48 protein-coding genes (2 of these 48 running past the window's edge) are annotated in these 57,671 nt (G+C 58.7%); 17 read left to right on the top strand and 31 right to left on the bottom strand.

What is annotated here, in order from left to right; all coding sequences use genetic code 11:
- A protein-coding gene (locus ACFOZ5_RS01575; RefSeq protein WP_379884963.1) for an aspartate aminotransferase family protein crosses the window boundary here: on the top strand, positions 1 to 208 show its 3' end. The gene continues 1,049 nt to the left of window position 1, outside the view; the window shows 208 of its 1,257 coding nt (coding positions 1,050–1,257); the start codon falls outside the window, past its left edge; its stop codon occupies positions 206 to 208.
- Between the two features lie 355 nt (positions 209 to 563).
- Here the strand turns inward: ACFOZ5_RS01575 and ACFOZ5_RS01570 are convergent, their stop codons facing one another.
- Positions 564 to 1,631, bottom strand: a complete 1,068-nt coding sequence (locus ACFOZ5_RS01570) for a SphA family protein (protein WP_379884962.1) — start codon at positions 1,629 to 1,631, stop codon at positions 564 to 566.
- A gap of 555 nt (positions 1,632 to 2,186) precedes the next feature.
- Here ACFOZ5_RS01570 and ACFOZ5_RS01565 point away from each other — a divergent pair.
- Entirely contained in the window at positions 2,187 to 3,491 is a 1,305-nt protein-coding gene (locus ACFOZ5_RS01565) for an AraC family transcriptional regulator (protein WP_379884960.1), read from the top strand.
- 163 nt (positions 3,492 to 3,654) lie between these two features.
- On the opposite strand, the gene ACFOZ5_RS01560 is transcribed toward ACFOZ5_RS01565, so the two are convergent.
- The 19 genes from ACFOZ5_RS01560 to ACFOZ5_RS01470 all read right to left on the bottom strand — a co-directional run bounded on the left by ACFOZ5_RS01560 (position 3,655) and on the right by ACFOZ5_RS01470 (position 26,019).
- Positions 3,655 to 4,881 carry a serine hydrolase domain-containing protein gene (locus ACFOZ5_RS01560; RefSeq protein WP_379884959.1) on the bottom strand — a complete coding sequence of 409 codons (1,227 nt, stop codon included), beginning with the start codon at positions 4,879 to 4,881 and terminating at the stop codon, positions 3,655 to 3,657.
- Positions 4,882 to 5,716: 835 nt separating this feature from the next.
- Positions 5,717 to 7,549, bottom strand: coding sequence for a glutamine--fructose-6-phosphate transaminase (isomerizing) (gene glmS, locus ACFOZ5_RS01555; RefSeq protein ID WP_379884958.1), 1,833 nt, complete (start codon positions 7,547 to 7,549; stop codon positions 5,717 to 5,719).
- A gap of 28 nt (positions 7,550 to 7,577) precedes the next feature.
- Positions 7,578 to 8,948 carry a bifunctional UDP-N-acetylglucosamine diphosphorylase/glucosamine-1-phosphate N-acetyltransferase GlmU gene (gene glmU, locus ACFOZ5_RS01550; RefSeq protein WP_379884957.1) on the bottom strand — a complete coding sequence of 457 codons (1,371 nt, stop codon included), beginning with the start codon at positions 8,946 to 8,948 and terminating at the stop codon, positions 7,578 to 7,580.
- A gap of 209 nt (positions 8,949 to 9,157) precedes the next feature.
- Positions 9,158 to 9,580, bottom strand: coding sequence for a F0F1 ATP synthase subunit epsilon (locus ACFOZ5_RS01545; protein ID WP_379884955.1), 423 nt, complete (start codon positions 9,578 to 9,580; stop codon positions 9,158 to 9,160).
- Positions 9,581 to 9,620: 40 nt separating this feature from the next.
- The gene (gene atpD, locus ACFOZ5_RS01540; RefSeq protein WP_379884954.1) at positions 9,621 to 11,015 is read right to left on the bottom strand and encodes a F0F1 ATP synthase subunit beta; all 1,395 of its coding nucleotides are present in this window, start codon (positions 11,013 to 11,015) and stop codon (positions 9,621 to 9,623) included.
- A gap of 55 nt (positions 11,016 to 11,070) precedes the next feature.
- Positions 11,071 to 11,931: a F0F1 ATP synthase subunit gamma gene (gene atpG, locus ACFOZ5_RS01535; protein ID WP_379884953.1), complete on the bottom strand. Its 861-nt coding sequence runs from the start codon at positions 11,929 to 11,931 to the stop codon at positions 11,071 to 11,073.
- A gap of 69 nt (positions 11,932 to 12,000) precedes the next feature.
- Positions 12,001 to 13,545, bottom strand: coding sequence for a F0F1 ATP synthase subunit alpha (gene atpA / locus ACFOZ5_RS01530; RefSeq protein WP_379884952.1), 1,545 nt, complete (start codon positions 13,543 to 13,545; stop codon positions 12,001 to 12,003).
- 28 nt (positions 13,546 to 13,573) lie between these two features.
- Entirely contained in the window at positions 13,574 to 14,110 is a 537-nt protein-coding gene (locus ACFOZ5_RS01525; protein WP_379884951.1) for a F0F1 ATP synthase subunit delta, read from the bottom strand.
- A gap of 12 nt (positions 14,111 to 14,122) precedes the next feature.
- Positions 14,123 to 14,593: a F0F1 ATP synthase subunit B gene (locus tag ACFOZ5_RS01520; RefSeq protein ID WP_379884950.1), complete on the bottom strand. Its 471-nt coding sequence runs from the start codon at positions 14,591 to 14,593 to the stop codon at positions 14,123 to 14,125.
- An 85-nt stretch (positions 14,594 to 14,678) separates the two neighbouring features.
- Complete coding sequence (gene atpE, locus ACFOZ5_RS01515) at positions 14,679 to 14,906, bottom strand: F0F1 ATP synthase subunit C (protein ID WP_091850834.1); 228 nt, start codon at positions 14,904 to 14,906, stop codon at positions 14,679 to 14,681.
- 50 nt (positions 14,907 to 14,956) lie between these two features.
- The gene (atpB, locus tag ACFOZ5_RS01510) at positions 14,957 to 15,811 is read right to left on the bottom strand and encodes a F0F1 ATP synthase subunit A (RefSeq protein ID WP_379884949.1); all 855 of its coding nucleotides are present in this window, start codon (positions 15,809 to 15,811) and stop codon (positions 14,957 to 14,959) included.
- A gap of 16 nt (positions 15,812 to 15,827) precedes the next feature.
- Complete coding sequence (locus ACFOZ5_RS01505; protein ID WP_379884948.1) at positions 15,828 to 16,190, bottom strand: ATP synthase subunit I; 363 nt, start codon at positions 16,188 to 16,190, stop codon at positions 15,828 to 15,830.
- Positions 16,191 to 16,445: 255 nt separating this feature from the next.
- Positions 16,446 to 17,318, bottom strand: a complete 873-nt coding sequence (locus tag ACFOZ5_RS01500) for a ParB/RepB/Spo0J family partition protein (protein WP_379884947.1) — start codon at positions 17,316 to 17,318, stop codon at positions 16,446 to 16,448.
- A gap of 104 nt (positions 17,319 to 17,422) precedes the next feature.
- Positions 17,423 to 18,217: a ParA family protein gene (locus ACFOZ5_RS01495; protein WP_379884946.1), complete on the bottom strand. Its 795-nt coding sequence runs from the start codon at positions 18,215 to 18,217 to the stop codon at positions 17,423 to 17,425.
- A 2-nt stretch (positions 18,218 to 18,219) separates the two neighbouring features.
- Positions 18,220 to 18,882 (bottom strand): 16S rRNA (guanine(527)-N(7))-methyltransferase RsmG, encoded by a 663-nt coding sequence (rsmG, locus tag ACFOZ5_RS01490; RefSeq protein ID WP_379884945.1) that lies wholly within the window; start codon positions 18,880 to 18,882, stop codon positions 18,220 to 18,222.
- Between the two features lie 11 nt (positions 18,883 to 18,893).
- Complete coding sequence (gene mnmG, locus ACFOZ5_RS01485; protein ID WP_379884944.1) at positions 18,894 to 20,780, bottom strand: tRNA uridine-5-carboxymethylaminomethyl(34) synthesis enzyme MnmG; 1,887 nt, start codon at positions 20,778 to 20,780, stop codon at positions 18,894 to 18,896.
- A gap of 397 nt (positions 20,781 to 21,177) precedes the next feature.
- A complete protein-coding gene (locus tag ACFOZ5_RS01480; RefSeq protein WP_379884943.1) occupies positions 21,178 to 24,318 on the bottom strand; it encodes an efflux RND transporter permease subunit in 3,141 nt (1,046 codons plus the stop codon).
- Between the two features lie 2 nt (positions 24,319 to 24,320).
- The gene (locus ACFOZ5_RS01475; RefSeq protein ID WP_379884942.1) at positions 24,321 to 25,412 is read right to left on the bottom strand and encodes an efflux RND transporter periplasmic adaptor subunit; all 1,092 of its coding nucleotides are present in this window, start codon (positions 25,410 to 25,412) and stop codon (positions 24,321 to 24,323) included.
- Positions 25,413 to 25,446: 34 nt separating this feature from the next.
- A complete protein-coding gene (locus ACFOZ5_RS01470) occupies positions 25,447 to 26,019 on the bottom strand; it encodes a DUF3833 domain-containing protein (protein ID WP_379884940.1) in 573 nt (190 codons plus the stop codon).
- A gap of 210 nt (positions 26,020 to 26,229) precedes the next feature.
- Here ACFOZ5_RS01470 and thpD point away from each other — a divergent pair, with 210 nt between their 5' ends.
- Positions 26,230 to 27,165 (top strand): ectoine hydroxylase, encoded by a 936-nt coding sequence (gene thpD, locus ACFOZ5_RS01465; RefSeq protein WP_379884939.1) that lies wholly within the window; start codon positions 26,230 to 26,232, stop codon positions 27,163 to 27,165.
- A 43-nt stretch (positions 27,166 to 27,208) separates the two neighbouring features.
- Here the strand turns inward: thpD and ACFOZ5_RS01460 are convergent, their stop codons facing one another.
- The 7 genes from ACFOZ5_RS01460 to rpmH all read right to left on the bottom strand — a co-directional run bounded on the left by ACFOZ5_RS01460 (position 27,209) and on the right by rpmH (position 32,374).
- A complete protein-coding gene (locus ACFOZ5_RS01460) occupies positions 27,209 to 27,601 on the bottom strand; it encodes a DNA repair ATPase (RefSeq protein WP_379884938.1) in 393 nt (130 codons plus the stop codon).
- Positions 27,602 to 27,605: 4 nt separating this feature from the next.
- Positions 27,606 to 28,277: a DUF2959 domain-containing protein gene (locus tag ACFOZ5_RS01455; RefSeq protein ID WP_379884937.1), complete on the bottom strand. Its 672-nt coding sequence runs from the start codon at positions 28,275 to 28,277 to the stop codon at positions 27,606 to 27,608.
- Positions 28,278 to 28,374: 97 nt separating this feature from the next.
- Positions 28,375 to 29,745 carry a tRNA uridine-5-carboxymethylaminomethyl(34) synthesis GTPase MnmE gene (gene mnmE, locus ACFOZ5_RS01450; RefSeq protein WP_379884936.1) on the bottom strand — a complete coding sequence of 457 codons (1,371 nt, stop codon included), beginning with the start codon at positions 29,743 to 29,745 and terminating at the stop codon, positions 28,375 to 28,377.
- A gap of 129 nt (positions 29,746 to 29,874) precedes the next feature.
- Positions 29,875 to 31,575, bottom strand: coding sequence for a membrane protein insertase YidC (gene yidC / locus ACFOZ5_RS01445; RefSeq protein ID WP_379884935.1), 1,701 nt, complete (start codon positions 31,573 to 31,575; stop codon positions 29,875 to 29,877).
- A 4-nt stretch (positions 31,576 to 31,579) separates the two neighbouring features.
- A complete protein-coding gene (gene yidD / locus ACFOZ5_RS01440; protein ID WP_189572434.1) occupies positions 31,580 to 31,837 on the bottom strand; it encodes a membrane protein insertion efficiency factor YidD in 258 nt (85 codons plus the stop codon).
- A 5-nt stretch (positions 31,838 to 31,842) separates the two neighbouring features.
- On the bottom strand, positions 31,843 to 32,226 hold the full coding sequence (rnpA, locus tag ACFOZ5_RS01435; RefSeq protein WP_379884934.1) for a ribonuclease P protein component: 384 nt from the start codon (positions 32,224 to 32,226) through the stop codon (positions 31,843 to 31,845).
- A gap of 13 nt (positions 32,227 to 32,239) precedes the next feature.
- On the bottom strand, positions 32,240 to 32,374 hold the full coding sequence (rpmH, locus tag ACFOZ5_RS01430) for a 50S ribosomal protein L34 (protein WP_008172542.1): 135 nt from the start codon (positions 32,372 to 32,374) through the stop codon (positions 32,240 to 32,242).
- 661 nt (positions 32,375 to 33,035) lie between these two features.
- On the opposite strand from rpmH, the gene dnaA reads away from it, so the two are divergent.
- From dnaA to gyrB, 5 genes are all read left to right on the top strand, one after another.
- Positions 33,036 to 34,529 (top strand): chromosomal replication initiator protein DnaA, encoded by a 1,494-nt coding sequence (gene dnaA, locus ACFOZ5_RS01425; RefSeq protein ID WP_379884932.1) that lies wholly within the window; start codon positions 33,036 to 33,038, stop codon positions 34,527 to 34,529.
- A 45-nt stretch (positions 34,530 to 34,574) separates the two neighbouring features.
- Positions 34,575 to 35,678: a DNA polymerase III subunit beta gene (gene dnaN, locus ACFOZ5_RS01420; protein ID WP_379884931.1), complete on the top strand. Its 1,104-nt coding sequence runs from the start codon at positions 34,575 to 34,577 to the stop codon at positions 35,676 to 35,678.
- Positions 35,679 to 35,742: 64 nt separating this feature from the next.
- Complete coding sequence (locus tag ACFOZ5_RS01415) at positions 35,743 to 37,026, top strand: ABC1 kinase family protein (RefSeq protein ID WP_379884930.1); 1,284 nt, start codon at positions 35,743 to 35,745, stop codon at positions 37,024 to 37,026.
- Positions 37,026 to 38,168, top strand: a complete 1,143-nt coding sequence (gene recF, locus ACFOZ5_RS01410) for a DNA replication/repair protein RecF (RefSeq protein WP_379884928.1) — start codon at positions 37,026 to 37,028, stop codon at positions 38,166 to 38,168. Before ACFOZ5_RS01415 ends, recF begins: the two co-directional genes overlap by 1 nt.
- Complete coding sequence (gene gyrB, locus ACFOZ5_RS01405) at positions 38,165 to 40,579, top strand: DNA topoisomerase (ATP-hydrolyzing) subunit B (RefSeq protein WP_379884926.1); 2,415 nt, start codon at positions 38,165 to 38,167, stop codon at positions 40,577 to 40,579. Before recF ends, gyrB begins: the two co-directional genes overlap by 4 nt.
- Before the next feature lie 132 nt (positions 40,580 to 40,711).
- Here the strand turns inward: gyrB and ACFOZ5_RS01400 are convergent, their stop codons facing one another.
- Complete coding sequence (locus ACFOZ5_RS01400; protein WP_379884924.1) at positions 40,712 to 41,455, bottom strand: TetR/AcrR family transcriptional regulator; 744 nt, start codon at positions 41,453 to 41,455, stop codon at positions 40,712 to 40,714.
- Positions 41,456 to 41,994: 539 nt separating this feature from the next.
- Here ACFOZ5_RS01400 and ACFOZ5_RS01395 point away from each other — a divergent pair.
- Positions 41,995 to 44,199 carry a pectate lyase family protein gene (locus tag ACFOZ5_RS01395; protein ID WP_379884922.1) on the top strand — a complete coding sequence of 735 codons (2,205 nt, stop codon included), beginning with the start codon at positions 41,995 to 41,997 and terminating at the stop codon, positions 44,197 to 44,199.
- Between the two features lie 37 nt (positions 44,200 to 44,236).
- Here the strand turns inward: ACFOZ5_RS01395 and ACFOZ5_RS01390 are convergent, their stop codons facing one another.
- Together ACFOZ5_RS01390 and ACFOZ5_RS01385 are read right to left on the bottom strand one after the other, a co-directional pair.
- Positions 44,237 to 44,971 (bottom strand): VC0807 family protein, encoded by a 735-nt coding sequence (locus tag ACFOZ5_RS01390; RefSeq protein WP_379884921.1) that lies wholly within the window; start codon positions 44,969 to 44,971, stop codon positions 44,237 to 44,239.
- A 132-nt stretch (positions 44,972 to 45,103) separates the two neighbouring features.
- A complete protein-coding gene (locus ACFOZ5_RS01385; RefSeq protein WP_379884920.1) occupies positions 45,104 to 45,505 on the bottom strand; it encodes a nuclear transport factor 2 family protein in 402 nt (133 codons plus the stop codon).
- A gap of 180 nt (positions 45,506 to 45,685) precedes the next feature.
- On the opposite strand from ACFOZ5_RS01385, the gene ACFOZ5_RS01380 reads away from it, so the two are divergent.
- Genes ACFOZ5_RS01380 through ACFOZ5_RS01365 form a run of 4 tightly spaced genes read left to right on the top strand, consistent with a single transcriptional unit; the run spans position 45,686 to position 51,511 of the window.
- Positions 45,686 to 46,864, top strand: coding sequence for an ABC transporter substrate-binding protein (locus tag ACFOZ5_RS01380; protein WP_379884918.1), 1,179 nt, complete (start codon positions 45,686 to 45,688; stop codon positions 46,862 to 46,864).
- 56 nt (positions 46,865 to 46,920) lie between these two features.
- Positions 46,921 to 47,790 (top strand): branched-chain amino acid ABC transporter permease, encoded by an 870-nt coding sequence (locus ACFOZ5_RS01375; protein ID WP_379884917.1) that lies wholly within the window; start codon positions 46,921 to 46,923, stop codon positions 47,788 to 47,790.
- Positions 47,787 to 50,291, top strand: coding sequence for a branched-chain amino acid ABC transporter ATP-binding protein/permease (locus ACFOZ5_RS01370; protein ID WP_379884915.1), 2,505 nt, complete (start codon positions 47,787 to 47,789; stop codon positions 50,289 to 50,291). Before ACFOZ5_RS01375 ends, ACFOZ5_RS01370 begins: the two co-directional genes overlap by 4 nt.
- Positions 50,288 to 51,511: an amidohydrolase family protein gene (locus tag ACFOZ5_RS01365; RefSeq protein ID WP_379884914.1), complete on the top strand. Its 1,224-nt coding sequence runs from the start codon at positions 50,288 to 50,290 to the stop codon at positions 51,509 to 51,511. Before ACFOZ5_RS01370 ends, ACFOZ5_RS01365 begins: the two co-directional genes overlap by 4 nt.
- A gap of 23 nt (positions 51,512 to 51,534) precedes the next feature.
- On the opposite strand, the gene ACFOZ5_RS01360 is transcribed toward ACFOZ5_RS01365, so the two are convergent.
- A complete protein-coding gene (locus ACFOZ5_RS01360) occupies positions 51,535 to 52,230 on the bottom strand; it encodes a GntR family transcriptional regulator (RefSeq protein WP_379884913.1) in 696 nt (231 codons plus the stop codon).
- A 350-nt stretch (positions 52,231 to 52,580) separates the two neighbouring features.
- Here ACFOZ5_RS01360 and ACFOZ5_RS01355 point away from each other — a divergent pair, with 350 nt between their 5' ends.
- The 4 genes in view from ACFOZ5_RS01355 to ACFOZ5_RS01340 are tightly spaced (at most 21 nt apart) and all read left to right on the top strand, a layout consistent with a single transcriptional unit that may run on beyond the window.
- Positions 52,581 to 54,194, top strand: coding sequence for an ABC transporter substrate-binding protein (locus ACFOZ5_RS01355; protein WP_379884912.1), 1,614 nt, complete (start codon positions 52,581 to 52,583; stop codon positions 54,192 to 54,194).
- 21 nt (positions 54,195 to 54,215) lie between these two features.
- On the top strand, positions 54,216 to 55,238 hold the full coding sequence (locus ACFOZ5_RS01350; RefSeq protein WP_379885417.1) for an ABC transporter permease: 1,023 nt from the start codon (positions 54,216 to 54,218) through the stop codon (positions 55,236 to 55,238).
- A gap of 2 nt (positions 55,239 to 55,240) precedes the next feature.
- On the top strand, positions 55,241 to 56,134 hold the full coding sequence (locus ACFOZ5_RS01345) for an ABC transporter permease (protein ID WP_379884910.1): 894 nt from the start codon (positions 55,241 to 55,243) through the stop codon (positions 56,132 to 56,134).
- Positions 56,135 to 56,144: 10 nt separating this feature from the next.
- Positions 56,145 to 57,671 carry the 5' portion of a dipeptide ABC transporter ATP-binding protein gene (locus ACFOZ5_RS01340; protein WP_379884909.1) on the top strand. Its footprint extends 162 nt past the window's final position, so 1,527 of the gene's 1,689 nt are visible here — the first part of the coding sequence; its start codon is at positions 56,145 to 56,147; its stop codon lies off the right edge, out of view.

The following is a 57,671-nucleotide window of genomic DNA, read 5'->3' as shown; positions in this document are numbered from 1 at the left end:
GCAGGCGGTCAACATTGTTGATCACGATGGCCAGCCCAGCCCCTCGCGTGCCGAAGCACTTATAAAGGCCTGCGAAGAGGGCGGCCTGCTGCTACTGCGCTGCGGCGTGCACGGCAACATCGTTCGATGGCTTCCCCCGCTCATCGTTAACCAGCAGCAGCTCCATGAAGCGATTGAGATATTTCAAGGTGCCTGCAACCGGATTTAGGATCTGGCTCGGAGCATCTTGCACGGTAGTGTGAGATTAGAAAATAGTTGGTAACTCAATCACGACGTTTAGAGTAACTGGCCGGAGAGGCGGCCAGGAGATAGCTGATGAGTGCCAAGGGGACCAAGCGGGTTCAATGTCATGGTTACTTCCTGCTGGTAGTCAATCCTCATTCAAACTAATCGGCGCTGAAAAAGGGTTGGCCCCCAAGGAAAATGGGGCCAACCAAACATGGCGTTTATTAGCTTGAGCCTGAGGCTCAGAGAATGACAGCTTATCTTGTATACCCCGCATTTTAATTCGACCTATTAAGCGGGGGCGATACATACCAATAACTGTTCTAATTCACAAAGACCTATAAAGGGAATGCAACACTGAACAACAACGCGTTACTATCAAGATTATTACGCGACTTAAAGTAACGAAGGTACTTCGCCTTCAGATAAAGATCGGACCCTGATGGCCTATAGGTGACCACCGGCCCAAGCGCCCACTGGCTCGTCTTTTTGCCGTCAACGACTGGGACACCTGATTCGCCCGGATCGTCGTCCTCAACCTGAACAGTGCGATTTCCAGCGAGGCCAACACTAAATTCGCCGAAATGTTGCGCAACCGCGAAATCGACGCTAAGCGTATCACCACTCTTATAATCGGTATCATCATTACGAAACGGGATACCATAGAATGCCCTTGCACTGATTTCAGTTGAGTCCCCAAAAGACAGGTTAGGGCCAGTCATGTACGTGAAAGCCGCATTTGGTGAGAGGAGATAGTAATTTACGCCAGGATTAAGCAGATTATCCGTGTCATAACGGCCCCATGGGAGGCGAGCGCCTGTGCCAAAGGCCAAGGTAAGACCGTAAGGTAGCATCTTGGAGCCAGGTTCCGCGCCTGCCAAACCAACATGCTTACTGTAGTAGAATAGATCTAAGTAAGGATCAACGAAGCCTGTTATCGACTCGCTTCTCCCAAATAACGTGGTGTCGGCGTACTGATAGAAAGCCGAAAAGCTGGAAGACAGTGTTCCCCCAAGTGGCTTATAGTCGTAAACATAAAGAAGGCTAAGTCCCCCGAGCGCACTATAGATCTTGTTCGGTCCCTCGACTTTATTACCATCGCTGTCACGATATCCCGATGAATAGAGCATTGGAATGGTTGTAATTGCGCCATAGGCCCCAGACTTCGGTGGAACTATAGCTGCGCTTACATCAGTTCCCCCTGTTGGGTTCGCTGAAACTACACTCTCCGCAGCATATGATGTATGCGTAAAGCACAACATAGCCAGTCCGGTAATGGCCCAAAAGGTTCTTCTCAACATTATTTTTATTCTAAAGTAGCTCTTGTCTGTGGGCATACTGTTCGTATCTGAAAATTCAGATGAGGAACTAGGGGATTGTAATGGGAAATTAGTATTATTGTTCATTTACTACTCTCAGCTTAGTTTATTGTTGTGGATTTTGTTTGCAGTACTGGAACTAAACTCACTGTATCGAACGTCTCGACAACTGGTTCTGACCAGGGTGAAGCACATTCGTTGGCGCTTCTATGGCATTATCACTACATGGGAGGTCCTATTCGAGGACAGCTTTTATCGTTGAGAGGACAGTTCTTCACTGAGTGCTTGCTCAATCTCTATGCGTCTAGTTCGGTCAACGCAGATTTCGGGCTCAAGTCGTCAGATCTTTGACAAAGTTTGCTGCTTTTTCCAAACCAGAACCATAAAATCGTGCAAGCTGGAGTTTCCGCTACCGTCGGATCAGTGGTCGGGATGTTTAGCCTTCGGAACCTCAATTACGTGTTTCCGCCGGGCCAGTTCTTATCTTTCCCGCCATCGTGGCCTTGCTAAAGTTTCAGCTAATTCAGGGCACTCTGTTGGCGCCCCTCCACTAACGCCCCCCTCAGTTTCGTCACACCTGATTGGTTAAAGCTGTTGACTGGAAACCCGCGTCGACCTTTAATGTTTTCACCGTGTTTCCACATGGAAATGGTTGTTGCCTCCATGAGAGGTCTTCTTTTGGAGAGTCATGTTCTTACGCTCCGGAACGTAATGGAGCATGGTGGAAAGCGTCAGGTGACAACGCCGTTGATACATCGGGGATTGAAAAATACGTTGAAATCGTTGTCTTCTCTATGCTTTGGTGTAGACAATTGTGGGAAGGCGTCCCTGGCACCGGTACTGCCGCTAGAACAGCCTTCTCTATTATGGCATGGAGTCACAGCGTTGAAATTGGGTTGGATAGCACAAACAGCAATAATCGCTTCACAGCGTGGCGTAGATCCCTCATACCTTTTGAGCGATATTTTCACCAAACAGCTTAAAGGGCAACCCGACTATAATCAGGCTCTTGATCCCTGGGAATGTACCCTGTTCTGTTCCCGCCTAATAGGCACCGTGGAAGATGAGCTACACGGGGTTGCAAACTCTCCCATGAAGATAGGCACTGCTGCGACTGGTCTTCGGGTCATGGTTTCCGCCAAAAGCCTTGGTGCGGCAATCGATGCATTGATCCGTTACTACTCACTGGTTAACAGTTCCTGCTCGATCCAACGCGTCAGTACGGGGTCATGTACCCGCATAGAAATTAAGATTGATGGCGAGCCGTCATCTGTAACCTCAGCAGTGGAGGAGCTGATGCTTCAGTTTCTGCATGCAGAGCTTTCCTATCTGTTGAATTTCTTTCTGCCTATTACGTCCGTGGCTACTACAGCTGATTTTCATCCCGAGATGCGCAGGCGGCATTCCTATCTGAACGCAATGGTGTATGCAGGTCCCAGAACTTCACTCGCCTTCCCATCTAAATACAATAATTTCCCTATCCGCCACACGCTAACGGATACCCCGGTGTCTGATGCAACGCTTTTCTGGCTAGAACACCATCCGACAAGGCCAGGCTCGCAACGCTGGCGCGCTGATGTGGCGCCCGTCAGCGCAGCGGTATTTGAACATCTGATGCTGGAGAACTTGCCCTTCAACGCATGCTCAGCTCGACTGGGCATGACCGAGAGTCAAATGCGGAAAGCGTTAGACTATGAAGGCTCAACTTTTCTCGAAATTCGCCGTGAAGCTTTGTTAGAGAAGGCCATGCCGTTGTTTGAAGCAGGCAGGAACGTGGATGACATTGCGACAGAACTAGACTATTCAGACTCTCGCAGTCTACGCCGTGCGTTACGCTTGGCAGCTGGTGTCTCCATTTCAGACTTACGCAGTAAGCGAATTACGCGCCCTGGTAGCAATTCGATGGTAATGGACAAACTCCGAGAGCAGCTATGCTCATTCGACTAGGACCTATCGGGTCCGCGAAGTCCTCACGTACTACCGAGTATCTGCACGCTTCCCAACTACGGCTTGAGGGTTCCTTAATGGACATGATGGATGACCACCATGCCCAAAGGTGCATTGAATTCGAAAGCTATAACCTGGTGGAGGTCGGGACCGGCCTCGTTGATTAGATCCGTTTGGCCCACGCGCCCGTGGCGGCCTCAGAGTAACCGAGAGAGCGATAAGCCGCATCCACCAAGTTTTGTCCACGGTTATTCAATCCCACACCGCTTCCATGCCGATTCATCACATAGGCAAAGGACATACGATCCTGTGGATCAGCAAATCCCATACTTCCGCCCATTCCAGCATGGCCAAAAGCGTGTTCACCTATGATTACGTGCTCTCCTTCGCCAAGTCCACGATGACCCATCTGCTTCGAATACCCTAACGTAAATGCGGTCGGTACACGTAGTACCAAATCCACATCAGAAGCTGACCGAACAGTTGCCATTGGGGCAATTGATGTAGGCTTCAACAATCGGATATCATCGACAGAGCCATCTCTGGCCAGCACTGAATAAATTCGAGCGAGTCCCCGCGCGGTCGCAATTGCACCCGCCGCCGGAATCTCCACTGCATGACGGGCGCGAGAATTGATCATCGCCGGATCAATATCACCGCCTGTATTATTGATCAGCTTACAACCAAACCAGTCAGGCTCATTCATTATCTTTTGGAACATAGGCGAAGTCGGACTGGGTTCATCGAAGTAAGCTGTAGCTACATTGCCTTCTTCCTCTTCAGGCAAACCTATCCAAGCATTCGCCTTCAACGGCCCCGCAATTTCTTCGGCCAGAAACCTACCAATCGTTCGGCCATCGATTCGTCGCAGGATTTCACCCACCAAATAGCCATGCGATAGAGCATGGTATCCGTGCGTAGTACCCGGCTCCCACATGGGGGTCTGCTCGGCCAAACGTTGCGTTACCAGATCCCATTCCAGCATGGCGCCATCTGGCAAAGGCTCATCCCATACCGGAAGGCCCGCCTGGTGTGCCATTACCATTGCCACCGTGACTTTTTCCTTACCGTTGGCAGCAAACTCCGGCCAGTATTTTGCCACCGGCGCTTCAAAATCGAGCTGTCCTCGATCGGCCAACATATGCAAGCAAAGCGAGGAAATCCCTTTGCCACAGGAGAATATTACCGCGCTGGTATCTACTTGCCAGAGCCGCCCACTGTTTTGATCGGCTGTTCCGGCCCAGAGGTCAACCACTGTTTCTCCGTCGATCTGAATGGCCACCGATGCGCCTATTTCGCCATGCTCTTCAAAGTTTCGCTGGAATTCTTCCCTCACTTGATCGAAGTCCGCATGGCAATAACCTTTTATGTCGCTGCTTTTTATTGTCATAACTCCTGCCGTTACCGAAATTGTTGTCATTGGCTCTAGCTGGTGATGTACCTTGCCCAAGCACGCTGGCCCCACTAGCACCAAGCAAACCCGTGGCCTACGGCGTGACGGCAGCCAATTTAGCCGCTATTAATGTGGCGCACTTAGCTTTGCTCGGGTGCCACGGGGTAACCTGGACAAACCACTTGGTGGGTGTACTTGAGTATCATCACTATTACGCATGCGTTCGAGGACAGTTTCTTAAATCATATAGGACAATTCTTTTAAGATTTTTAACGGAATGCTTTCCAAATGCTCTTAATAATTTATTTTCGACAGATTAATTAACATTCTATGGGTTACTAAGAGGCTTCATAGAGGTATTACATGGATAAGTGATCGCATCAAGGAACTTAAAATTCGCAAGACGGCCTCTATCTATAAGTCCGTCGGCGCGCCGGCTTAACGGCATTTTAATTACTGGGGCAAGGCATCTTAGTTGGACAAAGGACATCAAATCGTTCGCCGGTGGCCAGCCATTACCGAAAATTCCGAACGATTGATGGGGAGAGCAGCACTTTGCGCTTCTTGCAATACCGTGGGCTAGTCGACCTGCTCATTCGCGAACCGACTCTGACTCAGCAGCGGTTTAATCGTAAGGCGAGCACCCTGACTGGCCGTGCCCTGTCTGGAGCTTCAGGTGGAAGTCGAACCCAGACCTACTGATTACGAATCAGTAGCTCTACCGCCTGAGCTACTGCAACCTCAGGACAGGTTATATAGGCCGGGAAGCGGGATTCAAGGTGTGGGGGCCTGTCTGTCGCAGATCCTGAATCCGCGGCAGACAGGCTTCAGATCACTCCACCGTCACACTCTTCGCCAGATTCCGCGGCTGATCCACATCCGTGCCCTTCAGCACCGCCACATGGTAAGCCAGCAACTGCAGTGGCACAGTGAACACGATAGGCGCGGTGATGGGGTGGACTGACGGGATCTGCATGACGTGAATGCCGTCCTCGGCGGTGACGCCAGCGTCGCGATCAGCGAAGACGAACAACTCACCGCCCCGGGCGCGGACTTCTTCCAGGTTGGACTTGAGCTTTTCCACCAGGTCATTGTTGGGGGCCACGGTGACCACCGGCATTTCGCTGTCCACCAGGGCCAGCGGTCCGTGCTTGAGCTCGCCGGCCGGGTAGGCTTCGGCGTGGATGTAGGAGATTTCCTTGAGCTTGAGGGCGCCTTCCAGGGCGACCGGGAACTGTGAGCCGCGGCCCAGGAACAGGCTGTGGTGCTTGTCTACAAAGGCTTCGCTGAGTTCCGCGATGTCACCGTCGAGAGCCAGCACGTCCGCCACCTGCCCCGGTACCAGTTTCAGGGCCTGAACGATCTCGGTTTCCTTCTCTTCTGAGAGACCGTTGTGGCGGGCCAGGGCCAGGGTGAACAACAGCAGGGCGGTCAGCTGGGTGGTGAAGGCCTTGGTGGAGGCCACACCGATTTCCGGGCCAGCCTGCGTCATCACCACCAGGTCCGACTCCCGCACCAGTGAGCTGCCCGGTACGTTACAGATGGCCAGGGCGGCGCGGAAGCCGGCCTTTTTGGCCTGGCGCAGGGCCGCCAGAGTATCGGCGGTCTCGCCGGACTGGGAGATGCACAGGAACAGCGTATCCGGCTGGATTACATGCTTGCGGTAACGGAACTCGGAGGCCACTTCCACGGAACAGGGCACACCGGCCAGTTCCTCGATCCAGTAACGGGCGACCATGCCAGCGTGGTAGCTGGTACCGCAGGCGATGATCTGCACGTGGCGCACGTTCTCCAGCAGCTTGCCGGCTTCGGTGCCCAGGGCCTGCTCCAGTACATGGCTGTCGGTGAGGCGGCCTTCCATGGTGGCCTTGATAACCGCCGGCTGCTCGTAGATTTCCTTGAGCATGTAATGACGGTATTCGCCCTTGTCGGCGGCGTCGTGGCCGTGTTCAAAACGGGTAATCTCCCGCTCGACGGGCGCTCCCTCACGGTCGAAGATGGCTACACGATCCAGGTGGATATCCGCCAGATCACCCTCTTCCAGGAACATGAAGCGGTCGGTTACCGGCAACAGCGCCAGCTGGTCGGAGGCAATAAAGTTCTCCCCGATACCCACACCGATAACCAGTGGGCTGCCCTCGCGGCAGACCACCAGATGGTCCGGCTCGTCCGCGTGTACCACTGCCAGGGCAAAGGCGCCCCGTAGCTGGCCAATCGCGGCCTTCACCGCCCGGAACAGATTACGGTCTTCCTGATAGTGCTTTTCGATCAGGTGAGCGATCACTTCGGTATCGGTCTGGGAGGTAAAGCTGTAGCCCTCTTCCCGGAGCTGGTCCCGCAGGGCCTGGTAATTCTCGATAATGCCGTTGTGGACAATGGCAAGTCGTTCGCCGGACATATGCGGATGGGCGTTGATGCGGGAGGGCTCGCCATGGGTGGCCCAGCGGGTGTGGGCAATGCCCACGTGACCCGGCGCCGGGTGGGCGGCGACTGCATCCGCCAGGGCCGCAACCTTGCCGAGCTCACGGGCGCGATTTACCTGACCGCTGCTGTCCAGGGTAGCCAGGCCAGCGGAGTCGTAGCCCCGGTACTCCAGTCGCCTCAGGCCTTCCAGCAGGATGCCTTCCACGTCCCTCTGGGAAACTGCTCCAACAATGCCACACATAGTGATTCCGTCCTGTTATTAACGGGGGTCAGTCTTTCTTTTCCGGCCGTTTCCAGCCCTTGATATTACGCTGGCGGCTACGGGCGACAGCCAGATCCTTCTCGTCGACATGGGCGGTAATGGTCGAACCCGCGCCGATCACGGCGTCATTGTCCACGGTCACCGGTGCCACCAGGGCGGTGTTGGAGCCGACGAATACATTGTCACCCAACACCGTCTGGAACTTGTTTACGCCATCATAGTTACAGGTGATGGTACCTGCACCTACATTCACATTACGACCCAGTATGGCGTCGCCCACGTAACTCAGGTGGTTGATCTTGCTGCCTTCGCCCACCTCGGCCTTCTTGGTTTCCACGAAGTTGCCGACCTTGGCGGCGCGGGCCAGGCGGGTGCCCGGGCGCAACCTGGCAAACGGGCCGACCTGGCAGTGCTCGGCCACCACAGCCCCCTCAATGATCGAGTTGGCGTGCACGGTGACATTGTCTGCCAGTTCGGCATCGCGAATCACGCAGTTGGGGCCGATGGATACATTATTGCCAAGGGTCACGTCCCCTTCGAACACCACGTTCACGTCGATCAGCACATCCTGCCCGATGGTCAGGCTGCCCCGTACATCCACTCGGGCCGGATCAGCCAGCGTGGCCCCTTCGGTCATCAGCCGGCGGGCTTCGCAACGCTGATACCAGCGCTCGAGTTCAGCCAGCTGCAGGCGGTTGTTCACGCCCTGCACTTCCTCTTCGTGGCCTGGCTGGGCGACTTCTATGGTCAGCCCCTCGCCTGCCGCCATGGCGATAATATCGGTCAGGTAGTATTCGCCCTGGGCATTGCTGTTGGACAGCTCCGGCAACCAGCGCTTGAGGTGGTCGGAAGAGACCGCAAGGATACCGGTGTTTACTTCCCGGATCGCTTTCTGGGAATCCGAAGCGTCTTTCTGCTCGACAATGGCGGTCACCTGACCACGCTCATTGCGGAGGATCCGGCCATAGCCATCCGGGTTGCCCAGGTCCACCGTCAGCAGACCCAGGCTCTGTTCGTTAACCCGTGACACGAGGGCCACAAGGGTTTCCGGGTTGATCAGGGGGACATCACCGTAAAGTACCAGTACCACCGCGCCGTCCGGAACGGCAGGTAACGCCTGGGCCACCGCATGTCCGGTACCCAGTTGCTGCTCCTGCAGGGCCCAGGTGACATCGCCCGCCGGGGTAACCGACCGCACCTGGTCCGCACCATGGCCGATAACGCCATGAATCCCCTCTGCGCCGAGGGTGCGGGCAGTGTCCATAACATGATGCAGCATTGGTTTGCCGGCCACCTGGTGTAATACCTTGGGCAGGCTGGATTTCATGCGGGAGCCCTGGCCAGCAGCCAGGATGATGACATGGAGGGGGGCAGTCATGGCCGGTTCCTGATTCCTCTGATTGATACCAAGTTCCCTTTGGAAGCGTCTTCAATAAAAAAGCCGCAACCTTCGGGGTAACGTTTGCCAGACATAACGCCTGCTAACGCCACCACTTCGGATGCGGCTTCGGTGAGCACGTTCCCTGGGAACGACCCGGGAGTCTTCGCGGAGGAAAGTCGCACCGCTGCGATTTCATCCGCAGACTCCTAGCGTACCTTGTTGCGCAGTTTCTGCAGGGTACGGAGCTGCGCCATGGCTTCTGCCAGCTCGGCAGCAGCCCTGGAGTACTCAAACTCACCAGTCTTGTTTACCAGTGCCTTCTCGGCCTCCCGCTGGGCTTCCAGCGCTGCGGCTTCGTCCACGTCCTTGGCCCGGACGGCGGTATCGGCCAGCAGGGTGACGATGGAGGGCTGAACCTCCAGGTAGCCACCAGAGACATAGAGGATCTCCTCATCGCCGCCCTGCTTGATGATCCGCACAGGACCAGGCTTCAGGGCAGTCAGCAGCGGGGCGTGGCCGGGCTGAATGCCCAGCTCGCCCTCGGATCCGGTGGCAATCAGCATTTCCACCAGACCGGAGTAGATTTTTTCCTCGGCACTTACGACGTCACAATGTACGGTCATAGCCATCTCAGTTGCCTCTCAGGTCGGTCAGCGAAGGTTAGGTGACTTACTTGTCACCCTTGGATTTCAGTTCCTTCGCTTTTTCGACCGCTTCTTCAATGGTACCGCACATATAGAAGGCCTGCTCCGGCAGGTCATCATAGTCGCCATTGAGAATGCCCTTGAAGCTGCTAATGGTTTCCTTCAGGGAGACGTACTTACCGGGGGAGCCGGTAAACACCTCAGCAACGTGGAACGGCTGGGACAGGAAACGCTCAATCTTACGGGCGCGGGCAACGGTCAGCTTGTCATCTTCTGACAGTTCATCCATACCCAGGATGGCGATAATGTCCTTCAGTTCCTTGTAGCGCTGCAGGTTGGTCTGTACGCCACGGGCCACTTCGTAATGCTCTTCACCAATCACCAGCGGATCCAGCTGACGGGAGGTGGAGTCCAGCGGGTCAATCGCCGGGTAGATACCCTTTGAAGCGATGTCACGGCTCAGTACCACAGTCGCGTCCAGGTGAGAGAACGTGGTCGCGGGGGACGGGTCAGTTAGGTCATCCGCCGGTACGTATACCGCCTGGATGGAGGTGATGGAACCGTCTTTGGTGGATGTGATCCGCTCCTGCAGCTCACCCATCTCCTGGGCCAGGGTCGGCTGGTAACCTACCGCGGAAGGCATCCGGCCCAGCAGTGCTGATACCTCGGTGCCCGCCAGGGTGTAACGGTAGATATTGTCGACGAACAAGAGTACGTCACGACCTTCGTCCCGGAACTTCTCGGCCATGGTCAGACCGGTCAGTGCCACACGCAGGCGGTTGCCGGGAGGCTCGTTCATCTGGCCGTAGACCATCGCTACCTTATCAAGGACGTTGGAGTCCTTCATTTCGTAGTAGAAGTCGTTACCTTCCCGGGTACGCTCACCAACACCGGCGAATACGGAGAGACCGGAGTGCTCTTTCGCGATGTTGTTGATCAGTTCCATCATGTTAACGGTCTTGCCCACGCCGGCGCCGCCGAACAGGCCAACCTTACCACCCTTGGCGAACGGGCAGATCAGGTCGATCACCTTGATGCCGGTTTCCAGCAGGTCCGCAGACGCCGACTGGTCGGCGTACCCCGGTGCCTTGCGATGGATACCCCAGCGCTCTTCCTCGCCGATCTCGCCCTGTTCGTCGATAGGACGACCCAGGACATCCATGATACGGCCCAGTGTGGCGGTACCAACCGGCACGGAAATCGCCTTGCCGGTGTTTTCTGCTTTCAGGCCCCGCTTGAGGCCTTCGGTGCTGCCCATGGCGATGGTACGAACAATGCCGTCACCCAGCTGCTGCTGGACTTCCAGAGTTGTTTCGCCACCTTCAAGCAGCAGTGCGTCATAAACGTTGGGTACGGATTCACGCGGAAATTCCACGTCGATAACCGCGCCAATGATCTGAACGATGTGTCCGCTACTCATGCTCGGTTCCTCGTTATCTCAATAGTCTTCAAAACCAGTTGGATCATGATCCGCATCAGACCGAAGCCGCGCCGCTCACAATCTCCGAAATTTCCTGGGTGATGGCTGCCTGACGGGCCTTGTTGTAGGCCAGCTGAAGCTCATCGATAATGCCGCCGGCATTATCGGTTGCGCTCTTCATGGCAATCATCCGGGCTGCCTGCTCACAGGCCAGGTTTTCCACCACACCCTGGTACACCTGGGATTCAATGTAGCGTGGCAGGAGACCATCCAGGATGGTGGCCGCAGCCGGCTCGTAGAGATAATCCCACTGATTTCTGATCTCTTCGTCTTCGCTCGGCGGCAGGGGCAGTAACTGCTCCACCTTCGGCTGCTGGGTCATGGTGTTCACAAACTCGTTGTGGACCACATACAGCCGGTCAATGCGACCTTCCTCAAACGCGTCCAGCATTACCTTGACGTTGCCGATGAGCTGTTCAGCGCTGGGGTTGTCACCCAGGTGGGTCAGTGCCGCGACAACATTGCCGCCATAGTTGCGGAAAAACGAGGCGCCTTTGGAACCGATTGCGCAGATGTCGGTTTCAACACCCTTGTTTTTCCAGTCAAGCATGTCACGGACGAGCTTGCGGAACAGGTTACTGTTCAACCCGCCGCACAGTCCCCGGTCAGAGGAAATCACGATATAGCCAACCCGGTTGACCTCACGCTCCATCATGAAGCTGTGACGGTAATCCTGGTTGGCCAGCGCGATATGCCCAATGACCTGACGCATCTTTTCCGCATACGGGCGGGTCGCCTGCATACGTTCCTGAGCCTTACGCATCTTGCTCGCCGCCACCATTTCCATGGCGGAAGTGATCTTCTGCGTGCTCTTGATGCTTCCGATCTGGTTACGTATTTCTTTTCCGACGGCCATAAGTCACTGCCTTTTCAAGTTAGACACTCATGTGAACCAGCTGGCCCGCAACGAGGCGGGCCAGAGGAATTACCAGCTTTGAGTGGTCTTGAATTTCTCCAGAGCAGCCTTCAGGCCGGCGATGATATCGTCGTTGTATTTCCCTTCAGCACCGATCTTGTCCAGAAGTTCCTTCTGCTCGGAACGCATCCAGTCCAGGAGCTGCGCTTCGAACTTCACAACCTTCTCGACATCGACGTCGTCCAGGAAGCCTTCGTTAGCTGCGAACAGTACGGTGCCCATTTCGGCAACGGTCATGGGGCTGTACTGGTTCTGCTTCATCAGCTCGGTCACGCGCTGACCGTGCTCCAGCTGCTTACGGGTTGCTTCGTCAAGATCGGAAGCGAACTGGGCGAATGCCGCCAGTTCCCGGTACTGGGCCAGGGCCAGGCGGATGTTACCGCCAAGCTTCTTCATGATCTTGGTCTGGGCGGAACCACCTACCCGGGATACCGAGACACCGGCGTTCATTGCCGGACGGATGCCGGAGTTGAACAGGTTGGTTTCCAGGAAGATCTGACCGTCGGTAATGGAGATTACGTTGGTCGGTACGAAGGCGGACACGTCACCGGCCTGGGTCTCGATGATCGGCAAAGCGGTCAGTGAACCGGTCTTGCCTTTCACTTCGCCGTTAGTCAGCTTCTCGACCTCGTCGGCGTTGATCCGGGACGCACGCTCCAGCAGACGGGAGTGCAGATAGAATACGTCACCCGGGAAGGCTTCACGGCCCGGCGGACGACGCAGCAGCAGGGAGATCTGGCGGTAGGCGACAGCCTGCTTGGACAGGTCATCGTAGATGATCAGGGCGTCTTCGCCACGATCCCGGAAGTACTCGCCCATGGAGGTGCCGGCGTAAGGCGCCAGGAACTGCATGGAAGCGGGGTCAGCGGCACCGGCTGCAACCACGATGGTGTGGTCCATGGCACCGTGCTCTTCCAGCTTGCGTACCACAGCAGCAATGGAAGACTGCTTCTGGCCTACGGCCACGTAGATACACTTGATGCCGGTGTTCTTCTGGTTGATGATCGCATCGATGGCGACAGCGGTCTTACCGATCTGACGGTCACCGATGATCAGCTCACGCTGACCACGACCGATCGGCACCATGGTGTCGATGGCCTTGAGACCGGTCTGCACCGGCTCATCAACGGACTGACGGGCAATAACGCCCGGTGCGACCTTCTCGACCGGAGAGGTGAGGGAAGTACCCAGGTCACCCTTGCCGTCGATGGGGTTGCCCAGACCGTCAACCACACGACCCATCAATTCCGGACCAACCGGCACTTCCAGGATGCGACCAGTACAACGAACCTTCTGGCCTTCCGCCAGGTCTTCGTAATCGCCCAGTACAACCGCACCAACGGAATCACGCTCCAGGTTCAGAGCCATCCCGAAGGTGCCGTTGGCGAATTCGATCATCTCACCGTACATGACGTCGGCAAGACCGTGGATCAGCACGATACCGTCGGAAACCGACAGGATCGTACCTTCGTTTTTTGCTTCGGAAGAGATATCGAGCTTTTCGATCCTCTTCTTGATGATGTCACTGATCTCGGATGGATTCAGTTGCTGCATGCCTTTGTCCTCAAACCTTTTGCTGAAATCAGGCGCCCAGTGTGTCGGCGAGTTTATTCAGCTTTCCGCGTACAGAGGCGTCGATCACCATATCGCCGGTGCGTACAACCACACCGCCAATCAGGGCCTGATCCGCCTGGGTGGAAAGCGTTACCTGCCGTTCCAGTTTCTTCGACAGGGCCTCGGCCAGCTTCTGCTGCTGTTCTTCCGTCAGCTCGAAGGCTGCGGTGACGTCAATCTCGACAGTGCGCTCCAGATCCGCACGGAACTTGCGGAACAGTTCGGAAATCTCCGGAAGCATTGCCAGACGGCCTTTTTCAGCGAGAATGGCGAAGAAGTTGCGGACCGGTTCGGAAACCTCGGTGCCGGCAAACTCCAGAATAATGTCTGCCTTGGTGGACCGGTCGACACCCGGATGCGCGAGAAGCTTTTTTACGTCGCTGTTAGCTGCCACCTGACCCGCCACAGTCAGCGCTTCAGACCACTCGGCCAGGGAATCCTGGCTCTGGGCGGTCTCGAAGGCTGCCCGGGCGTAGGGGCGTGCCAGCGTTGTCAGTTCTGCCATGATGAACCTCGCTTAAAGTTCGGCAGCGAGCTTGTCCAGCATCTCGCTGTGTGCGTTGGCATCGACAGATTTTTCCAGGATCTTCTCGGCACCGGCGACGGCCAGGGCAGCCACTTCGGCACGCAGGTCATCACGCGCCTTGACACGCTCCTGCTCGATTTGGGCATGGGCCTGATCGATGAGTTTCTGACCCTCTTTGCGAGCGTCTCCCTTGGAGTCTTCGACGATCTGGCTTGCCCGCTTGTTGGCCTGTTCGATCAGGGCAGCGGCTTCTTCCTTGGCTGTGCGAAGTTCCTGCGCGGCTTTTTCCTGAGCCAGCTCAAGATCCAGGGAAGCGCGGTCTGCAGCAGACAGTCCATCGGCTATTTTTTTCTGGCGTGCGTTCATGGCCTCGGTGATCGGAGGCCAGACGTACTTGACGCAGAACCAGACGAAAATAGCGAAGGCAATCGTTTGCCCTATCAACGTAAGGTTTATATTCACGGCAATATACCTCTAGCTATTCGTTGCGTCCTGGTGTCCGTAAAACCGGGCGCCGTTTCAGGGGCGCCCGCCCTTAACGGCCGAATTACCCAGCAACAACGAAGATCAGGTACATCGCAATACCAACGCCGATCATGGGAACCGCGTCCAGCAGGCCGGCCATGATGAAGGTCTTGGTTTGCAGCTGGTTAGCCATTTCCGGCTGACGTGCAGTGGACTCAAGCAGTTTGCCGCCCAGCAGACCAAAGCCGATACCAGCGCCCAGGGCGCCCAGACCGATGATCAGTGCAGCTGCAATAAATACCATTTCCATTGAAGGCTCCTCAGTTTTCTCAAGTGGTTAAGGGTTTTTGAGTTTCGTAATCAGTGATCTTCGTGTGCCGCGCTGAGGTAGACCACAGCCAGCGTTGTAAAGATAAAGGCCTGCAGGGTCACCACCAGAATATGGAAGATCGCCCAGGGCACGTTCAGCGTCCACTGGACCCACAGTGGTAACAGAGCGATAAGGATGAACACAACCTCACCGGCGTACATGTTGCCGAACAGCCGCAGTGCCAGGCTGACGGGTTTGATGATCAGTGCCAGCAGTTCCAGCACCAGGTTGAACGGTATCAGGGCCCAGTGATTGAAGGGCGTGAACGACAGCTCCTTGAGGAAGCCACCCGGCCCCTTGACCTTGAAGCTGTAGAACAGAATCAGCAGGAATACACCAATGGAGATACCGAAGGTACCGTTGGGATCCGTGGTGGGAACAATCTTGAAGTACTCAAGCCCCATGGCGTGGGCAAGAGAGGGAATGTAGTCGACCGGGATCAGCTTCAGGGTGTTCATCAGCAGGATCCACACAAACATGGTCAGCGCCAGCGGTGCGATCATCGGGTTCTTGCCGTGAAACACATCACGGACAATGCCCTGCACGAACTCGACGGTCATTTCCACCATGTTCTGCAGACCACCGGGCTGACCAGTGGTGGCCTTTTTGGCCGCAAACCGGAACAGGCCCAGGAACAGGACACCCATGGCTATGGACCAGCCCATGGTATCCACGTGAACCGCCATGAAGCCCATGTCGGCCGCTTCCTGAGCGGTGCGGGCCATGGTCCAGGTTGCCTCTTCCACAACCGAGCCGTCGGCGCGCTCGTAGCCTTCCGGCAACTTGCCGTAGGTCAGGTTCGTCAGGTGGTGCTTTATATAATCTACTGGGGTATCAGCTGCCATACTGCATCTCGTCCAGTCATCGCTGTGGTCTTGGCCGCATGAACCAGCGCAGGGCTGCGCCCATCACAACCATCACAGCAAAAGTGAATAACAGAGCCGGTGCATGGATCGGCTCCATCAAGTTGAAAACGGCCGCAAAAAACACTGCGGTAAGGGCGATCTTCACGGATTCCGCCCTGAACAGGTTGCCTACCATGAGGGACATGTTTCGTGCCCCTTCCACCTTATAGACCTTGTAGGCAAACCAGGTGTTTGGCACCAGAAAAATAAGACCACCCATCAGGGCGGAATAACCGGCCAAACTCCCCTGCGTGGCCCATAACAGGGCCATAATAACGATGGCTGTACTCTCGATAACCAGCCAGCGGAGCAGCGGCACCCGGTTAAGACGATGTCCGGACCTTGCCATGACTAAAAACCTGCCGCCATTCCAAGCGCGGGAATTATATGTGTTAACCGAAAGGTGTTCAACTCAACCAACACGAAAACCTGGTGGTTTTTTGGTCACTTGAAGCACCAATCTGGCGCATCAGACACAAGTTGTGCCTGCTTTTGGATCACATCACGAGATGTGGTGGTTAAGATGAGATTGTATTTCAAAAAGGAATTTTTCCAGGTCACGGAAAAGTGACCGTTAGCGGATATGCCCGAGGATGCCGTCCAGTTCGTCGAGGGAACTGTACTCGATCACCAGTTTGCCCTTGCCACGCTGGCCATGATCGATGGATACCCGGGCACCCAGGCGTTCCGCCAGATCATCCTGAAGGGCGCGGATATTGGGATCCACCTCACCTTTGGGCTTCTTGCGTTGTGGATTCTCATTCTGCACGCGACGTACCAGCGCCTCGGTCTGGCGTACGGACAGTGACTTGGCAACCACCTGACGGGCCACCTGCAGCTGAAGTTCGGGCGGCAGGGATAACATCGCGCGACCGTGGCCCATTTCCAGATCACCATGCTCCAGCATGATGCGCACGTCCTCGGACAGGCCGATCAGGCGCAGCAGGTTGGTAATGGTGGTGCGGGACTTGCCCACCGCTTCCGCCACCTGGCCCTGGGTCAGACCGAACTCGTCCTGCAGACGCTGGAGTGCGAAGGCTTCCTCGATAGGGTTGAGGTTCTCCCGCTGGATGTTCTCGATCAGCGCCATGGCAATGGCGGCTTCGTCGGGTACATCCCGGACAATAGCGGGCAGGCCCTCCAGTTCCGCCATCTGGGCGGCACGCCAGCGACGCTCGCCGGCGATCAGTTCGTAGCGGCCCTCACTGATCGGCCGCACCACCACCGGCTGCATCACTCCTTGCTGCCGGATGGAATCCGCCAGTTCCTGCAGGGCGGCCGGGTCCATGTCGCGGCGCGGCTGGTAGCGGCCACGCTGGATCAGGTCGATAGGGATCACCCGCAGTTCGCCGTCATGATTGCGGGGTTCCTCATCCAGGTTCACCCGGGAGTTTGCCAGCAGGGCACCCAGGCCCCGTTCACCCAATCCTCGTTTTTTTGCCGCCATGGTCGTTGTCATTTATCCAGAGTGAAGAATGCGTCGGTCTTGAAAGCGTTCTATGGTACACCGCCTCCGCGGTCCCTCAAACGGCCGGGGATCTGCACAGATGCCTAGACGGCAACAGAACCTGCCGTCTTCTGGCTGCTGTGGCGCCGGACCATTTCTCCGGCCAGGGCCAGGTAGGCCACCGCGCCCTTGGAAGCACGATCGTATTTGAGGGCCGGAAGACCATAACTGGGCGCTTCCGCGAGGCGGACATTGCGGGGAATGACCGCCTTGTAGACCTTGTCGCCAAAGTATTCCGACAGCTGCCCGGACACATCCAGGGTCAGGCTGTTGCGGGGATCGTACATGGTCCGCAGTATGCCCTCGACCTGCAGGTCGGGATTGACCGTTTCCTGGATCTGTTCGATCGTATTCATCAGCGCCGCCAGGCCTTCCAGGGCGTAATACTCACACTGCATGGGGATCAGCACCGAGTCGGCTGCCGACAGGGCATTCACGGTGAGCAGGTTGAGGGACGGCGGGCAGTCGATAAGGATGTAGTCGTAATTCTCGCGGATGGCATTGAGGCACAGGCGCAGGCGGTGCTCCCGGCCGATTTCATTCATCAGCTCGACTTCCGCCGCCGTCAGGTCGCCGTTAGCCGGTAACAGGTCAAAACCGGAGTTTTCCACCGACACGATGACTTCGTCGGCCCCGGCCCGCTTGGTTAGCACATCATAGCCAGACAACTCGACCCCGTTCTTGTCCACACCGCTGCCCATGGTGGCATTACCCTGCGGGTCCATATCCACCAGCAATACCCGGCGTTTGGTCGCAGAGAGCGATGCCGCCAGATTGACGCAGGTGGTGGTCTTGCCCACTCCACCTTTCTGGTTGGTCACGGCAATGACGCGAGCCATGGCTAGCCTCCTGTTATGGAATCCGGTCGCGGAGAAACCCGATTGATGCAGAGCAGATGTCGCTCGCCGTCACAGCCGGGATAGTCGAGCCGGTGGCGGGCACCGACCTGCCAGTCTGACGGCAATTGAGACACTTCATCATCCGGGAACTGACCTTTCATGGCAAGGAACTGCCCCGCATCCGCCAGCAGGTTGCCACACCAGGCAACCAGGTTGGGCAGGGCGGTAAAGGCCCTGCTGGTAATCTGCCTGAAGGGTTCATCCGGTTGGCAGTCCTCTGCGCGGCCGTGGATAACCTCCACGTTGTCCAGCTGGAGCTCCAGTACACACTGGGTCAGGAACCGGGTTTTCTTGCTGTTGCTATCCAGCAGCGTGAACGCGATCTCCGGCCGGGCGATGGCCAATGGAATACCCGGCAGGCCACCGCCAGCGCCCACGTCCAGTACCCGGTCTGCTGACAGGAACGGCAACAGGGTCAGGCTGTCCAGTAACTGGCGAGGTACCATTTGCCCGGGCTCGCGCACAGCGGTCAGGTTGTAGGCCCGGTTCCACTTGTTCAGCAGGACCAGAAAGGCCAGCAGTTTTTCCTGTTGGCCGGCATCAAGGCCTGTATCCATCGTTTTCAGGCCGTCGGACAACTGCCGCTGCCAGAGTGATTCGCTCATGACTGGCCCCGTCAGGCGGATTGCTTGCGCAGCAGATCCCGCTTCTTCAGGTGCACCAGCAGCTGGGACACCGCCGCCGGGGTCACGCCCTGGATACGGGAGGCCTGGGCGATGGTCTCGGGCCGAACCTCTTTCAGTTTCTGGCGGATCTCGTTGGACAGGCCACCCACGGCGTCGAAGTCGAAATCATCCGGCAGGCGGGTTTCCTCGTTCCGGCGCAGACGATCGATCTCATCCGCCTGACGGGAGATGTAGCCCTCGTACTTGATCTCGATCTCCACCTGTTGCTCAACGGCGTCGGCACCGGCCCGGTCGCCGCCAATCTCGGCAATCTCAGCGTAGGAGATTTCCGGACGACGCAACAGTTCCGCCAGGGTATTGTCCCGGGCCATGGGCTGCTTGAGATAGCCATCGGCGATGGCGGACTGGTCCGTTTTCGGATGGATACGGGTGGTCTCCAGCCGCTGACGTTCTGCAACGATGGCCTCGCGCTTGTCGTTGAAGCGGCGCCAGCGTTCGTCATCCACCAACCCCAGGTGATGGCCGGCTTCGGTCAGGCGCAGGTCAGCGTTGTCTTCCCGCAGGATCAGCCGGTATTCGGCACGGCTGGTAAACATGCGGTAGGGCTCGGAGGTGCCCATGGTAATCAGGTCATCCACCAGCACGCCGATATAGGCTTCGTCCCGGCGCGGGTACCAGGGTTCCTTGTCCTGCGCCTGCAGCGAGGCGTTGAGCCCGGCCAGCAGGCCCTGGGCACCCGCTTCCTCGTAGCCGGTGGTACCGTTAATCTGGCCGGCGAAGTAGAGCCCGCCGATAAACTTGGTTTCCAGGGTATGACGCAGGTCCTGCGGGTTCAGGTAATCGTATTCGATGGCATACCCCGGCCGGGTGATATGGGCGTTCTCAAAACCCGGGATGGACCGCACCGCCGCCAGCTGGATATCGAACGGCAGGCTGGTGGAAATACCGTTGGGGTAAAGCTCATGGGTATTCAGGCCTTCCGGCTCCACGAAGATCTGGTGGGAGTCCTTGTCGGCGAACCGGTTCACCTTGTCCTCGATGGATGGGCAGTAGCGGGGGCCGATGCCCTCGATCTCACCGGCAAACATGGGGGAGCGGTCAAAGCCACTGCGGATGATGTCGTGGGTCTCGGCAGTGGTGCGGGTGACATAGCAGCACACCTGCTCGGGATGCTGATCCCGCGAGCCCATGAAGGACATGACCGGGGTGGGGTTGTCGCCCCATTGTTCTTCCATCACGAAGAAATCCACGGACCGGGCATCGATACGCGGCGGCGTGCCGGTTTTCAGGCGACCGACATTGAACGGCAGTTCCCGTAATCGTTTGGCCAGGGCATTGGCCGGGGCATCGCCGGCACGTCCGCCGGCATGGTTCTGCATACCAATGTGGATAACACCGCCCAGGAAGGTGCCGGTGGTCAGCACCACGGTCTTCGCATTGAAGCGGATACCGGTGTTGGTGACCACGCCGGTCACCCGGTCGTTTTCCACTATCAGATCATCGGCGGCCTGCTGGAACAGCATCAGGTTGGGCTGGTTTTCCAGGATCTCGCGGATGGCCGCCTTGTACAGCACCCGGTCGGCCTGGGCACGGGTAGCACGCACAGCCGGCCCCTTGCGGCTGTTGAGCACACGGAACTGGATGCCGGCGTGGTCAGTGGCCTTGGCCATGGCACCGCCGAGGGCATCGATTTCCTTGACCAGATGACTCTTGCCAATCCCGCCAATGGCCGGGTTGCAGGACATCTGCCCCAGTGTCTCGATATTGTGGGTCAGCAGCAGGGTCTGCGAGCCCATGCGAGCGGCTGCCAGGGCGGCCTCGGTACCGGCATGGCCGCCACCAATGACAATCACGTCGAAACGGGTCGGAAAATCCACAGAATCACCTCGGAACAGGGGAAATAAATCAACGGCGCAGTATACCTGCTAGCGCAGGTGCTTTGCAGTGGTAGTGGGTAAATTTTAACCAGACTGAACAGGTTTGTAGAGGTGGCCTGGCGAAAACTAGCGGGAAATACCTAATTCCTCACAAATTCATGGGCTTGAAAAAAACTGTTCACAAAACTTTTCAAGATAGTTATCCACAGGATTGGCGGCCCAAAAACCCAGTTATAAAAACAATAACCTATTGTTTTTATATGTTTTTATTAAAACTATCAAAAGATCATTCCCAAATTATTCAGGAATTTATCCACAGATTTTGGCGGCAATCGAGACCCTGGCCCAACTCCCCCCGCACCAGAGGTACTCACCCCCCGTCTGAGACGGGGCAGCACTAATGTCCCGTCTGGGCGGGGGCCTGTGAGCCTGCGGCCCTGGCACGCTCCTCCCCGGCCTCCCGTTCCAGGGCCTTTTCCACGGTATTGGCGGATTTGGCGAACCGGGCCAGCAGGTCATATAACACCGGAATCAGGAACAACGTCAGGGTGGTGGCGAAGACCAGCCCGCCAAGGATCACCATGCCGATGGCAGCACGGCTTTCCGCGCCGGCGCCGGTGGCAATCACCAGCGGCACCGCCCCGAACACGGTGGAAATGGTGGTCATCAGTACCGGACGGAATCGCAGCACCGCCCCTTCCAGGATTGCCTCCCTCACCGTATGCCCCTGGTCCCGAAGCTGGTTGGCAAACTCGATAATAAGAATGCCGTTCTTTGCCATCAGCCCCAGCAACATGATGATGCCGATCTGGCTGTAGATATTCAGGCTGATTCCCGACCAGTACAACGCAGCCAGGGCACCGGTAACCGCCAGGGGCACGGTAAGCATGATGATCAGCGGGTGAATCCAGCTCTCGAACTGCGCCGCCAGCACCAGGAACACGATCACAAAGGCCAGGCCAAAGGTGATGTAGATGGCATTGGAGGATTCCTGGAATTCCTGGCTCAGGCCCTTGTAGCTGATTCGCGCTTCCGACGGCAGGGTATCCGCCGCCAGAGTATTAAGATAGTTCAGGGCCGAACCCAGATCGTAGCCATCCGCCAGGGAGGCGCTGATCACCACCGCCGGCAACCGGTCAATCCGCCGCAGATCCGGATTGGCACCAATCTCTTCCATACTCACCAGCGCCGCCAGGGGAACCAGCTCACCACCCGCCCGGGGGCGCATGAAGATCTGGCTGAGATCCGACGGCGTGGCCCGATTGTCATCACTGGCCTGGACAATAACGTCGTACTCCTGACCACGGTCCAGGTAGGTGGTGACCTGGCGGGAGGCCAGCATGGTCTGCAGGGTCAGGCCCATGTCCTCCACGGTGATGTCCAGGTCGGCGGCCCGCTCCCGGTCGATGGTTACCCGCAGCTCGGGACGGGTCAGCTCGAAGTCCGTATCCACGTTGAGCAGGTTCGGGTTTTCTTTCGCCCTCTCGGCCAGTTGCTCACTCCATTGCTGGACCGCCCCGTAGTCGGGCCCGGCCACCACGAACTCCACCGGCTGGTTAAAGCCGCGCTGACCCAGACCCGGCGGGTTCACCGCAATCACCCGAATACCGGACACATCAGAGAGCTTTCTGCGGATCTCGCTGGTGATCTGTTGTTGCTTGACGTCACGCTGGTCCCAGTGCTCAAGCCCGAGAATCATGAAGGCGTTGTCTTCCTCATCCCGGAAACCGACGATGGAGAGCATCCGGCTGGCAATGCCCTGGTCCAGGTAGGGCAACAGTTTTTCCTCCGCCTGGCGCACGTAATGGTCGGTGTATTCCACGGTGGCACCCCGGGGGGCGCTGGTAGGCATGATAATGACACCACGGTCCTCAATGGGAGCCAGCTCCTGGGGCAACCTGGGGAAGATCACCACCGCGGCCACCAGACCGGCCAGCCCCAGGCCGACGATCAGCCCCGGCTGGCGCAGGTAAAATCGGAGCAAACGGGCGTAGCCGTTGGACAGGCCATTGAGCACTTTCTCGCTGGCTGCCCACAGCCGGTGGCCTTCCACGGTTTCCGGGCTGTGTCGCAGCCATTTGGAACAGAGCATGGGGGCCAGGGTCAGGGCCACAAAACTGGAAAACACCACCGCCGCGGCCAGGGTGAAGCCGAACTCCGCAAACAACCGGCCGATGTTGCCGCCCATGAAGGAAATGGGAATGAACACCGCCACCAGGGTCAGGGTGGTGGCGATAATGGCAAAGGCCACCTGCTTGGCGCCACGGAACGAGGCCAGCAAGGGGGGCTCGCCATTATCAATGCGCCGCTGGATGTTCTCCAGCATGACGATGGCATCGTCCACCACCAGACCGATGGCGAGAATGATCGCCAGCAGGGTCAGTACATTGATGGAGAAACCGAGAAAACCCAGCCCGATAAAGGCGCCAATGACCGCCACCGGAATAGTCACCGCCGGAATCAGTGTGGCCCGCCAGGACCGCAGGAACAGGAAAATCACCAGGATCACCAGCGAGACGGCAATAGCCAGGGTGATCACCACCTCCTGGATGGAGGCCCGGATAAAGATGGACTCGTCGTAGCTTTCGGCGATGGTGACTTCCGGAGGCAAGGTCTTGCGGATCTGCTCAAGTTCCGCGCCAACCGCATCGGATACCGCCACGGTATTGGCCTTGGACTGACGGATGACCCCCATGCCGATGGCGGTCTCGCCATTGGCCCGCAGGCGACCGACATCAGACTCCACACCCATCTGCACATTGGCCACTTCCCCCAGCCGCAGCAGATCATTCCCGTCCCGGCGCACCACCAGGTTGCGGAACTGCTCCACGTTGCTCAGCCGGCCTTCAGCCCGCACCGTAAAGTTACGGGTGGAGGAGTCCACCGACCCCGCCGGCAGCTCCACGTTATTGGCCCGCAGCGCCCGCTCCACTTCCGCCACGGTGATATCCCGGGCCGCCAGGCGATCCCGGTCCAGCCATACGCGGATGGCATAGCGGCGCTCACCGCCAATGCGCACGTTGGCGACGCCATCCAGCACTGAAAGCCGGTCGACCAGCACCCGGTCGGCAAAGTCACTGAGTTCGGCGCTGTCCCAGACCGGGCTACGCAGGGTAATCCACATCATGGGCCGGGCATCGGAGTCGGCCTTCTGGACCACCGGCGCATCCGCCTCATCCGGCAGCTGGTCGGCTACCCGCGAGACCGCATCGCGCACATCATTGGCGGCGATATCCACATCCCGGGAGACATTGAATTCGATACTGGTGCGGGACTCTCCCTGCTCGGTGGAGGACTCAATGGAACGGATACCCTCGATACCACTGATCGCGCCCTCGATCACCTGGGTAATCTGGGTGTCCACCACCTCGGCCGCGGCGCCGGTGTAATTGGTGGATATGGACACTACCGGCGGATCAATATCCGGGTATTCCCGCACCGGCAGGTCCAGCAGGGCGGCAATACCGAAAACCACGATCAGCAGGCTCAGGACCGTGGCGAACACCGGTCGCTTGATGGAGATATCGGACAGTACCATGGTCAGGATCCCGAGGCCTGGAAGCGGTTCTCCGGAATGGCGTTCTGCTCATCCTTGACCTTTATCCGGTCGCCGCTACTCAGGCGGTCCTGGCCGGTAATGATGACCTCGTCGCTGGCGCTGATGCCACTAGCCACTTCCACCAGACCTGGCATCCTTGACCCCAGGGTAACTTCGGTTCGGCGGGCAACGCCGTCGTCGGCCACAAACACATACTTGTCATCGCCACGGATCAGCACGGCCTGTTCCGGGATCACCAGGGCTTCGCGCTCTCGCAGGGTCAGGCTGGCGGACATGAACTGACCGGGACGCAGTCGTCCATCGGCATTGTCGATCAGGGCCCGTACCGGCAGAGACCGGCTCAGCTCACTGATTCGTGTACCCAGCTCCACCAGCTCGCCCTGGAAACGATCATCGGGCCAGGCCGGTGACTGGCCTCTGACCACCTGTCCCAGTGTCACCTGGCCAAGAAAACGCTCCGGAACCGAGAACGAGAGTTCCATCCGGTCGGTGGCATCCAGGGAAGTAATGACCGTGCCGGGGGTGACGTAGGCACCGACGCTGAGATCGGACAGCCCCACCACCCCGGTAAAGGGTGCCACGATACGGTGGTTGTCCAGCCGCACCCGGGCAGCCTCGCGCTCAGCCAGGGCGACATCCACGGCCGTTCTTAATTCATCTACCTGAGCCTGGGAGACACTGTTATTGGCCCGCAGCTGAGTGGCCCGTTCCAGCTGACGGCGGGCATCGGAAAGCCCGGACTCAATGACTCTCAGGTTCGCCACCGCCTGGCGGTCATCCAGCCGTACCAGTAAATCCCCCTTCTCCACCCGCCGGCCAGCCCCGAGGTTGATTTCCACCACCCGTCCACTGACTTCGGTCGTCAGTTCCACGGCATCCACGGCCTTCAGGCTGCCCACAGCGTTCACCTCGTCCCTGACGGTATCCTGTTCGGGGAACACCGTATCGACGGCACTTGCACTGGATGGCGACGCCTGCTCGTCGTCCGCACCGGTGTCAATCTTGTTCCAGACCAGGGCTCCGCCCACTGCAACAATTACCAGAAATAAGGCCGTAAGCCATTGCTTCCACATAGGAACTACTACCTGAATATCGTCGGTTTAAGCGTCAGTCCGGGTTGGCATTGCGCTGGATCACCAGTACGACCTCGCCCACCGGTACGCCCCACTTGCTCATGGCGGTCTCGTTGATCAGGGTGTCCGGCGTCACCAGGTACATCCAGTCATCCATGCGAACGTTGATGGTGCCGTCGCCATAGGGCACCTCAAGGACGTAATTCATATGGATGGCATTACCACGCCAGGTCATGAAGCCGGGTTCGACCACGTCGCCAGCCTCGGCCCGATAGCCGCCTTCTTCCGGAGTCAGTGTCCAGACCCGGGTATCCACCTCGCCATCGTCGAACCGGAACACCTCGTCCAGGGTTCCCGTGCCGTCCTCACTCCAGCTGGCTTCGATGTCGGCGTCGAAGGTTCTGATCACTTCCCCGGACATGTCCTTGACCACACCCCGGGCCGTCAGGGAACCCTGAAAGAACTGATCCGGCACCAGCGCCGGTGTCCGGGACTGATAATCGTCAAGGGAAGGTCCGGCACAGCCAGCGAGCAGCAATACCGACAAAAATACCCAGATACGGTTCCTGAAACCAGCGACATACGTCGCTATAGCAGGGGTTTGCATAACCTTTACACTCCTGTCACGTACGAACAGAAACATACGCCGGAAGAGCAGGGCCGGTTCTGTCTCCAGAATCGGCCTTGAAATCCCGCAGGGGCGTCCCTAAATAGACTGTGCCCTACTGGAATATCAGTAACGACTTATTTTTATTAAGAATTTTTCTTAACCATTGATGAGTTGAGTTATCGAGTTCTACTGGCAGGAGGTTCGAATATGGATACTCGTTCTGAAGATTTCTATCCCAGTCGTCTTGAACGCCCAACCCCATCCTTTGAACGTTTGGACCCGGTTATCCACAGCACCGGTTCAGACCGCTCCGACGGGCCGCTGAGTGAAACGGAACTGGCCCGGTACGAACGAGACGGTTTCCTCGCGTTCCCCAATTTCCTTGACCGGGACACCGTGGCCCGCTTCCGTCAGGACCTGCGGGACTATGAAAATGACAGCAATATACTCAGGGCAGAGGGCACCATTACCGAGCCTGGCAAGCAGGAGATCCGGTCAGTTTTTGGTGTGCACGAGTTATCCGAGCGGTTTGATCGGCTAACCCGGGACCCCGAAATACTGGCCATGGTGCACCAGCTGTTGGGCAGCGATGCCTATATCCATCAGTCCCGTATCAACTTCAAGCCCGGTTTCCACGGCAAGGGGTTTGACTGGCATTCGGATTTCGAGACCTGGCACTCCGAGGATGGCATGCCCCGCATGCGGGCGGTCAGCTTTTCCATCGCCCTGACCGACAACACCCCGTTCAACGGGCCGCTGATGCTGATCCCCGGGTCCCACAAGCGCTTCGTGCCCTGCGTCGGGCGCACTCCGGAAGACAACTACCAGTCTTCCCTGAAGAAACAGGAGCTGGGGGTACCCAACGATCAGGACCTGGCGGAGCTGGCTGATCAGGGCGGTATCCAGGCGCCCACCGGCCCGGCCGGGTCGCTGATCATCTTCGAGTGCAACACCCTCCATGCTTCCAATGCCAACATGTCGCCGTGGCCCCGGAGCAACCTGTTCTTCGTGTTCAACAGTGTGGAAAACCAGCTGGTGAACCCGTACTGCGGCAACAAGCCACGGCCGGGATTCCTGGGCAACCGCGCCAACACCGCTGCCCTGCAGCCGTTTGGTCAGGATGACCTGCGTCGCACCGGCTAAGCACAATGGAAAAGAAAGGGCCCCCTAGGGGCCCTTGAACAAGTCACTGACTGTCTTCGGGATCCGTTACCGGGTCCCTTTCGCTGCTCTCTCCCTCAATGGTTTTACGACTGAGATTTCGCAGGCGTTTGTGCTCATTGGCCACCTGTACCCGCAGCTTGCAGATGGTGGTGAGGTAATAACCGGACGGGAAGATCAGGCCGTGGTTGTCTGGCAGCGAGGCCACCGAGCCCCCCAGGGCATCCACCCGGTCTACCTTGCGTGTGGTCCGGTTGTACAGATAATAACGCCAGCTTTTCTCGTTAAAGGGGAGGATACGAACCAGCACAATCTCGCCAAGATCCGCATACTCGAAGGTAGCGTCATCCAGGGACTGGGAGTCCGACTCAACCGGGTCGGAAAAGATGCCTTTTCCGGAATTGCTGTTGTTCTCCACCTTGTTACTGCTGAGAACGGAACCGCTGGATAAAGGCATCGGATTCGGCGATGGAATCCTCCATCTCCCGGATCAGGGAATCCACATCCTGGCGGATCCGGCCCAGTTCGCTCTCCAGTGACGCAATGGCCTGGGCATTGAGGTTATGCTTGAGGAACAGCATCTGGTCCTCGAAAGCCTGTAGCACAGGTTCCATGCGATCCTCCGCCTCGTGCATGCGAGTGATCAGCTGCTCGTAATGCTGGCGGGTTTCCTGCAGTTTCTGTTCGCTGGAACGGCGCAGGGAAGCGCTTTCGTAAAGGTCGAGTTCGTCGTCCCATTCCTCGAACAGGGCGTGTGCCACATCCTCCACCTGGTCGATCCGTTCCAGTACCTTCCCGGCGGATGCCTCACTGTCCTCGTAGGCATCCCTTACCTCCTCGTATTTTTCCTTCAGGGGCGTATCAGGGGTATCCACCACACTCTGGAAACGCTCCAGCGAAGACCGGAATGTCTCCTGGGCGTCGTTCTGGGAATCCCGGGCGTCTTCCACCCGATCCACCAGGATATCCCGCTTCTCGAAGCCCAGGGTTTCCATGGCGCTGTAGTACATACTGCTGCATCCGGCGAGGGTGACCAGCAGAGCCAGGGCAAGTACCGGCTTCAAAGGCGGGCAAGCTGGAAAAGACAGGCGCATAGGCACACTCCGTTACGGGATAATGATCCGGCTATCCTAGCCTGCATTCGGGGCCAAGTGGAAATCCACCAACCATCGATCGTCGGCCGGTAACGAGTCACTTGCCAATACAGAAACTGCTGAATATCTTGCCCAACAGATCATCAGAGGTCATCACGCCGGTGATCTCACCAAGAGCGTCCTGGGCGGCCCGCAGATCTTCGGCCAGTAACTCACCGGCGCCATAGCCCTGAAGCTGATCCTGGCCTTGATGCAGGGACGACAGCGCCCGTTGCAGGGCGTCCAGGTGACGGCGACGGGCCAGGAAGCCATCTTCAGTGGTGGTGGCAAAGCCCATGCACTGCTTCAGGTGATCCCGCAGGATTTCCAGGCCATCGGCGGATTTGGCCGCCAGGCGGATGACCGGCGCTGCCTGGTGGGGTTCGGCGGTAATCCCGACGGGCTCATCGGACAGGTCCACCTTGTTACGGATCACGGTGACCGGCGCCTGCTCAGGCAGCTGGTCAATGAAGTCCGGCCAGATGGTATGGGGTTCCACCTCGGCGGTCGTGGTGGCATCCACCATCAGCAGGATACGGTCCGCCTGCCGTATTTCCTCCCAGGCCCGGGCGATACCGATCTGCTCCACTTCATCCGGGCTGTCGCGAAGGCCCGCGGTGTCGATGATGTGCAGGGGCATACCATCGATGTGGATATGTTCCCGCAGCACATCCCGGGTGGTGCCTTCGATGGCGGTGACAATGGCCGCCTCACGCCCGGCCAGGGCATTGAGCAGGCTGGACTTGCCGGCATTGGGGCGCCCGGCGATCACCACCTTCATGCCATCCCGCAACAGACTGCCCTGGTGGGCTTCCGCGATGATGCGATCGAGATCGGCCACGATCCGGCGCAGATCCTCCGCCACCTTGCCGTCAGCCAGGAAATCGATCTCCTCCTCCGGGAAGTCGATGGCCGCTTCCACATAGATCCGCAGGTGAGTGACCGCGTCCACCAGTTCGTTGATACGGCGGGAAAACACCCCCTGCAGGGAATGCACGGCAGAACGGGCAGCCTGCTCGGAGCTGCTCTCGATCAGGTCGGCAATAGCTTCCGCCTGGGTCAGGTCCAGCTTGTCGTTGAGGAAGGCCCGTTCGGAGAACTCCCCGGGCCGGGCCAGTCGGGCGCCTAGCTCACACACGCGGCGCAGCAGCATATCGAGGATAACCGTGCCGCCATGCCCCTGAAGCTCCAGCACATCCTCTCCGGTAAAGGACTGAGGATTGGGGAAGAAGAGGCCGATGCCTTCGTCAATCAGATCGCCATTGCCATCCAGGAAGGCACCATAGTGGGCATATCGCGGTTTCGGCTGGAAGCCCAGTATGGCTCGGGCAATCTCACCGGCACCGGGCCCGGACACCCGCACGATACCCACGCCGGCCTGGCCGGGGGCGGTGGCAATGGCAGCGATGGTATCGGTTACTGGTTGCATGGGGACTCCGGGAAGGCCAGGAATACTGCTCGGAAACTGAACGGGGCCCCCGAAGGAGCCCCGCATAAGCTGTGCAAAGTCTGGCCAGTGTCCCGTGCGGTTAATTCGCTGGCCTACTGCGGGACACTGCTATGCCTTACGGGCAGCCATTTCCTTTTCGATCTTGCTGGTAATGTACCACTGCTGGGCAATGGACAGAATGTTGTTGGTCAGCCAGTAGAGTACCAGACCGGCCGGGAACCACAGGAAGAAGACAGTGAAGATGATGGGCATCAGCTTCATGATCTTCGCCTGCATGGGATCCGGCGGCGTCGGGTTCAGGTGCATCTGCAGCATCATGCTGGCACCCATCAGGATCGGCAGGATGAAGTACGGATCCATCTGGGAAAGATCCTGGATCCACAGCATGAACGGCGCATGGCGCAGCTGGACACTTTCAAACAGGACCCAGTAGAGCGCGATGAACACCGGCATCTGCACCAGTATCGGCAGACAGCCCCCCAGCGGGTTGATTTTCTCTTTCTTGTACAGCGCCATCATTTCCTGGGACATGCGCTGACGGTCGTCGCCGTAGAGCTCCTTGAGGCGGGTCAGCTGCGGCGCGACAGCCCGCATCCGGGCCATGGACCGATAGCTGGTGGCGGACAGTTTGAAGAACACCGCCTTGACCACCACGGTCAGCAGGATAATGGATACACCCCAGTTGCCCACCAAGCTGTGGATCCAGTCCATGAAAATGAACAGGGGCAGTGAGATGAAGAACAGGAAACCGAAGTCTACCGTGCGGTCCAGGTTGGGGGCCACGCCCTCCAGGCGTTCGATAATTTTAGGCCCGACATAGACACGGGCACCGGCCTGACCGGTTTCACCGGGCTCTACCACGGTAGCGGGGCTGACGAACCCCATAACGTTAAGGTTGCCACGGGTGGTGGTCTGGAACTGGTGGGCCTGATCCCGGGGCGGTATCCACGCGGAAATGAAATAGTGTTGCAGGAATGCCAGCCAGCCATTGGTCACCGGCTGGTTGATGCGATCGTCCTCCAGGTCCGAGAAATCGAACTTCTCGTAGGGATCTTCCGGTGAACTGATAACCAGCCCCAGGTAGGCGCGCATACCCATGCTGTTCTGGGCAGTGGGATCCGGTGCTTCGTCGCGAACGATCTTGCCGGTGAAGTTACCCTGCCAGGTGTTTTCCGACTGGTTGTCGATCAGGTAACTGACATCAATCTCGTAGCTGTTCCGTTCCAGGGTGTATCGCTTGATCACGCTGATACCCCGGGCCGTTTCGTAGCTTAGGTCGACCTGCAGTGAATTCTGGCCTTCAGCGAGCTCTACCTGCGGGCTGGAGACCTGGTAGACCGGTGTTTCACCGTTCTTGCGGCTGTCCAGACCATCACGCCCGATCATCCCGCTTTCCAGGAAGTAGGTACGTCTGTCAGTAGTTTGCAGCAGCCGCAGTGGCTCCTCACTGTCGAGCTTGCGGTCGTAGTCCAGTAACGACGCTTCCACCAGGTTGCCGCCCACCCGGTCAATCTTGAGTTCCAGCACATCGGTGCGAACCGTTACCAGGCGATCAGAGGCAGATACATCCGTATTGCTCTGACTGTTTTCATCACCCGGGGCGGAAAAGTCGCCGCCGTTATCCGATACCTGGTCGCCATCCGCATCCGGCAAACTCAGTTCATCATCTGCAACAGTGTCAGAGGCTGCAGGCTGCTCCTGAACGGTCGGAGTCTCCACAGGCTGGTTATAGTCCTCGTTCCAGGCCAGGACCATCAGGTAGCTGACAATGGCAAGACCGGCAAATAATACGATGCGCTGAATGTCCATAAACTTAGTCTGCAGTTTGGTTGGCTTTTGCTCGGGTATCTGACCGGTCAGTACCGGGTACCGGATCGTATCCGTGGGTTCCCCAGGGATGACAACGGGACAGGCGTCGTGCTGCAAGCCATGAACCGCGCAGGGCGCCATGAGTATCGATGGCTTCCAGTGCGTAGGCTGAGCAGCTTGGAATATGACGACAATGGCTGGCCATCATCGGGCTGATGGCGTAGCGATAGACATGGATGGGAACTACCAGGAGAGATCGCATAGTGCCTATCCTGAAGGGCCGTTACCGGTTTCAGACGCCCGGTATTTTCCGGCCAGTTTCCGCCAGATGGCATCCAGGGCCTGGTGCAGTGCCTGATTGTTCTGTGTCGCCAGGTTTTGCCGTCCGAGAACAACAATGTCCAGCGATCCAAGGTCAGTGCGATGGCGAAACGTTTCTCGAACCACCCGTTTGACACGGTTGCGCTGGACAGCGTGTTTCAGGTTCCGCTTCGAGAAGATCAGGCCAAGTCTGGGACGCCCAAGACTATTGGGCGATGCCAGAATCAGGAAGTGCCGGTGGGGGACTCTGATCTGAACGTCGTCGAATACGCCGGAATAATCCGCCGGGCGCAGTAAACGGGACGTTTTGGGAAACGAGTGATCCCCCACGCTGCAATCCGTATCAGGCTGACAGGCGTGCGCGGCCCTTGGCACGACGGCGTGAGATTACCTTGCGGCCGTTGGCGGTGGCCATACGGGCACGGAAACCGTGGACGCGCTTACGCTTCAGTACGCTTGGTTGAAACGTTCTTTTCATGATTACGCTCTCGTTGATCGTGAGATGGTTTGCGCCAGGTGGCTGGCTGCAAAATGAACAGTCAAAACAGGTGCGGCATTCTAAGCAAATCAGGGGGTGATTTCAATGATTTCTGATGCAGCGCGGAGGATGGCCGGATGAGGAGCTTCGGACGGTGGTGTGAGCGTAAGCGTAATAACATAAACAGGGTTTTATTATTCTTTTAAATCTTTTCTATTTATTACTGTTATTAGGCACCGGTGAATCTGTGGATATCGTTCTTTTAGCATTTAAAATCAATGGACTATCACGTTGGCAAGATTGTGGTGAAGGTCGGATAAGGGCTGTGGATAGCGTATGCAGGAAATGGGGACAAGTCGGGATTTCGCAAAACAGGGCAGTTGTCCCGGATTGATCAAGGCTTCGTGAACAGGGTTGCTGACAGCTTGCTGACAGCGATCTGTGGATAACTTTATTTTGCGGATTTTCTGTACACAAGGGTGTGTGTAAAACTGTAAAAATTTGAAAAAAAAGGAAAATTGTTTCCACAGGCTGTTCATTGGTTCCTCTTTCAGGCTTTTCCTCAAGGCCAGTGGGGGGTAGAATTTCCTGTCTTGTAGCCTGTCACCTGACAGGTTGGTGAGGCCCAATCCTATTTCATCAGTATCGGAGGCAAGCGGACGTGCCGCAGCAGATCTGGCATCAGTGCCTTGAAGTACTCCGGGATGAGTTTCCGGCGCAACAGTTCAATACCTGGCTTCGGCCCCTTCAGCCAGAATTGAGTGAGGGCTATCTGGTGCTGTTTGCTCCCAACCGGTTTGTGATGGATTGGGTCAACCAGAAGTACCTGCGCCGTATAGAAGAAGTCATCAAGGACCTGGAGGGGGGGCACGCGCCCAGGGTCAACATGAAGGTGGGCTCGGCATCCCGGCCTGCGCAACCGGCCAGCGAAGGGACAAGATCCGCTACCACGGAAGCCCATCGCCGTAGCAATGGCAACAGCGCATCCGGTTTAAGCCCACGCAAGCGGGCGCCGGTCCCGGATACCGACGAGACTGGTCGCGTTACGGAAGAGGAAAAAGGCGTCGCTGCCTCGGTACCTGCGTCGGCCGGGTCCAGGCGTTCTTCCGTGCAGGTGGAAGGGGACGTCAAACACCAGTCCTTCCTTAATGAAGGTTTTACGTTCGATACCTTTGTGGAAGGCAAATCCAACCAGTTGGCCCGGGCAGCCTCGATGCAGGTGGCCGAAAACCCCGGTGGTTCCTACAATCCGCTGTTTCTTTATGGTGGCGTGGGGCTGGGCAAGACCCACCTGATGCATGCCATTGGCAATGAGATCGTGGCTCGTAATCCCAATGCCAAGGTTGCCTATCTCCGTTCGGAGCGGTTTGTGGCTGACATGGTCAAGGCTTTGCAACTCAACGCCATCAGTGAATTCAAGCGGTATTACCGGTCGGTGGATGCGTTGCTGATCGATGACATCCAGTTCTTTGCGCGCAAGGAACGGTCCCAGGAGGAGTTTTTCCACACCTTCAACGCCTTGTTGGAGGGTGGCCAGCAGGTTATCGTTACCTGTGACCGCTTCCCCAAGGAAATCACCGATATGGAGGAGCGGCTGAAGTCCCGCTTCGGTTGGGGGCTGACGGTCATGGTTGAGCCTCCCGAGCTGGAGACGCGGGTTGCCATCCTGATGAAGAAAGCGGAGCAGGCCAATGTCCGCCTGAGCAGCGAGGCGGCCTTCTTCATTGCCCAGAAAATCCGCTCCAACGTACGGGAGCTTGAAGGGGCCCTGCGGCTGGTTATCGCCAATGCCCACTTTACCGGCTCCGAGATAACGCCCCCGTTTATACGTGAAAGCCTGAAAGACCTGCTGGCACTGCATGAGAAGCAGGTCAGCATGGATAACATCCAGCGTACGGTGGCGGAGTACTACAAGATCAAGGTATCGGATCTTCTGTCCAAGCGACGTACCCGCACGGTAACGCGACCCAGGCAGATGGCAATGGCACTGTCCAAGGAACTGACCAACCACAGCCTGCCGGAAATCGGCGATGCCTTTGGCGGTCGGGACCACACGACAGTACTGCATGCCTGCAAGAAGATTGTCGAACTACAGGAAAGTGATCCCGGTATCCGGGAGGACTACCAGAATTTCATGCGTTTGCTGACCAGCTGACGCCCGGAAACCGACAAGAAATCATCCACAGGAACGTCGAGTGACATGAAACTGACTATCAGCCGAGAATCCCTGCTCATACCGCTACAGTCCATAGCCGGTGTGGTAGAGCGGAAACAGACCATGCCCGTGCTGTCCAACGTCTTGTTGGTGGCTGAGGATAACCATCTGACGCTGACCGGTACCAATATGGAAGTGGAGTTGGTTGCCCGGGTGTCGCCGGTTCATGTGGATCAGCCTGGTGAAATCACTGTTCCGGCCCGCAAGCTTTCCGATATCTGTCGGGCCCTGGGGGATGAGGCGCCAATCGAGCTGGCCCTGGAAGGTGACCGGCTTCATCTTCGTTGCGGTGCCAGTCATTTCACTCTGTCCACGTTACCGGCCCAGCACTTTCCCAATGTGGAGGACGAAGAGGCCAGTATCCGACTCGATGTACCGCAAAAGGAACTTGGCCGGATGCTGGATGCCACCGCGTTTGCCATGGCCCAGCAGGATGTTCGGTACTACCTGAATGGTCTGCTGCTGGAGGTGGCCCCGGACTACCTGCGTACCGTGGCAACCGATGGCCACAGGCTGGCCATGGCTCATTTCGACATGAGCACCGGTGTTGACGATGTCCGTCAGGTGATTGTTCCCCGTAAGGGGGTGCTGGAACTGACCCGCTTGCTGGATGATGTGGAGAATCCGGCAACGCTGGTAATTGGTGACAACCATCTCAGGGTAACGGTAGGATCCTACACATTTACCTCCAAGTTGATTGAAGGTAAGTTCCCGGACTATAACCGCGTTATTCCCCGGGGTGGCGACAAGGTGGTACTGGCCGACCGCTCTACCCTTAAGAATACCCTCCAGCGGGCCGGTATCCTGTCCCATGAAAATATCCGCGGTGTTCGTCTTCATCTGTCGTCCGGCAAGCTGGAAGTGTTTGCCAACAACCCGGACCAGGAACAGGCGGAAGATGCGCTGGCAGTGGATTATCAGGGCGATGAGCTGCAGATCGGGTTTAATGTGGGGTATCTTGTGGATGTCATGAATGCGCTTGATGATGATCAGGTGCGAATCACGCTTTCCAATCCCAACAGCAGCGCGCTGATCGAGTCGGATGCCGAAACCCGCAGTCTGTACGTGGTCATGCCCATGAGGTTGTAGGATCGTGCGATTCGGGTTGCAGTTCCTGTGCGCTGGAACTGTCGTTATCTGAAAGGAGAATCTTATGGCACGGGTAACGGTAAGCCAGGGGCTCAAGGGGGCCTTACGGATTGGTCAGACCATCACGGTTCTTGGTCGTACCGGCCTGGGTTGGGTGCGGGGGCACAGGCCTCCGGCGCCCCGGATGCTGCGGGAGACGTTCGAGTCACTCGGGGCAACCTACATCAAGCTGGGCCAGTTTATTGCGAGCTCCCCTACTTTCTTCCCCCGTGAGTATGTGGATGAGTTCCAGGGCTGCCTGGACCGGACGCCGAGTATTCCGTATTCCGACATTCGCCGCATTCTTCGGGAGGAGCTTGGCCGCCCGCTTGAGGAGGTCTATCGGGAGATCGATCCTGTCGCCCTGGCGTCAGCCTCTATCGCCCAGGTTCACACGGCCACATTGGTCACTGGTGAGGAAGTGGTGATCAAGGTTCAGAAGCCGGGGGTGGAGACCGTTCTTCTCACTGACCTGAACTTTCTGTATCTGTCATCCCGTGTTGTGGAAATGCTTGCGCCGAAGCTCTCCTGGACGTCGCTGTCCGGTATTGTTGAGGAAATCCAGCAGACCATGATGGAAGAGTGCGATTTCATCCAGGAAGCAAGGAACCTGGATACGTTCCGCCAGTTCCTCCTGGATACCCATAACGAGGATGTGGTGGTACCCCGTGTCCATCATGAATTCAGTACCCGCCGGGTGCTGACCATGGAGCGTTTCCATGGGGTGTCACTCACCGACCTTGAGACTATCCGTCGAGTGACCAATGACCCTGAACGTACTCTGATCACTGCCATGAACACCTGGTTTGCGAGCCTCACGCAGTGTGAGTTCTTCCACGCGGATGTTCATGCCGGCAACCTTATGGTTCTTGACGATGGCCGTATCGGCTTCATTGACTTCGGCATTGTGGGTCGCATTCGTCCGGAGACCTGGCAGGCGGTATCCAATTTTATTGGTGCAGTGATGGCAGGTAATTTTGAAAGTATGGCGGACGCCATGGTTCGTATCGGTATTACCCGCGAGTCGGTTGAGGTCTCCGCACTGGCACGTGACCTGCGCAATCTTTATCAGAGCATGGATGGAATGGTCCCTGAGGGGGCTGCGTCACCGCTGCAGGGCGATGATACGGACGATGAAGTGAACAATATACTCATGGAGGTCGTTCGTATCGGCGAAGACCATGGACTTCATTTCCCCCGTGAGTTTGCCCTGTTGCTCAAACAATTCCTGTATTTCGATCGTTATGTTCATATCCTGGCCCCGGAGATGGACGTGTTTATGGATGATCGTCTGACCATGCTGCACTGATGGCCCTGCTGTCCCTCCAGACCGAGAGTTTCCGTAATCTGTCCCCTGCTTCCCTGCGCTTCTCGCCCTCGGTCAACCTGATCTACGGCGCTAATGGCAGTGGCAAAACCAGCTTGCTCGAGGCAATCGCCTATCTTGGGTTGGGGCGCTCTTTTCGTCAGCATCGGCACAAGGTGGTTTGCCAGGAAGGGAAGCAACGGTTCGTCATTTTTGGTCAGGTGCAGCCGATGTCCCGTCACGACGGCGCCGATGTCGGCATTTCCAGACTGGGGTTTTCAAGGGATATCCAGAGCCAGGAAACCCGGCTTCGGGTGGATGGTGAAAACGTCTACAGTCTGTCGGTTCTGGCCTCGCTGTTTCCGGTGTCGGTTATCGACCCTGGTGTTTTTGATATCGTGGCCGGGGGTCCCGGCAAACGGCGGCAGTTTCTGGACTGGTTGGTGTTCCACGTGGAACCTTCTTTCGGCGCCCTCTGGCATCAATGCCAGCGCAGTATATCCCAGCGCAATCAGTTGCTCAGAAGTGGTACAATAGATGATCATCTGCTGCAGGTGTGGGACAGGCAGTTCGTTGAACTGTCAGAGCAGGTCGATCGGTTAAGGCAATCCGTTTTCCGGGATTTCGAGTCACAATTACGGACAACTTTGTCCGATGTCCACGGAGAGTGGGCCGACTCTCTGAGGGTGGATTACTACCCTGGCTGGGACCGAAAAAGGGGATTGGCGGAGACCTTGGTCGAACACCGGGACCAGGAACGCAAAGTCGGGCATACCTTGTACGGGCCGAACAGGGCCGACGTCAGGCTCCGTTATCATGGGCGGGCAGTGGCCGAGATCTTTTCCCGTGGCCAGCAGAAAACCCTGGTGATTCTGATGAAGCTCACTCAGGGTGAAGTGCTTGCCGGGCACTCAAAACAGGTCACCTTCCTGCTTGACGATATCAACGCGGAATTGGACCACAGTCATCGGCGGTTGCTGGCCGAGAGGTTGACCCGGCTTGGCAGCCAGGTATTTTTGACATCCATTGAAAGACCCGATCCCAGCGAGCTTTGGGAGAGTCCGCCCCCGGAACACAAAATGTTCCACGTGGAACATGGGCGACTAACGGAAGAACAAACCAGCGCTTCAGGAGCGTCCGAATGAGCGAACAGAGTTACAACTCCTCCAGTATCAAGGTTCTTAAAGGCCTGGATGCCGTACGTAAACGCCCTGGCATGTATATCGGCGATACCGACGACGGCACCGGCCTGCATCACATGGTATTCGAACTGGTGGATAACTCCATTGATGAAGCGTTGGCGGGCTACTGCTCTGAGATCGGCGTGGTGATCCATGCTGACGAATCCGTCACCGTCCGGGACAACGGGCGGGGCATTCCCGTTGATCTCCACGAAGGCGAAGGTGTTTCAGCGGCCGAAGTGATCATGACTGTGCTGCACGCCGGCGGCAAATTCGATGACAACTCCTACAAGGTCTCGGGTGGCCTCCACGGCGTGGGGGTTTCTGTCGTCAACGCCCTGTCCTCTACGCTCAAGCTGACTATCCGCCGAGACAACAAGGTCTACGAGCAGACCTACAGCCACGGTGTACCTAACAAGCCCCTCGATGCGGTGGGTGATACGGATCGTAGTGGTACCGAAGTTCACTTTATTCCCTCGCCGGACACCTTCACCAGTATCGAGTTTCACTACGACATACTGGCCAAGCGTCTCAGGGAACTGGCCTTCTTGAACTCCGGTGTTCGTATCCGGCTGCAGGACGAGCGCAGCGGGAAAGAGGATGTCTTTGAATACGAAGGCGGTCTGCGGGCCTTTGTTGAACACCTGAATCAGAACAAGACCCCGCTGAACCGCGTGTTCCATTTCAACACCGAGCGGGAAGACGGCATTGCCGTGGAAGTCGCCATGCAATGGAATGACGCCTTCCAGGAAAACATCTATACCTTCACCAACAACATTCCCCAGCGTGATGGTGGCACCCACCTGGCCGGCTTCCGGGCCGCCCTGACCCGCTCGCTGAACAACTACATCGAGCATGAAGGCCTGGGCAAGAAGTCCAAGGTCAACACCTCCGGTGATGACGCCCGGGAAGGCCTCACGGCGATTGTCAGCGTGAAGGTACCTGATCCGAAGTTCTCCTCCCAGACCAAGGACAAGCTGGTCTCATCCGAGGTCAAAACCGCGGTTGAGCAAGAGCTCTACCAAAGCTTCTCCGATTACCTGCAGGAGCAGCCGAACGAGGCCAAAGCCATCGTCAACAAGATGATTGAGGCTGCCCGCGCCCGAGAAGCCGCCCGCAAGGCGAGGGACATGACCCGCCGCAAGGGCGCACTGGATATCGCGGGACTGCCGGGTAAGCTTGCGGACTGCCAGGAGAAAGACCCGGCGCTATCCGAACTGTTCATAGTGGAGGGCGATTCAGCCGGTGGTTCTGCCAAGCAAGGCCGTGACCGTCGCACGCAGGCCATTCTGCCGCTGAAAGGCAAGATCCTGAACGTGGAAAAGGCCCGGTTCGACAAGATGCTGTCGTCCGTGGAAGTGGGCACCCTGATCACCGCGCTTGGTTGCGGCATCGGCCGCGAAGAGTTTGACCCGGAAAAGCTGCGCTATCACTCCATCATCATCATGACGGATGCCGACGTTGACGGTTCCCACATCCGCACCCTGCTGCTGACCTTCCTGTTCCGTCAGATGCGTGAAATTATTGAACGGGGCCATGTGTTTATTGCCATGCCCCCGCTGTACAAGGTGAAGCGTGGCAAGCAGGAGCAGTACCTGAAGGACGAGAAAGCCAAGGTCGCCTACCTGACCCAGAGTGCCCTGGAGAGCGCACAGCTGTTCGTAAACCCGGAAGCACCTGCGATCAAGGACTCCGCTCTGGAAACCATGGTCAAGGACTACCAGGCGGTAATGGCCATGATCGAGCGTCTGTCACGGGCCTATCCACAGATGGTTCTGAAGCAGATGGTGGATAACAGCACCCTGAGCCCGGAGGATTTGTCGTCGGAGGAGGCGGTTACCCGCTGGGTCGGACGGTTGGGTGAAGGCCTTGCCCTGGATACGAAAACCGGAACCAAGTACAGCTTCTCGGTGGAAAGAGACGCTGAACGTAACCTGTTCCTGCCCAAGGTAACCATCCACGTGCATGGCATCCCATACACCCACGTGTTCAGCCATGACTTCTTCGAATCGTCATCCTATAAAGCGATTGCGAGACTCGGGGAAACCCTGGATGGTCTGATCGAAAAAGGCGCCTATGTGCAGCGCGGTGAGCGCAAGCAGGCTGTCCTGAGTTTTGAGGGCGCCCTTGAGTGGCTGATGAAAGAAGCCCAGCGAGGTCTCAATATTTCCCGCTACAAGGGGCTGGGTGAAATGAATCCGGAACAGCTGTGGGAAACCACCATGGACCCGGAGTCCCGCCGTATGATGAAGGTAACGATCGAAGACGCCTTTGCGGCGGATCAGATCTTTACGACCTTGATGGGCGACGATGTGGAACCCCGACGGAACTTCATCCAGACTAATGCTCTGGAAGTGACAAACCTTGATGTGTAGTGTTTAGTGTCCCGTCTGGCTAATTCCTTGTAGGTTAAGAAATTAGCCAGATGGGACACTAGCTACTAAAAAAGCCCCGGCAGGTTGAACCTCCCGGGGCTTTTTTGTGGTCTCCGTCCGAGCAGTCAGGGCTCAGGACGTCGACAAGGGTTCGGCAATCTTTAATGGCGTGATCCCCTGCTCCTGCCCGGCAGGAAGCAGATAGGACAGCAGCAACGCACGGACCTGATCCGCAAAAGCCTCAACAGAGACCCCGTAATCGCGGTACTTGCGGCGTTTAAGGTACCAGTCCTGCATCATTGCCTTGATGAGTGCCGAGAGCAGCCTGGGGTTGATGTCCTGGAAGACCTCCTTCTCAATACCTTCGGTAACGATATTGCAGAAGATTGTCTCAATCTCCCTTTCCGTGGCAATGGCATTCTGTTTCTCGACAGGGGGAAGGCTCTTTGCTTCCATAAACGAAAAGTAGAACCAGGGCCGGATTATCTCGCTCAGATAGACATGAGCCCTTATGGCCTGTGACAGCTTTTCAACCGGATTATCGATACCCTGTATGTAATGCAGAACCGTCCGGCGGGTCAGCTTGAACCCGTGGCTCTGGATCAGATGAATAAGGTCGTCCTTATTGCGGATATAGGCATAAAGGCCGCCCATACTGAGCCCGGAATCGGCGCACAGATCCCTGAGCGTCATCGCGTGAAAGCCCTTGAAATTAGCCAGCCGCAGTGTGGAATCAATAATCCGGGCCAGGTTGCGGGTCGCCGTGGACTCCTTTTTTATACGGATGCGGTCTGTATTTTCCTGGAACAGCTCGCGACAGATTTCTTCCTTGGACAGCCTCAGCTCCGCCTTAAACGTATCAAAATCCTGAATCATAATGTGCTCGCCTACATGCGAAGTGCGCAGAATACGACAGGCCCGGGTCTCCTGCCGAGCCGGTCTCAGCAGGATGGGCATTGCATCTCCGGTCTTTCAGAGACATAGAGCGCCGGTCCACCTCGATAGAAAGGTCGCTGTCGCAATGGTGTGTCACCCCCGCCAGACGTGAAGGTAGGTTACCGGAGCCATTGTTTTTGTTAACTATCACTGAAACTAAAGCGCCGACACAAAATAATCAATGTGCCAAGTCATTTAATCTAACTATGTTCACATTCAGGACGGACTTTCCCCTGCATGTCCGCTGAGTGCCTGTTGATAACTCCGCACAGGCTTGTTTTTACTCTGGTTCCCTTTTGCAACCAGATTCCGACGCAGTGAACCAGTTCCTCTGACTTACCCGTTGCGCAACGTACCATTCGAGACTGGCGCTATTCAGGAATAGCATCAGCCAGCCGTCGATTGATTCCTGCCAGCCCCTCGCAGTATTCACAGTATTCCTACACAGTTCCAAAAATGATCGACAACAGGAGGTCGACATGAACCTACCCCTACGCAACACCCTGCTGGCCACAGCGCTCGTCCTGGCGACCAGCGCGACCATGGCCGCCGACAGTCCGATAGGCTTTGCCTCGCTTAATGGTGGCACAACGGGCGGTGCCGGCGGCGAAACTCTTACCGTCACTACCGGGGCCGAGCTTTACCAGGTGCTCAAGGACAAGCGCGGCGACGATACGCCCCTCACCATTGTGGTGAATGGCCGCATTACGCCGGAGAACACTGGCGAGTCCAAGATCGACGTCAAGGATACCCGCAACGTGACCATTATCGGCGCGCCGGGTGGTGCCGAGTTTGATGGTATTGGTATCAAGCTGAATCGTGCCCACAACGTGATTGTGCGCAACCTGGTGATCCATGAGGTGGATACCGGCGACAAGGATGCCATTGGCATCGAAGGGGAAAGCACCAACATCTGGATTGACCACAACGAACTCTATGCCTCACTGGACGTGGGCAAAGACCATTATGACGGTCTGCTGGACACCAAGCGCGGCTCGGAGTACATCACGATTTCCTACAACTACCTCCACGACAGCTGGAAAGCCAGTCTCCATGGCTCCAGCGACAGTGATGAGGGCCGCCGCTTTATCACCTTCCACCACAACCGGTGGGAAAATGTGAACTCTCGCGCCCCCCTGTTCCGGTTTGGCGAGGGTCACCTGTTCAACAACTACTATTACACCGTGATCGATTCCGGTATCAACAGCCGCATGGGCGCCCGCCTGAGGATCGAAAACAACCATTTTGAAAGCAGCAAGAACCCGGTGGTGTCCTTCTACAGCGACGAGATCGGTTTCTGGGACTTACAGGACAACTTCCTGGACGGGGTCTATTGGGATGACAACAGTGGTCCGGTAGCCGGCGATGCAATGACCTCCACCGTCCAGTATCAGCCACCGTACCGCTATCAGCTGGATAATCTTGCCTGTGTGCGGGATATCGTGGTGGCTACAGCCGGTGCCGGCAAAGGCCTGAGAACCTCCGACGGGTCCTGCCAGGTCACGGTACCGGACCCTGAACCGGAGCCGCCCACGCCAGACCCGGAGCAGCCCGACCCCACCGAGCCTTCGGAACCGGAACAACCCGGTCAGCCAAGCGACCCTCAGGACCCGGGTGGTGATGGTACCGGCGATAACCTGGCCCTGGACGCCGGTGCAGACGGCAGCAGCAAGGGTAATGGTTCCAGCTACGGTAACGTCAACGATGGTGATCCGGACAGCTACTGGCAGCCGGCTTCGGCCACTGGCGAGCGCATTTCGGTGAAACGTATGGCACCCTTCAACACCGTGGTTATCCGGGAGTTGAACGACGCCACCCGGTCCTGGCAGCTGGTCAACCACGATAGCGGCGAGGTACTGGCCTCCGGCAACCGTCTCGGTTCGGAAACCGTGGTCTCGGGACTGGATACCCAGGATATCTACAAAGTGAGCCTGGAAATCCTCGACGCCGTTGCCCCTCCCCGGATTGCAGAGATGGAACTTTACCTGGGATCGTCGTCCGGTTCTGGTCAGGATAGCGATGACAGTAATGACTCCGGAGGCCAGGATTCCCCGGGATCCTCCGGCGAGCCGGTGTTCTGTGCCGACGAAGGCAGTGTCTGTGAGTTCTCAGGTACCCGTGAGGTGATCTATGGCGCCGATGGCCAGTACGTCCGTCGGACCCTTACCGGCGGCACCCAATGCACCAATGATGTGTTCGGTGATCCGGTTCGTGGCGTCGTCAAGGCATGTTTCCTGGCCCCGGTCGGCCAGGGTGACAGTGTTGCGGAACCCCTGGCGCTGGAGGAAAACGCTGCCGGGTTCTGTAATGTAGACGGTGTGGTGGAAAGCGAACACGCGGGCTTTACCGGTGCCGGCTACGCCAACACCGACAACCTGTTCGGTACCGGCATTGACTGGGCGGTCAACGCTGCCAGTGCGGGCAGCCGCGAACTGATAATCCGCTTTGCCAATGGCGCCTCAGACCGGCCAGCTTCGTTGTACATCAATGGCCAGTGGGTGACGGAAGTGAACCTGCCGGCAACCGGCGAGTGGACCAACTACGAGGAATCCGCCACGGTATCGGCCTACCTCAGCGCGGGCGAGAACCGTATCAGCCTGCGTGCTACCAATAACGCCGGCCTGCCCAACGTGGACCGGGTCGTTGTCAGTGGTGGCAACCTTACTGCGGTAGCCTGCCAATAAACCTCCCCGAACAGCCCCCGGCTTTGCAGGGCGGGGGCTACTTCTTCTGCTCTGCCTTCTCGTTCAGGTGGGGTGCCAGCACCTCGTCCAGGGTATGCCCGGTAAGCCGGCGGATGGTTCGCCAAAGATAGAAGAAGATGGCGATCATCATCACCATGGACGGAATGGCAATCATCGGGTAGCTCACCAGGGTCATGCGACCAAGCTCCTCGTTGAACGCCTGGGTGCCTGATGGGCTGGTGACAAGCCAACGGGCCAGAATGTAGTTCATGATCGCGGAGAACAGGAAAGTGCCGGCAAAGAAGTAGCTGGCCTTCATCAGGCGATCATCGAACTCTTCTTCACAGTTCCGCTCCCTCAGCGATTGCTGGATCTTGTCCACATCCAGCACCGTGGGGTTGTACAGTAGCGTACGCACCAGCGGGTACTTCGTGCGGGTGGAGATCAGCACCGCCAGACCTATCACCAGCGGCACGGCCGCCTCTTTGACCGCCAGCCAGCGGGCGTCGATCTCCATCAGGCCTATGCCACCTGTGAGCCCCACGCTGATAACACCCAGCACCGCGATAAAGTTCTTCTTACGATAGCGGATCAGCTCGAACAGGCCCCAGCCCAGGGGAAACGCCAGGCCGATCAGCAGGGCCCAGGTGTTGCCCAGATACTCGTCGCCGCTGAGCTTCATCAGTATCACTGAAGGTATGATGATACTGACCAGCAGATCGACCCAGGGGCGGGGTTTGTGGTCGGGGATAGCAGATCTCTGATCGGTCATTGAGCGGACCCTGTGGCGTGTTCGAATTGGCTTCGATGATAACACGGCGTCAGGCCGAAATTGGTGCCCCGGGGATGAAACCGGGGCACCGGTCACGGAAGCCCCCGGTCCTCCCATGCTCCGGTGATGGTGTCAGGCCTGCCGGTTCAGCTCGGGACTCAGTATCCATTCGGCACTATCGTTCCAGACGTCCATACGGACAATCCTGCCGTTGCGAACCTCGAACCGGTCGAGGTAGCGGTTCCCTGAAAAGGGGCGGCCATCCGGCCACTCGCCATAAAGCGTGCCGTTGGAGTAGACCACCGTGTGGTCTTCGTGTTCTGTCCAGTCGAACGTCCCGAGCGCCTTCTTTACCCAGGCATAGCGGCCTTTGTTGAATGCTGTAATGGCCTGCGGATCTGCCATCTCCCTGCCACCGGTAAATGTGATTTTCACGTCCGGTGCCATGAAAGTGGCGGCAAGTTCAGGATCCGGTGTCATTGACGCCTCCAGAAAATTGCTAACAATCGTCACGGCTTCATCTTTTACTGACATGCTCTTAGCTCCGGTTATAAAAAGTTTTTGCGGTCGATGTGCGCCTTAACGGTGCACAAATAGACAGAATGGGCGTATTTCGTGCCTAAAAACTCCTGAATACACTCAATAGTCCATATTTTACTGGCACTCATGTTGCTAGCAACATTCATACAAACGCTAGCAAACTGGAGAAAGAGAATGGGCATAAGACAACACATCAAACAATGGTTCCTGCCCCTGGCCGCTGCCGGTCTGGTTTCCCTGACCGGATTGGCCCAGGCCCAGGAGACCCTGAAAGTCGGGCTGGTGGCCGCGCTGTCCGGGCAATCCGCCAAATCCGGTGAGGCCATTACTCGCGGGCTCACGATTGCCATTGACGAGATCAATGCCAGTGGCGGCATCCTGGGCCGCCAGGTAGAGCTACTGCGCCGGGATGATGAGAGCAATCCCAACAAGGGGCTGCTTGCGGCCCGGGAGCTGGTGCAGAAAGAGGATGTCGCGGTGCTGTTCGGTGGCCTCGATACACCGGTGTCCCTGGCCATTGTGCCGCTGGCCAACCGGATGGAGTTTCCCTTCATGGGTGTCTGGGCAGCGGGCACGCCGATCACCCATAACGGTGCTGAGGAGAACTATGTCTTCCGCGTATCCGCCGTGGACGAACTGGTGGACGAAGCGCTGGTGCAGTACGGCATCGACCAGTACGACATGAAGAACCCGGGGATGATCCTGATCAACAACCCCTGGGGCGAGTCCAATGAAAAAGGCTTCCGCAAGGCGCTGGAATCCCGGGACATGGAATGGGCGGGTATTGAGCGCTTTGAGGGCGGTGATACCGACGTGGTGCCTCAGCTCAGCCGCCTGAAAGACTCGGGCGCCGATGCGCTGCTGATGGTGGCGAACGTGGCACCTTCCGCCCAGGTAGTGAAGTCTCTCGACCGTATGGACTGGGACGTACCGGTCATCTCCCACTGGGGCCCGGCCGGTGGTCGTTTCAGTGAACTGGCGGGCGAGAACGCGGACAAGGTGCACTTCATCCAGACTTTCACTTTTGTTGAGGATCAGCAGGGCAAGGGCGCCGACGTCATGGCCAAGCTCAAGGCTCGCTACCCTGAGATCCAGACCCTGGCTGACGTCACCCCGGCGGTCGGCATCGCCAACGCTTATGACGCCATGCATCTGACGGCCCTGGCCATCGAGAAGGCGGGCAGTACCGAAGGTCCGGCCATTCGCCAGGGCTACTACGGCATTGACCGCCACGAGGGTCTGATCAAAACCTATCAGTCGCCCTTCTCTCCCGATAAGCACGATGCCGTGGGCCCGGACGACTACGTCTTCACCCACTTCGTCGATGGCCGGATTGTGCCGCTGGACTTTTAACCCCCCGACAGGGCAATGGCCGGCCGGGGCCGACCCGGCCGGCGGGAGAACCTGACATGATTACCGCAAGCATCATCAGTGGGCTGGGCATGGGCAGCATGTATGCCCTGCTCGCCCTGGGCTTTCACATCACCTTTATCGTCTCGCGCACCGTCAACTTTGCCCAGGGCAGCGCCATGATGGTCGGGTCCGTGCTGGGCTACACCTTCTGTATCACCTGGGGCCTGCCCTGGCTGGTGGCTGCCTTCCTGACTCTGGCGCTCTGTGCCGTCTACGGCCTCGCCATTGAGCGTTTTCTTGTGCGGCCTTTCCACAGCCGGGGCTCGGAAGCCTGGCTGATGGCCACGGTGGCTGGCGGGCTACTGGTGGACAACCTGGTGATGTTCACCTTCGGCAAGGAGCCGCGCCGCTTCCTGCTGGAGCCGGTGGACCAGCGCCTGGAAATCCTGCGCACCGGCGTCGACCTGATGCAGCTGATCATCCCGGCGGTGGTGGCGGTGATCGTGGTGGCGCTGATCCTGGTACGGCGTTACACCCGCCTGGGCAAGGTGTTGGGGGCCACGGTACAGAACCCTTCAGCAGCAAGGATGATGGGTATCCATGTCAACCGGGTGGTGGCCGTCTCGTTTGCCGTGTCCACGGTGTTTGCCGGTATCGCCGGGCTGTTGATCGCCCCCCTGGTCAGCGTGCATTCGGAGATGGGTACCCTGTTTGGCCTCAAGGCGTTTGCCGTCGCGATCCTCGGGGGCATCGCCAGCGCCAACGGCGTGGTTATGGCCGGTCTGCTGTTCGGTCTGACGGAAGCCCTGATCATTGTCTACCTGGGCTCCACTGTCGCCCAGATCGTGACCTTCAGTCTGGTGATCGTTGCCCTGGCCATCCGGCCCAACGGTCTGTTCGGTTCCAGAACTCTGGTGAAAGTATGATGTCTCTGAAAATGCCCCGGACCATGCGATGGCTGGAGCCCGGGCTCCTTGGCGTGCTGGCGGTAACCGTGGCGGTGCTCTCGTTCACCCTGGGTGGGTACGGGTTACTGGTACTGACCCTCATCGCGCTGACCACCACGGTGTGTAGCGGGCTCAATATCCTGATCGGGCTCAGTGGTCAGATCTCCTTTGGCCATGTGGCGTTCTATGCCATCGGCGCCTACGTGTCAGCGATCATGACCATGGCCGGCGTGCCCCTGCCACTGGCCATGGTGGCGGCTGCCCTGTCGACCGCTGTCGTTGGCGCACTGCTGGCCATACCGGCGGTCCGGGTCAGCGGCCCCTACCTTGCCATGGTGACCATCGCCTTCGGGTTTATCATCCACCATGGCCTGATCGAATGGCGCTCCGTGACCGGGGGCTCCAATGGTCTTGCCGGGGTGCCGATGCCCGGGACCGGACCGCTGCCGGGGGATACCGGCCTGGCCCTGATGGCCGGCGCGCTGATGATCATCTCAATGGTGTTTTTCCATCGCCTGGTGGGCAGCGGCTGGGGGCGGGCGATCCGCTCTGTGAAGGCCACCGAGATCGCCGCCCGGTCCCTGGGCTTCAATCCGGTACAGACCAAGACCCTGGCCTTTGCCCTGTCGGCGCTGTTTGCCGGGGTGGCGGGGTCACTGCTGTCGCCACTGATGATGTTCATCAATCCCGATTCATTTCCGTTTACCCAGTCCATCCTGTTTGTTCTGGCGGTGATCGTCGGCGGTGCTGGCACGGTATTCGGACCCCTGCTGGGGGCAGTGCTGATCGTACTGGTGCCGGAACTGCTCTCGGGTATGGCGGAGATGCGCCTGTTGCTGTTCTCGGGGGTGTTGCTGGCGGTGTTGTGGATCGCTCCCACCGGTGTGCTCGGGGTGCTGCAGGCCAGGTTCGCGCGGCCGGTCAAGGTCTTTCCACAAACGGCGCCGGATCACGAGAGACTGGCGTCCTTTCTGACCCGGGAGGACTCCGACACAGGGCTGGCAGTGGATTCGATCGGCATCCGCTTTGGCGGCGTGCAGGCGGCGGATGAGATCAGCTTCACCGCGACGCCGGGTACGGTCACCAGCATTATCGGACCTAACGGCGCCGGCAAGACCACGGTGCTGAATATGATCAGCGGATTCTATGCCCCGGACACTGGTCGCATTTCCCTCACCACGGAACTGGCGGGACTGCCGGCCTGGAAGATTGCCCGGGCCGGTATTGCCCGCACCTACCAGACCACCCAGCTGTTCACAGGCCTGACGGTGATGGAGAACCTGCTGGCCGCCATGCAGCGGGGCCACCTGGGGGATTGCTGGCGCAAACCCCGGAAACAGCAGGTCGCCCTGGCCATGGACCTGCTGGCGCTGGTGGGCTACCGGGGCTCGGTGACCACCCCGGCGGAAGCCCTGCCCCATGTGGACCGTCGCCTGGTGGAAATTGCCCGTGCCCTGGCGCTGGCGCCGGCGGTGTTGCTGCTGGATGAACCAGCCGCGGGCCTGAGCCGGGCCGACACCGATCGGGTCACTGAACTGTTGCGGACTATCGCCGGTTACGGCATTGCCGTGATCCTGGTGGAGCACGACATGACCATGGTGATGTCCGTGTCCGACCGGATCCTGGTGCTGGATTCCGGTCGTCCCATTGCCTGGGGTGAACCGGAGGAAGTCCGCGCCAATCCGGATGTGGTGCGGGCCTACCTGGGCAGTACCGACTACCAGGCGCCGCCAAGGCCGCAGCCCTGGGACGGCAGCCGTGATGCCACCCTGTTCGTAAAGGACCTGGTGATCGATTATGGCGCAGCGCCGGTGGTGAATGGGGTCAGCCTGGTGGTCAACCCCGGCGAGCTGATCGCCATCCTCGGCGCCAACGGTGCTGGCAAGTCTAGCATCCTCCAGGCCATTGCCGGCCTCCATCCGGCGTCAGGCGGCTCTGTTGTGCTCAACAACGAAAGCATCGAAACCCTCGATGCCAGCCGCATCGCCGGCAGGGGCCTGGCCTTGGTGCCCGAGGGCCGCCAGGTATTCCCGGAGCTGAGCGTGCGGGACAACCTGCTGATGGGGGCCTATACCCGGACCGATAGGAGCAACCTGGACCAGGAGGTGGAACAGGTGCTGGCAAGGTTCCCGCGCCTGAGGGACCGTATCGACAGCCCCGCCGGCCTGCTGTCCGGGGGTGAGCAGCAGATGGTGGCCATCGGCCGCGGGCTGATGGCAAAACCTGCCATCCTGCTGCTTGACGAGCCCTCGCTGGGGCTGGCACCGGCCATGGTGGCGGAACTCTACGACGCCCTGGCGGCATTGCGGGATGAGGGTGTGACCCTGTTGCTGGTGGACCAGATGGCAAATCTGGCGCTGCAGGTGGCCGACCGGGCCTATGTGCTGGAGACCGGCCGGGTGGTCCATTCGGGCAGCGCCGAAGACCTGCGTAACGACCCTGACCTGGAAGCCGCCTACCTGGGAGAGAACGTGGCATGACAGCAATGCACTTTACCAACCTGCGCCTGCCTGAGCGCCCGCAACAGCCTGCGGAACTGAGAGTGGAGGATGGCCGTTTCGTCAGCGAATTCAGTCCGGGCACTACCCCCGACACCATGGACCTGGGTGGCCACCTGGTGCTGCCGGGGCTGATTGAAACCCATATCCACCTGGACAAGGCCTGCATCATGGACCGCTGCCGGCTCAGCGAAGGCACTCTTGAGGAAGCGGTGGCCAGCACCAGCAAGGCGAAGGCCGGGTTTACCGAGGCCGATGTCTATCAGCGGGGGGCAAGGATCCTGGAGCAGGCCATCACCCAGGGCACCACCCACATGCGTACCCATGTGGAGCTGGATCCGGGCATCGGCCTGACCGGCTTCCGGGCGATCCGGCGACTGCAACAGGACTACGCCTGGGCCATCGGCCTGGAGCTCTGCGTGTTTCCCCAGGAGGGTCTGCTCAACAACCCCGGCACCGAGGCGCTGTTGTGCGAGGCGCTGGAGAGCGGTGCCACGGTATTGGGGGGCTGCCCCTACATGGACACCGACCCCAAGGGGCAGATCCGCCGGCTGTTCGAGCTGGCCAGGCATTACAACTGCGATCTGGATCTGCACCTGGACTTCGACCTCAACCCGGAGGGAATGACGATTCCGGAAGTGATCCTTTGTACCCGTGACAGTGGCTGGCAGCACCGGGTGACCATCGGCCACGTAACCAAGCTGTCGGCACTACCGCCCGCGGCCTTCCGGGAGACCGCCCTGGCCCTGGCGGAAGCCGGCGTTCAGGTTACCGCGCTGCCCTCCACCGACCTGTTCCTGACCGGGCGCGACGCGACCCACAACGTCCCCCGGGGGGTGGCGCCGCTGCCGCGGCTGCATGACTGCGGTGTCACCTGTTCCCTGTCCACCAACAACGTGGGCAATCCGTTCACCCCGTTCGGGGATGCTTCGCTGATCCGGCAGGCCAACCTGCTGGCCAACATCTGCCATCTGGGTACACCAGCGGAGCTGGCCCGGTGCCTGGCATGGGTGTCGGAGGAGGCCGCGAGGATGATCCGGCTGCCGGATTATGGCCTGAAGCCGGGTTGCCATGGGGATTTCCTGGTGGTGGATGCTGGCAGCAAGGCGGACGTGATTGGCGAACTGAGCCAGCCATTGATGGCGTTCAAGGCCGGCCGGCAGACCTTCAAGCGGACACCGGCTAGCCTGTTGCGGCCCTGAACCCGCCCGACTCGTAAGCGGGGTCAGACGCTGGCCAATACGCTTCGCAGGTCAATCTCCCGGTCCTGGTCCTCATCCAGGGCCAGTTCCGCTTCCAGGTGATCAAGATGGTACTCCATCAGCGTTACCGCCTGGTCGACCTCGCCGTCCTTGAGCGCCTCCAGAATCCTGCAGTGTTCATCGTGCTGACAGGTGGGTTCGTCGTTGCGCTGGTACAGCGCCACGATCAGCGAACTGCGCACCATCAGGTTGTCCAGGATATCCGCCAGCACGCTGTTTCCGCTTATCTTTCCCAACAACCGGTGAAAGGCGCTCAGCTCCCCGACAATGGCCCGGCGGTCGCTGTTGTGGGTTGCCTTTGCTTCCGCCTTCATATGGGCGTCCACCTGGCGGGAGAACTTGCGCATCTGCCCGGGAGTGATGGATTTCACCACCGCCCCCTCGATGGCGCGACGGGCCACAAAGATCTCCCGGGCCTCCTGGGCGGTGGGCTGGGACACATGGGCGCCCCGGTTGGGTTCAGTGGTGACGATCTTCTGCAGGGCCATCCGCTGCAGGGCGGTCTGAACGTGGTTGCGGTTGGCATTGAGGGAGTCGACGATCTGGGCTTCCACCAGCCGGGTGCCGGGGGGCAGCAGGTGCTGGGCGATGGCCCGGGACAGGGATTCGATAATCCGTTCGACTTCCTTCTGCTTATTGGTGCGCAGGGGTGTTCCCATGGGTCGTCTGTTCGCTGGTTGGCAGGATTGGTTTGTAGAAAAAGATTAGCGAATGGGGAGTCGCCCAATAGCTAGCAATCTATCCGATCCCCATTATCTTATCCCTGGCGCCCGAGCGCAAACCCCCGTTAAGAGGTGGCCTGACTGTGGGGCACGCCTGCTTCGTGATAGTGCATGCATGGGCTACAGACCGGTCTATGCAGGCGCAAGGATAACGGGGCAGCGGCATTTCTTGGTTTCTTATATATATGATTTAAAACATATTATTATCGAATCCACAACGTCTGAATCGTCCTTGGCTTACCGATTGCATGCACTTGGACAGGATTTATCACCCAGGAGCATGCAAAATGAATCGTCGCGATTTTCTCAAGGGCGCCACCTCGCTTTCCGTTGGCGCTAGCATCCTGCCACTGTTCAAGGTGTTGCCGGCCTCGGCCGCCAGCCAGGAAACCGCCGTGGTGGTCATTGGCGGTACCATCAACAGTCTGGATATTCACCGCAGCGGAACCAACCGGGACAGCTACCAGGTTGCCATCAACTGCTATGACCGGCTGGTGTCTTTCGGCACCAAGCAAATGCCGGATGGCTCCCTCAGCTACGACTACGACAACGTGGCCCCCGAGCTGGCGGAGTCCTGGGAGATCAGCGACGACGGCACGGTGATGACCTTCACCATCCGTGAAGGCGCCACCTTCTGGGACGGCAAGCCGGTGACGGCCCACGACGTCAAGTGGTCACTGGATCGGGCGGTGTCCCTGGGGGGCTTCCCCACCGTGCAGATGAAAGCCGGGCGGCTGGAATCCCCGGACCAGTTCGAGGCGGTGGACGACCGTACCTTCCGCATTACCCTGCCGTTCCCGTCCAAGCTCGCGCTGCCGGACCTGGCCACGCCCATCCCCATCATCATCAACTCGGAAGTGGCGAAGGCCAATGCCACCGAGGCGGACCCCTGGGCCACCGAGTACCTGCACCGCAATCCGGCAGGTTCCGGGGCCTACAAGGTGGCCCGCTGGGATGCCGGCCAGCAGCTGGTCTATGAGCGCAATGACCAGTGGGTCGGTGGTGATGTGCCGGGCTACCAGCGGGTTATCGTTCGTGAGGTGCCCGCCCAGTCCACCCGCCGCGCGCTGATCGAGCGGGGCAGCGTCAGCGCCTCCCACAACATCCCCAACAAGGACGCCAAGGAGCTGGCCAGCAAGCCGGGGGTCAAAGTGGTCAGCACACCTATCGAGAACTGCATCTATTCCCTGTGCACCAACCTGGACTTCGAACCCTTCAAGGACAAACGGGTGCGTCAGGCGGTGGCATGGTCCATCCCCTACCAGAAGGTCTTCGAGCAGGCCGCCTATGAACAGGGCGTTCCCATGTGGGGCGGAACCAACACCGTGGACAAGATCGCCTGGCCCCAGAAATCGCCCTACGACCTGAACATTGAAAAAGCCAAAGCACTGATGGCCGAGGCCGGCTATGAGGACGGTTTCGACGTACCGCTTTCCTTCAACCTGTCCCATGCCGACTGGGCGGAGCCTGCGGCGCTGCTGATCCAGCAGGGGCTGGCGGATATCGGCATCAGGGCCACCATCGAGAAGATTCCGGGGGCCAACTGGCGCACCGTGGCGCTGGTGGACAAGAAGCTGCCCCTGCACCTGGAGAACTTCGGTGGCTGGCTGAACACCCCGGACTATTACTTCTTCTGGGCCTACATCAGGGGCAACCTGTTCAACTCCTACAACTATGACAACCCGGAAATGGCCCAGCTGGTGGACGACACCCTGGACATGGCCATGGACCACCCCGACTACGCCCCCAATGTGACGCGCATGATCGAGCTGGCCTTTGACGAGATCCCCCGGATTCCTTTGTGGCAGCCGACCCTGAATGTGGCCTTCAACGACAGTGTGGAAGGCTACGAGTACTGGTTCCATCGCCAGATGGACATCCGCGCCCTCAAACCGGCATAAGGAGCGAGCAACGTGCCCCCCATGGTGGATAAGCTGCGCAAGGTGGCGCTTCGCCTGCTGCAGGCAGTGCCAACGGTGTTCGGTATCCTGGTAGTGTGCTTCCTGCTGACCCGGGCCCTGCCCGGGGATCCGGCGGCCTACTTCGCCGGGCCCATGGCAGACGCGGAGTCCATCGAGGAAGTCCGTAAAACCCTGGGCCTCGACAAGCCCCTGCCGATGCAGTTTGTCACCTACGTCGGGGACCTGGTTCAGGGCGACCTGGGCATGGCGGTCTCTACCGGCCAACCGGTGATGTCGGAGCTGGCGAACCGGCTACCGGCATCGTTGGAACTGACCCTGGGGGCCTTGTTGCTGTCATTCCTGATTGCCGTGCCGCTGGGCGTGCTGGCGGCGACTCGCCCCAATACCTGGGTCGACCACATCTGTCGGTTCCTGGTGACGGCCGGGGTCTCCCTGCCAACCTTCTTTACCGGCCTGGCGCTGATGTACGTGTTCTATTACCTGCTGGGCTGGGCGCCGGCACCCATGGGCCGGCTCGACATGATGTACCTGCCGCCGGAGCCGGTGACCGGCTTCCTCACCATCGACGCCATCATCGCCGGCGAATGGGAGGTGCTGGGGGCGGCCCTGGCCCAGCTGGCCCTGCCACTGATCACCCTGGCCCTGTTCACCCTGGCGCCCATCGCCCGGATGACCCGCGCGGCGATGCTGCAGACCCTGGGCAGTGACTTCGTGCGTACCGCCCGGGCCGCCGGGCTCAGTGGCCGCCGGGTGCTGGTGACCTATGCCTTCCGCAACGCCCTGCTGCCGGTGGTGACCACCCTGGGCATGGTGTTCTCCTTTGTACTCGGTGCCAATGTGCTGGTGGAGAAGGTCTTCGCCTGGCCGGGCATCGGCTCGTTTGCCGTGGAGGCGCTGGTGGTGTCGGACTATGCGGCGGTCCAGGGCTTTGTGCTGTCCATGGCACTGCTGTTCGTGGCCCTGAACCTGCTGATTGACGTGATCTATACCCTGATTGACCCCCGCGTGGGCGAGGAAGGCTGACCATGACCAGTATGAGCACACCCGCCACGCCCAAATTACAGGGCCCGCCCCGCACCAGCTACTGGCAGCACCTGCGCCACGTGGCATCGGAAAACCCGGTGACCGGGCTGGCGTTCGGCCTGTTCGCCCTGTTTATCGGTATGGCGGTGTTCGGGCCCTACCTGGTGCCCTACGATCCACTGAACACCGGTGTTGGCCCGGCACTCCAGGCGCCCAGCGCGGCCCACTGGTTCGGTACCGACCAGCTGGGCCGTGATGTCTTTTCCCGGGTGGTGGTGGCAACCCGGCTGGACTTGCTGATCTCGGTCTCGGCGGTGGCCATCTCCTTCGTGCTGGGTTCCATCATGGGCTGCTTCGCCGGCTATTTCGGTGGCTGGACCGATCGCATCACCGGCCGCTTTGTCGACACCATCATGGCCTTCCCGCTGTTTGTGCTGGCCATGGGCATCGTGGCCGCTGCGGGCAATACGGTGGAAAACATTGTCTATGCCACCGCCATCATCAACCTGCCCTTCTACGCCCGCATGGCGCGCGCTGAAGTCAGCATCCGCCGCAACGCCGGCTTCGTGCAGGCGGCGCGGCTGTCCGGCAATTCCGAGTTGCGGGTGCTGTTCGGTCACATCTTCCCCAACACCCTGCCGCCGATGATGGTACAGATTTCCCTCAACATGGGCTGGGCCATCCTCAACGCCGCCGGCCTGTCGTTTATCGGTCTCGGAGTGCAACCGCCGGCGCCGGAGTGGGGCATCATGGTCGCCGAGGGCGCCAATTTCATTATCTCCGGCGAGTGGTGGCTGGTGATCTTCCCGGGGATGGCGCTGATGCTGGCGGTGTTCACCTTCAACCTGATCGGTGACGGCCTGCGGGATCTGGTCGATCCCCAGCGCCGCACCTGAGGATCCCGCGATGAGTGAAAACTCTGGTGTACCCCTGCTGGATATCCAGCGCCTGAGCGTGGACTTTGTGACCCGCAAAGGCACCGTCCGGGCGATCGACGATATCTCCCTGAGCGTGGGCAAGGGCGAGACCCTGGGCATCGTGGGCGAATCCGGCTCCGGCAAGTCGGTGACCTCCTACGCGGTGATGCGCATCCTCGACCGGGCTGGCCATATCGCCGGCGGCAGGATCACCTACGGTGGCATGCCCCTGCACAAGGCCCGGGAAAAAGACATGCGCGACATCCGCGGGCGCGAGATCTCGATGATCTTCCAGAACCCCCGCGCCGCCCTGAACCCCATTCGCCGGATCGGCCAGCAGGTGGCCGATGTGCTGATGGAGCACAACCAGGCCACCCGGGGCAACGCTCGGGAGAAAGCCATCGAGATGCTGAAAGCGGTGAAGATCCGCGATCCGGAACAGCGTTATAACGCCTACCCCTTCGAACTGTCCGGTGGCATGTGCCAGCGGGTTGTCATCGCCATCGCCCTGGCCTGCCGGCCCCGCCTGCTGATTGCCGATGAGCCCACCACCGGTCTGGACGTGACCACCCAGAAGGCGGTGATGGACCTGATTGTCGAGCTCACTCGCGAATACGACATGTCCACCGTGCTGATTACCCACGACCTGGGCCTGGCAGCCGCCTACTGCGACCGGCTGGTGGTCATGGAGAAGGGCCGGATTGTCGAGGCCAGCGGCTCCGCCGAACTGTTCCATCGTCCCCGTGAACGTTACACACAACTCCTGCTACAGGCCACGCCCCACCGGGACTCCCGGGTCCGGGACCTGCTGACACCGGAAGCCCGCGCTCAGGCCATCCAGCTTCCGGAAACCCGGACCCTGGGAGAACCGATACTGACCGTCCGCAACCTGCGCAAGCAGTTCGGCAAACCCGGAGCCGAGGGCAGCCACCTGGCGGTACAGGACCTGTCCTTCGAAATCCGTGAGGGCGAAAGCCTGGGGCTGGTGGGTGAGAGCGGCTGCGGCAAGTCCACCACCTCCTCCATGATCATGCGATTGCTGGATACCAGTGGCGGCAAGATCGAGTTCCTGGGCGAGGATATCGCGCCGGTGCCGGCGTCCAAATTTGCTTCTCACCCGCTGCGAGGCAAGCTGCAGATGGTGTTCCAGGACCCCACCGACAGCCTCAACCCACGGTGGAGCGCGGCCCAGTCCATTGGCGATCCAATCCAACGGCTGACACCGAAGCTGGGGCGTAAAGACCGGGAGCAACGGGTGATCGAACTGGCTGGTCTGGTGGGCTTACCGGTGCACCTGCTGGACCGCTTCCCCCATCAGCTCTCCGGCGGCCAGAAGGCCCGGGTCGGTATCGCCAGGGCTATTGCCCTGGAGCCCAGATTGCTGATCCTGGATGAACCCACGGCGGCGCTGGATGTGTCGGTGCAGGCGGTGGTGCTAAACCTGCTGGAAGACCTGAAGCACCGCCTGGGCATGAGCTACCTGTTTATCAGCCATGACCTCAACGTGGTGCGGCTG

This window comes from Marinobacter lacisalsi (assembly GCF_042651045.1).
Classification (GTDB): Bacteria; Pseudomonadota; Gammaproteobacteria; order Pseudomonadales; family Oleiphilaceae; genus Marinobacter; species Marinobacter lacisalsi.
Note: the sequence above shows the minus strand (reverse complement) of the source record. Positions and strands in the feature narration are given on the sequence as shown.

Bases quoted from the DNA above. Each gene is read 5' to 3' on its own strand.
- ACFOZ5_RS01355 (WP_379884912.1), top strand. From the start codon at position 52,581: ATGAATCGTCGCGATTTTCTCAAGGGCGCCACCTCGCTTTCCGTTGGC.
- ACFOZ5_RS01545 (WP_379884955.1), bottom strand. From the start codon at position 9,580: ATGGCTATGACCGTACATTGTGACGTCGTAAGTGCCGAGGAAAAAATC.
- ACFOZ5_RS01345 (WP_379884910.1), top strand. From the start codon at position 55,241: ATGACCAGTATGAGCACACCCGCCACGCCCAAATTACAGGGCCCGCCC.
- atpE (WP_091850834.1), bottom strand. From the start codon at position 14,906: ATGGAAATGGTATTTATTGCAGCTGCACTGATCATCGGTCTGGGCGCC.
- gyrB (WP_379884926.1), top strand. From the start codon at position 38,165: ATGAGCGAACAGAGTTACAACTCCTCCAGTATCAAGGTTCTTAAAGGC.
- atpB (WP_379884949.1), bottom strand. From the start codon at position 15,811: ATGGCAGCTGATACCCCAGTAGATTATATAAAGCACCACCTGACGAAC.
- ACFOZ5_RS01455 (WP_379884937.1), bottom strand. From the start codon at position 28,277: ATGCGCCTGTCTTTTCCAGCTTGCCCGCCTTTGAAGCCGGTACTTGCC.
- ACFOZ5_RS01385 (WP_379884920.1), bottom strand. From the start codon at position 45,505: ATGTCAGTAAAAGATGAAGCCGTGACGATTGTTAGCAATTTTCTGGAG.
- ACFOZ5_RS01375 (WP_379884917.1), top strand. From the start codon at position 46,921: ATGATTACCGCAAGCATCATCAGTGGGCTGGGCATGGGCAGCATGTAT.
- ACFOZ5_RS01415 (WP_379884930.1), top strand. From the start codon at position 35,743: ATGGCACGGGTAACGGTAAGCCAGGGGCTCAAGGGGGCCTTACGGATT.
- ACFOZ5_RS01525 (WP_379884951.1), bottom strand. From the start codon at position 14,110: ATGGCAGAACTGACAACGCTGGCACGCCCCTACGCCCGGGCAGCCTTC.
- mnmE (WP_379884936.1), bottom strand. From the start codon at position 29,745: ATGCAACCAGTAACCGATACCATCGCTGCCATTGCCACCGCCCCCGGC.
- ACFOZ5_RS01570 (WP_379884962.1), bottom strand. From the start codon at position 1,631: ATGAACAATAATACTAATTTCCCATTACAATCCCCTAGTTCCTCATCT.
- ACFOZ5_RS01565 (WP_379884960.1), top strand. From the start codon at position 2,187: ATGGAAATGGTTGTTGCCTCCATGAGAGGTCTTCTTTTGGAGAGTCAT.
- ACFOZ5_RS01380 (WP_379884918.1), top strand. From the start codon at position 45,686: ATGGGCATAAGACAACACATCAAACAATGGTTCCTGCCCCTGGCCGCT.
- dnaN (WP_379884931.1), top strand. From the start codon at position 34,575: ATGAAACTGACTATCAGCCGAGAATCCCTGCTCATACCGCTACAGTCC.
- ACFOZ5_RS01495 (WP_379884946.1), bottom strand. From the start codon at position 18,217: ATGGCTCGCGTCATTGCCGTGACCAACCAGAAAGGTGGAGTGGGCAAG.
- ACFOZ5_RS01475 (WP_379884942.1), bottom strand. From the start codon at position 25,412: ATGTGGAAGCAATGGCTTACGGCCTTATTTCTGGTAATTGTTGCAGTG.
- glmU (WP_379884957.1), bottom strand. From the start codon at position 8,948: ATGACTGCCCCCCTCCATGTCATCATCCTGGCTGCTGGCCAGGGCTCC.
- ACFOZ5_RS01390 (WP_379884921.1), bottom strand. From the start codon at position 44,971: ATGACCGATCAGAGATCTGCTATCCCCGACCACAAACCCCGCCCCTGG.
- ACFOZ5_RS01480 (WP_379884943.1), bottom strand. From the start codon at position 24,318: ATGGTACTGTCCGATATCTCCATCAAGCGACCGGTGTTCGCCACGGTC.
- yidD (WP_189572434.1), bottom strand. From the start codon at position 31,837: ATGCGATCTCTCCTGGTAGTTCCCATCCATGTCTATCGCTACGCCATC.
- ACFOZ5_RS01395 (WP_379884922.1), top strand. From the start codon at position 41,995: ATGAACCTACCCCTACGCAACACCCTGCTGGCCACAGCGCTCGTCCTG.
- thpD (WP_379884939.1), top strand. From the start codon at position 26,230: ATGGATACTCGTTCTGAAGATTTCTATCCCAGTCGTCTTGAACGCCCA.
- ACFOZ5_RS01400 (WP_379884924.1), bottom strand. From the start codon at position 41,455: ATGATTCAGGATTTTGATACGTTTAAGGCGGAGCTGAGGCTGTCCAAG.
- atpA (WP_379884952.1), bottom strand. From the start codon at position 13,545: ATGCAGCAACTGAATCCATCCGAGATCAGTGACATCATCAAGAAGAGG.
- ACFOZ5_RS01365 (WP_379884914.1), top strand. From the start codon at position 50,288: ATGACAGCAATGCACTTTACCAACCTGCGCCTGCCTGAGCGCCCGCAA.
- atpG (WP_379884953.1), bottom strand. From the start codon at position 11,931: ATGGCCGTCGGAAAAGAAATACGTAACCAGATCGGAAGCATCAAGAGC.
- recF (WP_379884928.1), top strand. From the start codon at position 37,026: ATGGCCCTGCTGTCCCTCCAGACCGAGAGTTTCCGTAATCTGTCCCCT.
- ACFOZ5_RS01360 (WP_379884913.1), bottom strand. From the start codon at position 52,230: ATGGGAACACCCCTGCGCACCAATAAGCAGAAGGAAGTCGAACGGATT.
- ACFOZ5_RS01370 (WP_379884915.1), top strand. From the start codon at position 47,787: ATGATGTCTCTGAAAATGCCCCGGACCATGCGATGGCTGGAGCCCGGG.
- rpmH (WP_008172542.1), bottom strand. From the start codon at position 32,374: ATGAAAAGAACGTTTCAACCAAGCGTACTGAAGCGTAAGCGCGTCCAC.
- ACFOZ5_RS01470 (WP_379884940.1), bottom strand. From the start codon at position 26,019: ATGCAAACCCCTGCTATAGCGACGTATGTCGCTGGTTTCAGGAACCGT.
- rsmG (WP_379884945.1), bottom strand. From the start codon at position 18,882: ATGAGCGAATCACTCTGGCAGCGGCAGTTGTCCGACGGCCTGAAAACG.
- ACFOZ5_RS01350 (WP_379885417.1), top strand. From the start codon at position 54,216: ATGGTGGATAAGCTGCGCAAGGTGGCGCTTCGCCTGCTGCAGGCAGTG.
- yidC (WP_379884935.1), bottom strand. From the start codon at position 31,575: ATGGACATTCAGCGCATCGTATTATTTGCCGGTCTTGCCATTGTCAGC.
- glmS (WP_379884958.1), bottom strand. From the start codon at position 7,549: ATGTGTGGCATTGTTGGAGCAGTTTCCCAGAGGGACGTGGAAGGCATC.
- ACFOZ5_RS01560 (WP_379884959.1), bottom strand. From the start codon at position 4,881: ATGACAATAAAAAGCAGCGACATAAAAGGTTATTGCCATGCGGACTTC.
- ACFOZ5_RS01500 (WP_379884947.1), bottom strand. From the start codon at position 17,318: ATGGCGGCAAAAAAACGAGGATTGGGTGAACGGGGCCTGGGTGCCCTG.
- atpD (WP_379884954.1), bottom strand. From the start codon at position 11,015: ATGAGTAGCGGACACATCGTTCAGATCATTGGCGCGGTTATCGACGTG.